This is a genomic window from Ideonella sp. (genome assembly GCF_041287625.1).
Lineage (GTDB): Bacteria > Pseudomonadota > Gammaproteobacteria > Burkholderiales > Burkholderiaceae_C > Ideonella.
The window spans coordinates 54024-108860 of record NZ_JBGGNH010000031.1; the positions used below are offsets into that span (position 1 = coordinate 54024).

Genomic DNA, 54837 nt, shown 5'->3' on the forward strand with positions numbered 1-54837 from the left:
GGCTGCTCGTCGTAGCCCAGGCGCGCTTCTTCTTCCTGGCGCCGCTCCAGCCAGCTCTTGCGGCCCGCGTGCACGCCGTGCTCCGCGCCCTTGATGCGGCGCGTGCCCTTCTTCTCCTCGAAGCCCTTCAGCTCCACCATGGTGGTCAGCAGCGTCCAGGCCTTGCCTTCCTTCAGCCGCAGGTGGCCGCGGCCGCGGGCCACCTTAGTTTCGAAGGTGAACCACGCTTCTGTCACGCCGCCGGCCTCGGTGGCTTCGCCGTCGATGGCGAAGTGGGAAGGTGCCGTGTCGGCCAGCCGCGCCTGCAGCATCTCGCGGATCGCGGCCGGGCCTTCCTGCGTGCGGATGTTCCAGGTGAAGGCCACCAGGTCGCGCCAGTAGCCCTCAGGCTGGAACAGCGCCACGGCGGCCTCGATGTTGCCTGCCCCCAGCGCAGCCTCGAAGTCGGCAAGCCAACGCTGCGCGGCAGCCGTCGGATGGATCTCTGTCATCAGTTGTCTCCTGTGTCATCGGCCTCGGGATGGGCCGATCAACCAGGACGTACTCAAGAGCCGTGCCGAGGCGCCGGCACGCGCAAGTCCTTGTCATGCAAGGAAATGGGTGACCCAACCGGGTGTCACAGCGCGGCAGCTGTCACACCCGGGTGCTGTGACACCTGTCACGCTGAGCCTTGGTGATTCGGCGCGACGATGCCGGCGCGTTTCATGCGGCGGTACAGCGTCATGCGGGCCACGCCGAGCCGGCGCGCAGCCAGGCTGACGTTCCACTGTGCGGCGCGCAACTCCTGCAGCAGCGCGTCGTCGCTGCGGTTCGGCAGCTCGGCTTCGACAGCACGCAGCGGCGCGTGCGCAACGCTGGCCAACTCCGGCAGGTCGTGCAGCGAAATCGGTCCGTCGCCGGCCACGCTGGCGGCGCAGTCCAGCACATTCTTCAGCTCGCGCAGGTTGCCCGGCCAGGCGTAGGTGAGCAGCCGCGCCCGCACCTCGGGCAGCAGCGTGCGACCCTGCAGGAAGCGCGTGAGCAGGGACTGCAGGTCGCTGCGCTGGCGCAGCGGCGGCAACGCGATGTGGGCGCCGTTGAGGCGGTAGTAAAGGTCGTCGCGGAAGCGGCCGGCGCGCACCAGCGTTTCCAGCGGCGCATGCGTCGCGGCGATCACGCGGATGTTCACCGGCACCGGCCGCGTGGCACCCACCGGCAGCACCTCGCGCTCGGACAGCACGCGCAGCAGCCGCGCCTGCAAGGGCAGCGGCATGTCGCCAATTTCATCGAGGAACAGCGTGCCGCCGTCGGCCTCGGGAATGAGGCCGCGCTTGCCCCTGGGCGCCGCGCCACTGAAGCTGCCCGGCAGGTGGCCGAACAGCTCGCTCTCGATCAGGCTTTCGGGAATGGCCGCGCAATTCACCGCAACGAAAGGCCGCGCCCGACGCTCGCCGCTGGCGTGCATGGCCTTGGCGAAATACTCCTTGCCAGAGCCGGTCTCGCCGGTGATCAGCAGGTTCACCGGCGAGTTGACCAGCCGCGCGGCGCGCTCGATCTGCCGGTCCAGCGCCGCGTCCCCGGCGGAGAGTGCGGCCAGCGGCGCCGGCACCGGCCGCTCGGGCTGGCCGCGCGGTGCCACAGGCCTGGGTGGTGGTGGCGTGGCCGACAGGAACAGCAGTTCGCGGCCACCGCTGCGCATCACCGCACGCTGGTCCGAAGGCTGGGCCATCACGAAGCGGCCGATCTGCTCGAAGCGCGCCTCGAACAGCGCATCGAAGGCCTGGCCGACCAAGGGCCGCGTGCCCTGCAGCGCCAGCTGCCCGCGCCGGTTGTGGCCCACCACGCGGCCCGCGCTGTCCAGCGCCAGCAGGTACTCGGGGTTCACGTCCACGAAATGCGGCGCGGCCGAGAGGCGCAGCACCCAGTCGTGCCGGTGCCGCTGCAGGAAAGCCGCGCTCTCGATCTGCTGTGCATAGAGCTTCACCAACTGCAGCGCCAGGCCCTGACTGCCCTTGGGGCCGGCGGCGCTGAGCGCGCTGATGTCCAGCACCGCGGCCAGCTCGCCCCGCGCGTCATAGACCGGACTGGTGGTGCAGGTCAGCGGAATGTGGGTCGCGTCGAAGTGGTCGTCCAGGTGCACCGTCAGCGCCTCGCCGGTGCTGATGCAGGTGCCCACGCCGCAGGTGCCGGCATGCTGCTCGCTCCAGTCGGCGCCCAGGAACAGCCCTGCCTTGCGCAGGCCGGGTTCGATCTGCAGGTCGCCGATGAAGTCCACCGTCACGCCACGCGCGTCCGTCAGCAGCACCACATAGCCCAGACCCGCCACCTGCTGGTACAGCGTCTCCAGCCCGCGGCGTGCAATGTGGATGAACGCCTCCATCTGGTCCTGGTGCTCGCGCAGCTGGCCCTGCGGCAGGATCACCGCCTCCTGCATGCGCGTCGGGTCCAGTTGGTGCTCGTGCACGCAGCGGTGCCAGGAATCGCGGATGACCTGTTCGTGGCGCAGCGCAGCCTGCGCCTGCACCCCCAGGTCGGCCACCTGCATCACAGTGGCAATGTGCTCGCGTTGGGCTGGGTACATCGTGGCACCATCGCCCCGACCCGCGACGCTGTCAACGCGGGGTTTCCGCCTTCCGGACCCGCACCGCTCAAACAGCGCTCGCGGAGCGACGGATACTGTATTTATAATCAGTGTCCATGCCGGACCCGACCTCTGCCGCCTTGGCCATGCCGCCGCCGCCCCAGCTGATCCTGCCCGCTCCACCGAGCCCGCACACCTCGCTGACCCGTGTTCACCGCACGCGGCTGATGCAGGTCTGGCGCTCGGCCGGCTGGCCCTGCAAAGACGGCATCGAGATCGACCTGCTGGCCGCCGGTCTGCTGGCGCTGCAGGTGAATGCCGATGGCCGCGAGGCGCTGCGGCTGACCGAAGCCGGCATTCAGCTGCTGGCCGAGTCGCGCCAGCAGAACACCCGCGCGCTCAGTGGCCATGACCGGCTGGCCCAGAAGTTCGCCGAGCACCTGTTGGGCAGCGGCCGCATCGTCTGGCGCGAGCTGTCGCTGCGGGCCCAGATCGAAACCCCGGCTCCTGCCGCAGCCCTGAACACCGGGGACTCACCCGCCCCGCTGTTGGCCGCCGAGCCGCTGCCGCTGTGGGCCGACGAAGAAGCGCTGCAGAAGGCCGCGAAAAACACCTGGCGCATGGCCAGGCCGGACCTGTTCTCAGTGCGCAACACCTCGGTCGAGGCCTACCTGCAGCCGATGGTGCACGAGATCAAGTTCAGCCGCGCGGACCTGCTGTCCGACCTGCGCCACGAGGCCAAGCGCCAGGCCTACCAGTGGCTGTGCTGCGAGTGCTACTACGTCTTCCCGGCAGGGGTGGCCAAGCCCAACGAGATCCCCAGCGAATTTGGCGTGTGGGTGCTGCACGGCAGCCTGAAGGAAGGCCGCTTCGAGCTGCTGCGCCCGGCCCGCCACATGGGCTGCACGCTGCCCTTCCCGGTCTGGCTGGCCCTGGCCAAGGCCACGCCGCTGCGGGCCGACGAACTCGAAGCGCCACAGGCCACGCTGGGCGAAGCCGGCGACCAAGCCGCTGCAGGCTCATCGCCATGATCTACACCGTCGCCGTGCGCGAGCTGTGTGAATTCACGGCCAAGCAAGGCGACCTGGACCTGCGCTTCACGCCCGCGCCCACCGCGGCAGAAGGCATTGCCGGCCACGCGCTGGTGGCCGGCCGGCGCGGCGAAGGCTACGAAGCCGAAGTCAGCCTGAGCGGCCAGTTCGAGCAGGCCGGCGTGACGCTGCAGGTGCGCGGCCGGGCCGATGGCTTCGACGCCCGCCGCCAGCGCCTCGAAGAGATCAAGACCCACAAGACCCGGCTCGAACTGCAGCCCGATTCGCACCGCCAGCTGCACTGGGCGCAGCTCAAGTTCTACGGCTGGCTGCTGTGCGCGCAGCAAGGCCTGGCCGAGCTGGAGCTGGCCCTCGTCTACCTGCACATTGGCAGCCAGCAGGAAACCGTGCTGCTGCAGCGCTGCAGCGCCGCCGAGCTGCGCCAGCACTTCGAGCTGCACTGCCAGCGCTTCCTGCTGTGGGCCCAGGCCCAGCTGGCCCACCGCGCCGCGCGGGACGCTGCGCTGCAAAGCCTCAGCTTCCCGTTCAGCGACTTCCGGCGCGGCCAGCGCCCCCTCGCCAAGGCCGTCTACCAGACGGCTGCCGCCAGCGGCTGCCTGCTGGCGCAGGCGCCCACCGGCATTGGCAAGACGCTGGCCACGCTGTTCCCGCTGCTGAAGGCCGCGCCCACGCAGCAGCTGGACAAGGTGTTTTTTCTGGCCGCCAAGACCTCCGGCCGCGCGCTCGCGCTGCAGGCGCTTCGCGCACTGTCGCCAACAAAGGAGGCGCCGGAATCACCCCCTCTGCGCGTGCTGGAACTGGTCGCCCGCGACAAGGTCTGCGAGCACCCCGGCCAGGCCTGCCACGGCGAAGCCTGCCCGTTGGCCAAGGGCTTCTACGACCGGCTGCCCGCGGCTCGCACAGCAGCCGTCGCCGAGGCTGGCCTGCTGGACCAGGCCCGCGTGCGCAGCGTCGCGCAGCAGCACGCCGTCTGCCCCTACTACCTGAGCCAGGAGCTGGCGCGCTGGGCGGACGTGGTGGTGGGTGACTACAACTACTACTTCGACAGCAGCGCGCTGCTGCACCACCTCACCCAGGCCAACCAGTGGCGCGTGGCGCTGCTGGTGGACGAAGCGCACAACCTGGTCGAGCGCGGCCGCAAGATGTACACCGCCGAGCTGCAGCCGCTCACGCTGGCCCAGGCCCGCCGCGCGCCCGCCGCCAAGGCCCGCCCGCCACTGAAGCGCGCACTGGACAAACTGCGCCGCTGCTGGGCCGCGCTGGACACACCCGAGGCCGAGGACTACCGCTGCCTGGCCACACCACCCCATCCGCTGCTGGACGCGCTGCAGCAGGCCACCAGCGTGCTGAACGACCACTTCGCCGAACACGCCGCCGAGTCCGACGCCGCGCTGCAAGCCTTCTACTTCGAAGCCCTGCACTTCACCCGCCTGGCCGAAAGCATGGACAGCCATTCGCTGTTCGATCTGACCCGGCAGCAAGGAGCACCGCGCGGCGGCCCGGCCAGCCTGCTGTGCCTGCGCAACCTGCTGCCCGCCCCCTTCCTGGCCCCGCGCTTCGCCGCGGCCCACTGCAGCACCCTCTTCTCCGCCACGCTGCAACCCGCCCGCTACTACGGCGACCTGCTGGGCCTGCCGGAAGACCACCGCTTCATCGACGTCGAAGCCCCGTTCGAAGCCTCGCAGCTGCAGGTCCAGGTCGCCCGCCACATCTCCACCCGCTACCCGCACCGCCAGTCCTCGCTGCAGCCCATCGCCTCGCTCATCGCCAAGCAATGCGCCGAGCGCCCCGGCAACTACCTGGCCTTCTTCAGCAGCTACGACTACCTGCAGCAGGTGGCCGAACTTCTGGCCGAACAGCAGCCCGCATTGCCGCTGTGGCGGCAGACCCGCCAGATGAGCGAAGCCGCGCAACACGACTTCCTCGCCCGCTTCACCGAAGCCGGCCAAGGCATCGGCTTCGCCGTGCTGGGTGGTTCATTCTCGGAAGGCATCGACCTCCCCGGCCGCCGCCTCATCGGCGCCTTCGTCGCCACCCTCGGCCTGCCCCAGGTCAACCCGGTGAACGAACAACTCCGCCACCGCCTGCAAACCCTCTTCGGCGCCGGCTACGACTACGCCTACCTCTACCCCGGCCTGCAGAAGGTGGTGCAAGCAGCAGGCCGCGTGATCCGCACGCCGGAAGACCAAGGCGTGGTGCATTTGATTGATGACCGGTTCGCGCGGCGGGAGGTGCAGGCGTTGTTGCCGGGGTGGTGGTCGGAGCGTTGTTAAGTGAAGATCCAGGCAAGATCGATACTCACGCCCCAGAGGCTGTGACGAGGATCAGGGCTGCCATGCCGAACCGCGGGGAAGTACCGAATAGCAGCGGGTGCTGGCCTCGAGCGCGCGGCAAATAATTGCTATCGCAACACACCCCCATCTGCTGTTCGTTGCTCGGCTTCCGTCTCGTCGACCTGGGATTATGGCTTCATAGCGAGCGCAGTATAGGTCTCGCGCTTTCCTAGCTTCTGAAAGCTGCCATCTTTACCCAAGCGGCGCATCGGCTGGCCTTACCGTATTCGAAAGACGGCTAGTGAGCCAAGCGAGGGTTGGGGGCTCAAGGAGCCCACGAACGAACACCGAGTTCCAATTGTTTTTCCCTCCGTGCGAGTCGTCCAGCTTGGCCAATTCAGCCGAGAGCGCCCGTTGTACATCAGCCTCCGTGACAAAGTTTTTCTCGAATGCTCGTACCGCTAGGCTAGGCTTCCGAAACAGGTTACTCCAGCGATCCGCAAGGTATCCTTTGATGGCTGATTTCTGAATGATCTCGCGCACGTGAAATGAGATTGCAGCGTATTGGACGTGCGTCCGAGGAATGGTGAGTTCTAGCGACACTCTCGGAACTGCACCAAGATCATCAAACTGAGCGCGAACAATTCGCTCGTTCATACATTCGTCGTAGTACGGATGAAGGATTCGTTCGCCCGGTTGATCTCCATGGAGCTTCTCCCCGCGTTTGCTGTTGCACTTGCAAGCAGGGACGAGGTTTTTTGAAAACACCGCAAACTGGGGAAATGTATTCTTGGAAAGATAATGGTCAAGGGTCCCGCTATGCAAAGAGCCACACATCGAACATTCGCGCGAGTCCGAGACTTTGCGCATTGCCTTAATAAAGCCAATGTCCTTCGGGGGCGAATTGAAATGTCCAAGCAGATATGCCGCCTGATCATTCGTCGGTGGCCGAAATACAAAAATCGGGGAGTCAAATGAATCTTTGTACGCTTTGTATGCCGCTCTCACTGGTACTACGAGGTCTTTCAGATGAGGAAAGCTTTTCAGTCGCGTATTGTTGACGAGGCCAATGAATGCAGACTCATCATCGGTAGTCGGAACGTCAAGCTTTTTCAATCGGACGCTCCGTCTTCCACCTCTGCCCGTAACGAGTTGAGCATCTCCAGCGACAGTTCGTCCTTGTATCGCTCATATAGCTGATGCCAAGTCCAGTCCTTAGCGATCAGTTTAGCCCTCAAAAGCTTCGCCATACGGGACGGCTGATCCTCCCCGAAAACAAAGTATGAGATCGCCCCAACGTCTGCACCGAATGTTTTAAGCCTCGGATGCAAGGCCTGCACGACCTGGTCTTCATCAACTGTCAAGACCGTGACTTGCTCTTGGAAAACTTCGCGGACGAAGTAAGCGGAGTGCGTCGCGATGATGGCGATCGAGCCGGTCAACTCAAGAAGATGGTCCAGCAACGATGCAAACCGCGCGATGAAATTGGGGTGTAGATGCGTCTCAGGTTCGTCGAGGAGTAGCAATGAACCGTTTTCAATGTGTAGGCTGGCTTGAGCTGCAAACTTGAGGAAAGAGATCTCTCCACTACTGAGTGGATAGCCCTTGCCGGCCACGACACGGGCAGGTTCCTTCTTGGTATCAATGGCCGCAAACCTCTCTAGCAGTTCCTGCTCGCCACCGGCGGCAAGGCTTCGCACCGGGACGAAGGGCTCATCAGCCCGTGTGCCGACCAAATGTATCTGCTCATATTCATATATTGCACGAACTGCTTGACTGAATATTCTCCAGCGGCTCTCGTTGGCGACGCTTTCACTCGATCTTGCAAGCTGTGAAATCAGATCCGACACGTGATCATTGCGCCCTGCCCGACTCGTACGGTTCAGCGAATAGCGGCGATACCAAATCTTCGGTCTCTGCCTTTTCTCGGTGGGAAAGACCGACTCCGACTCGTTAGTTGGCGCAAAGGCGAGTATGCGATTGATCTCGGGCCTTCCACCGTCAGCACCATTGGTCAGCGCGGCTGACCCGTCGAGAGCGGCCCGCGCGATGCGCCCCAAGGTCTGGCTCTTGCCAACCCCGTTCTTGCCGATGATGACCGCAATACGTTTCGGAATGTCGTCATCAAGATCGAAGTCAAATAAAAGGTCGTGCTCGGAAGCCCGCCCGGGCAGTTGGAAGCTAATGGCAAGTGAGTTGGATACGATTCCGACTTGTTCACTTGCAAGCCCCCGAAGAATCGGACCCGCGTTCTTGAACGCGAAATAGGTGTCTGCATTTCTCATGAAGGAAAGCGAGAACACCTTGGTTTTTGTTGCCAGCCCAAAGATCTCGGCAGACGGCTGAAATTGATTGATCGCAACCAAGTCATTTATGGCAAGCAGTGCGCGCTTCGCGCTATCAGGTCCGACCAACTGAACGAGGCGCCGATAGTGCGCCAAGTCTGGCAGCATCGTGAAGAACTGGAGCTCGCTTGCATTTGCTTGGATCGTGGCCCGCTCTCCCGCCACAAGCTCTTGTAGTAGATCGCGCCCGCTGCGTTTCTTGTCAGATCCAACGAAACCGATAAAGCCACCAATCTCAATCGGTGTCATTGCAGGCACAAGATTGAAGATCAGGTCTACCCGGGTTTGATGTCCAAAGTCGTTCCAGTTGTCGCTCGATGGGACGACCAACACCACGTCAAGCGGCAATTCGGACATTGGCGCGCCGCGCTGTCCAAAAAAAACATTGATGCTTGGGGCACCTTCTTTGCCGGGGGTCTGTTCCGCCATCGAAATATGTTAGCCGACCTCAGGTCGCCCGCGCTGTGCATTCGCAATGGCAGGGGTCAGCTCTTGCATTGCGACATTCAGGGTGCTGTGCTGGACGCGGCAGCCAGCGATGTCGCAACACCTGACCTGACTCTGCCGCTCACGGCGCAAGCCGCCAGCCGCGTGATCAGTACGGCCGGAGGACCAGGGCGAGGTGCAGTTGATCGATGACCGGTTTGCGCGGTACCACGTGCAGGCGTTTTCTTCCTGCCTGATGGGCAAATGGCGCTCAATCCCGCATGGCCCTCGCGACCAGCAAGGTGTCGGTGAACTGCTCGAAGCCGACGATCTTGCCGCCGGCCATGCGCCACACGTGGGTGGCGCGGGCCTGCATCGGCTTGCCGGTCTTGCGGTAGGTGCCCGAATAGGTGCCAACGCCCACCACCTGCTCGCCGCCATCGATGAGTTTCTCCAGCTCGAAGCGGTAGCCCTCCCATGCGCTGCCGAGCACGGCGAACACCTGGGCGACGACCTGGTCGGGGCCGATCCAGGTGCCGGCGCAGGGGAAGCCAGCCATCTCGGTCCAGGCGACATCGGGCGACACGTCGGCCATCATGCCGGCGATGTCCTGGCGGGCCGAAGCAGCATAGTGGTCGGCAACGATTTGCAGGTTCGCTTTCATGGACGCTCCGGGGTCAGAGGGCGCAGCCGTCGGCGTCGCAGCCGAAGCGATGGCCGGCGGAAATGGCGGTCGGCGGCGTTTGCTCGCGCAGCCAGTCATGGAACGCTTGCGGGCGCCCCAGATGACGCGAGGCGTCTACGCTGGTCATCACACCGCCGATGTCCAGCACGAAGCTGGGGAAGCCCTGTGCGCCGACCTTGGCCATCAGGCTGCGGGTCTCTTCAAAATGGGCTTGCACCGCGGCGCCGGTTTGCAGGTCCAGCGCGTCGGCGAACGCAGCGGGCGGCAGGCCGATGGCAGCGGCCACCTCGATCAGCACTGCGCGGTCCGCAATGCGGCGACCTTCGACATAGTGCGCGACCTGCAGCGCGGCGAGCAGGTCCAGCCCGCGGCCGGCCAGGGTCTCGGCGGCTCGTTTTCAGAAGGCATAGACCTCCCCAGCCGCCCGCCTCATCGGCGCCTTATTGGGGTAGAACCAACCCTTGAACTGAATCGAGTAGCGTCCGCGACCACACGTTGTCTCGACTGCCATTGGTCAGATAGACAATCACATAACTGTCACTGAGATTTTCTTTGAACAAGATACGTGCGCGCACCTTGGCGCCGCCGTCGTGTCCAACCTCATTCCACACACCGCTTTTACCGTACTCCCAACCGGATGCAAAGTATCCAACTGCACCATTGGGGAATGAATAAGGCTTCCAGCGCCGAACCAAAGTGTCACGCGAGACAAATCTACCTTCGGTCACGGCGGCAAGAAACGTCGCCATGTCGCTGGCCGTGCTGTAAATATTGCCGTGCGCCACACTGTAGGCAGGCCAGGCAATCGGGATGTCGGGCACAACCCTGTCGTTCTCACCGTGATAGTCGGCTACGAGCCGATCGCGCGGCACACCATCCAGACCGAGCCATGTGTTCTTCAAACCGAGCGGGACAATGATGCGGTCATTTACCAGGTCGCGATAGCCTCTTCCAGTAACAGACTCAAGGATTGCCTCAATGACCAAGAAATTAGTACTCGTGTAGCGCGTTTTTGTACCGGGACGGTCAACGAATGGCTCATCGGACAGACGTTCAAATACGGCATGCAAGGAAGATGGAAATGGCTTTTCTAGATTTCCAGCATCGAAGTATTCGGGGATGCCGGAAACATGGTCGAGGAACTGCTCTACCGTGATCGCACGCCAAGAGGGTGGCAAGTCAGCCACGTAGCGCGATGCGGGCGCATCAAGAAGCACCCGCCCATCATCTACCAGTTGCAACAGCAATGTCGCAGCGAAGAGCTTGGCCGCTGAAAACACAGGGAAGACAGTTTCCTCATTGACAGGAAACCCATCATTGATGGCCGTTGTTCCCAAGTATTGGCGGTAGACAGTTTCACCGTCTTGCAAAACGACCACAGCTTGCGCGGGAATGCCATGCGCTGCCGCATCGTTCTTCACGATGTTGTCAATAGGCGCGCTTGCTGGGCGGTTGGGCGGAACGGCGCAGGAAACGAGTGCCATGGCAGCACACAACGCCATCGCGCATCTAAGTTGGAGCATGCGGAGTCCTTATTCTGTGGCCTACATCCACGCAGGCAAAATTCGGCTCTGAAGGGGCGGTGATTATGGTCACAGAGCCGAGTAAAGCCCTCGCGCAAGTGCCTGGCGTCGGTGTCGACAAGGCAAGCCGGGCTGATGGGGCGGTAGACCAGCGTTGCCAGGGCGTGCCAAGCGCAGCGGGCGCGGGGCTCAGCATGGCGGTGCACGGGCTTGGCTGGCGCGTGGCAGGCGAGGAACGGCGCCTAGTTTGGCCGGGCGCAGGCAGGTCCCTGACGCCAGCCCAAAAAGCACGGGCGCTGGCTCACATGGAGGCAGCGCCCGCGGGTCGGTTGAGGACCTGGCTACATCACGTAGGCAGGTCCCTCTCGGACCAAGAGAATGAGGTCCAGGCGCTTGTTTCCTGCTGATGGCAAAAGGCGCTCAGTCCTGCATGGCCTGCGCGACCAGCAAGGTGTCGGTGAACTGCTCGAAGCCGACGATCTTGCCGCTGGCCAGGCGCCACACATGGGTGGCGCGGGCCTGCATCGGCTTGCCGGTCTTGCGGTAGGTGCCTGAATAGGTGCCAACGCCCACCACCTGCTCGCCGCCATCGATGAGCTTCTCCAGCTCGAAGCGGTAGCCCTCCCACGCGCTGCCGAGCACGGTGAACACCTGGGCGACGACCTGGTCGGGGCCGATCCAGGTGCCGGCGCAGGGGAAGCCGGCCATCTCGGTCCAGGCGACATCGGGCGACACGTCGGCCATCATGCCGGCGATGTCCTGGCGGGCCGAAGCAGCATAGTGGTCGGCCACGATTTGCAGGTTCGTTTTCATGGACGCTCCGGGGTCAGAGGGCGCAGCCGTCGGCGTCGCAGGCGAAGCGGCGGTCTGCGGAGATGTCGGTCTGCGGCGTCTGCTCGCGCAGCCAGTCCTGGAACTCCTGCGGCCGGCCCATATGGCGCGAGGCATCCACGCGGGTCATCACACCGCCGATCTCCAGCACGAAGCTGGGAAAGCCTTGCGCGCCGACCTGGGCCATCAGGCTGCGGGTCTCTTCGAAATGGGCTTGCACCGCGGCGCCGGTTTGCCGGTCCAGCGCGTCGGCGAACGGTGCGGGCGGCAGGCCGATGGCACCGGCCAGCTCGATCAGCACCGCGCGGTCCGCAATGCGGCGCCCGTCCACATAGTGCGCAACCTGCAGCGCGGCGAGCAGGTCCAGACCGCGGCCGGCCAGGGCCTCGGCGGCGAGGATGGCGGCGGTGGGTGGCTCGGAATCGAACACCGCCGTGGTGTCGCGCAGCAGGCCGTTGGCATAGGCGTCGCCGAAGGGCTGCCGGCTCAACTGCGCAATCCTGGCGTCATGCGGCATCACGAAGCCGCGCAGCTGCGGGGTCACAGGCTGGCGGCGCGCGCCGGTCATCATGCCGCCACCGTGCGCCTTCACATCGATGACGTCGCGGGCCGCTTTCACCAGCGGCGCGGCGCCGTAGCACCAGCCGCACAGCGGGTCGTAGAAGTAATGCAGGGTGGCGGTCATGGGGCTCACCACTGCATCTCGCCCTTGTTGACCTTGGCGCCGATGTCCAGCGCCAAGCCCATACCGGCCTGTGGGTAGGCCTTCTTCATGGCGTCGATCAGTTCGGCCGCGGTCTTGGCCTTGGCGGCTTCCGCGTCGAAGCGCTGCAGGTAGTCGCGGGTGTAGCGGATCGCGCTGGCGTCCAGGGCGGTGCCGGCGGCCATGTGGCCGGGCACGACGGTGGTGGGCTTCAGTGCCTCGATTTCGTCCAACTGGGCGAACCAGGCTTTGCGCTCGCTGGCCTTTTGCGTGTCGGCCGTCCACACATGGAGGTTGCCGAAGATGGCGATGTTGCCGGCAATGGTCTTGATCGACGGAATCCACACGTAGGGCCGATGCGCCAGCTCGCCGGTGGTGCCGCGCACTTCGACGGTCTCGCCGTCAACGCTCAAGGTGGTGCCCTGCAGCAGCTCGGGCACGATGGGCTTCTGCGGCGCGTTGGCACCCATCTTGGGCGACCAGAAGGCCAGCTTGCCGGCCAGCTTGGCCTGGATCTTGTCGCGCACAGCCGGGGTGGTCAGCACCTGGGCCTGCGGGAAATAGGCCTTCAGCACTTCGGCGCCGAAGTAGAAATCCGGGTCGGCATTGCTGATGAAGATGGTCTTGAGCGTCTTGCCGCTGTCCAGCACATTGGCGGCCACGCGCAGCGCATCGGCGCGGGTGAAGCCGCTGTCGATCACCAGCGCCTCCGTCTTGCCGCTGACCACCACGGCGTTCACGTTGAAGCTGTTGCCGTCGGCGTTGTAGACCTTCACGGCCAGCGGCGCGGCAGTTTCAGCAGCGGCACCTGTGGCAGCGGCGGCAACAACGCCCAGCGTCAGCGCGGGCAGGAAAAAACGGCTGAGTCCGTGGGAAAAGCGGGGCAGGAACATGGTGCGATCTCCGTGGGGGAAGCGAGGAATGGAACGAACTTTAGTTTTTGCGATATGGTTGATAAAGCCCATATCAATTGATAGTTTGTTGCCTGGATCGACGCAATGGATCGTTTGACCGCCGCGCGCGTGTTCGTCGAAGTGGCCGACCGCGGCAGCCTGACCCAGACGGCAGAGCATCTGGAGATGTCGGCGGCCATGGTCAGCCGCTACCTCTCGGCCGCCGAGGACTGGCTGGGCGCCCGCCTGCTGCACAGGACCACGCGCAAGGTCAGCCTGACCGATGCCGGGGCCGCCGCCCTGCCCTCGTGCCGGCAATTGCTGGAGTTGGCGGACGAGGCCACGCACATCGCCGCCGAGCGCGGCCGCGAACCGGCGGGGGTGCTGCGCGTCACCAGTTCCAGCTCCTTTGCCGAGGCCGAGCTCACCGCCGCGCTGGTCGACTTTCAGCGCCAGTACGCGCAGGTGGAGATCGTGCTGTCGGTCAGCGACAAGGCCAGCGACCTGGTGGGGGAGCGGGTCGACCTGGCGGTGCGCATCACCAACACGCTGGACCCGGCGATGATCACGCGGCCGCTGGCGCAGTGCCGCTCGATGCTGTGCGCCTCGCCGGCCTATCTGGCGCTGCACGGCGAGCCGCACAGCGCAGAAGACCTGCGCCAGCATCGCTGCATCGCGCATGCCTTCGGCATTGGCAAACAGTACCGCTTCACCCGGGGCGATGAGACGATCACGGTGCCGGTCAGCTGGAGTTTTCATACCAACGAGACGGCGGTGCTGCGGCGGGCCGTGCTCAGCGGTGCCGGCATCGGCATGCTGCCGACCTACTACCTGGGCGATGACCTGCGCACCGGCCGCCTGGTGCGCCTGCTGCGTGGCCACGAGCCCGGCCTGCTCGGCATCCATGCCATCTATCTGTCGCGCCAGCACCAGCCGCTGGCGCTGCGCCTGCTGGTGGACTTCCTGGCAGCCCGCTTTGCCGGCGAACAAGCGCCCTGGGATCTCGCGATTGAGGCACAGCAATTCTGAAAAAAGCACGGGCGCTGGCTCACTTGGAGGCAGCGCCCGCGGGTCGGTTGGGACCTGGCTACATCACGTAGGGAGATCCCTCTCGGACCAAGAGAATGAAGACATATCACCTCCTTTCGCAGCTTGCTGAAGCCCACAGGGTACTCCAACGCGGCGTTGCAGGCATGGCCGAATGCAATGCTTCCTGTGAGGTTTGCCGCACGCGCTGGCGGAGCGGAGCCGGGCCCTGGCTTCGGATACAGGGCCTCGCGACGGGTTGCGCACAATGCGCGGCCAACCGTACATTCGGCACGGTGTTTCACTCCAAAACGGGCAGATCAGGCCCGGCCTTCTGCCCATGGATGACACCGACCGCCAACTGATCGCGTTGCTGCGCGACAACGCGCGCCTGCCGGTGGTGGCCCTGGCCAAGAAGCTGCGCGTGGCGCGCGCCACGGTGCAGAACCGCATCGCCCGGCTGGAGGCCGACGGCACCATCGTCGGCTACACCGTCCGGCTGCGGCCCGAAGCCGAGGCGCACCGCATCCGCGCCATCATGAGCATCGCCATCGAAGGCCACCATGCCGAAGCCGTGCGGCGCCAGCTGCGCGGCCACCCCAACGTGGTGGCGCTGCATACCACCAACGGCCGCTGGGACCTGATGGCCGAACTGCGCACCGACACGCTGGAGATGTTCGACAGCGTGCTGACCGAAATCCGATCGATCGAAGGCATTGCCAGCACCGAGACCAGCATCCTGCTGTCGACGTACAAGCTTTGAGGCCCTTCAGCTCGCGGGCGTCGGCCAGCGGTCGCCATTCCGCCAAGTCTCGTCCGCATCGCGGTGGCGGCAGCAAGACCCTCCGAGCATGCGGTGTCGCGCGGCCGTCAAATGTGTCGCGACGTAAGTAGGACTGCGCCTACACAGATAAGAGGCCTCGGCTTTGGGCAACGAGAGGCGCCGGCGGCAAACTTGCGCAGGCAAATTCGGTCTTCCGTCTCCGCTGTCCCAACCCCGATGTCTCCGCGCGATCTTCCCACCGTGTCCGAACGAGGTTACAAGTTTCGCTGCCCGAGCTGCCTCACGGAGGAAGACGAGCCGATGGATGGCGCTCACGGCGCCGGTTCGGACAGGCCCACGCCGAGCCGATTTGTCGTGTCCTGGGATGCGGTGGAGCGCGAAACCCCCCAGATGATGTCGGCGTATTGCGTGACCTGCAGCCGCCCGGCATCGGTGACCGAGCTTGCCGGCTGAGCGCCAGTCCCTGGTGAGGCCGCCGGTTCAAGCAACGGCGAGGAGGCCCGGCCGCGAAGTCGACGTGCCTGCCTCAGCCCGCCAGCCCCGGAACGCGCGCTGCCGCACGACCGCAAGGCTGCGGCAACCGTGTCAGCGCGCCGACACCGCAGCCACCACCACCAGCACGCCCAACGTGAGGTTCAACGCCACCAGCTGGCGGATGCGGTTCAGCACCTGCGCCGCCGCCGGCCAGGCCGAGGCATCACAGAACGCACGCAGCCTGGGGAACAGCAGCAGGTACAGGTAGGCAAACACCGCCGCCATCACCAGGCCCAGCGTGAACATGGCGTGCCAGCCCGGTGGCGCCGCATGAAAACCCACCGGCAGCAGCATGGCCAGCCCGGAGCCGAGCAGCAGCAGCACGGCCACCGCCATGAATGGCAGGAAGCGCGAGAAGGTCGCCACCCACAGCGGCAGCCGCCGCGGCGGCTCCAGCACCTCGGCCGCCGCCGGACGCAGGCAGAAGTAGGCGAAGAACATGCCGCCCATCCAGGCCATGGCCGCCAGCAGGTGCAGCAGGAGCAGTGATTGGTGAAGCATGTCGACGGTCTCTTCGCAGGCGTTGGCAGAAGCCGCATTGTTGCCGCCCCGCCGCTGGCAAGATGACCCCATGTTTTCACACCACTTCACCGGCGTGCAGGACTTCGACCGCGCCCTCGCCTTCTACCAGCCGCTGCTGGCCTCGCTCGGGCTGCAGCAACGCTTCGTCGATACCTCACGCCCCTGGGCCGGCTGGCAGGTGCCCGGCCAACCCCGTCCACTGTTCGTGATCGCCACGCCACACGAAGGCACTCACGCCCCCGGCAACGGTCAGATGGTGGCTTTCCTCGCGCCCAGCCGCGAAGTGGTGCGCCAAGTGCATGCCATCGGCCTGGCGAGCGGCGGCACCTGTGAAGGCGAACCTGCCCTTCGGCCGCACTACCACCCGGATTACTACGGCGCCTATTTGCGCGATCCGGAGGGGAACAAGATCGGGCTGGCTTGTCATGAGCCGGAGGCTTCTTGAGCGTCAAATTGCCAGCGGCGCCTTGGTGATCCAAAATGCAACCGTTTTGGTTGCAAAGCAGGCTTCACCATGCCCACTTCCTTGACTCTAAAAAACATCCCGTATGCCGTGTACCAGCGGCTGAAGGCTGCCGCCGAACTGCACCGCCGAAGCCTGAACAGCGAGGCCATCGTGTGCCTAGAGTCGGTGCTGATGGCTGGCCGTGTGGCGCCGAGTGATCGCCTGGCACGCGCTCGCGAACTCAGAGCCGGCCTGCCACCGGTGCAGTTCTCCGCGAAGGACATTGATGCAGCCAAGCAGGCGGGTCGCAAGTGATCGTGGTCGACAGCAATGTACTGGCCTACCTGTACCTGCCGGGGGAGTTCACCGCTGCGGCCGAAGCCTTGCTGGAGCGTGAGCCCGAATGGGCTGCACCGCCCCTGTGGCGCAGCGAGTTCCGGAACATCCTGGCCGGCTACATGCGCCGCAAGATGCTGAGTTTCGAACAAGCCTGCAGCCTTCAGGTCGAGGCTGAATCCCTGATGCAGGGATTCGAATTCGACGTGCATTCGCGGGAAGTCATGGCACTGGTGCGGAACAGCGAATGCTCTGCCTACGACTGCGAATTCGTTGCGCTGGCTGAACGCCTGGATGCCAAGTTGGTGACGATGGACAAAAAGGTGCTGAAAGCCTTTCCGGCACGCGCCGTCTCTCTTGCGGTCTGAGAGCCGCATAGGCTACTGGGCGATGACCGCCGCATGCCTAGCATTTCCATGGCCGAACGTTTTGAAGAGCGCCACCCAGTTCCTCTTGCCCGATTGATCCGGCCTGATCGTCAAACGCCTCGGAGAGGATGCGCCTTGCCCTTGCACATTTCCTAAACACATCGTGCTCATCGAGGAAGCGGAAAGTCTCCGCATTCAGCTGCTCGCTCGTCAGCTCATTGGTAGCGCTGCCAAGCCGGTCTAGCGACACGACCAATTCTTCGAGCGTGCAGAGCACATCAATGATTTGCTGACGGGAATAGGTGATGGACATGGTCTGGACGGCAAGTCGGTCTTTCATCGGACGGCCGGGTACGCCAAAACTTCGCAGCAATTCCCGTGAACCACTGGAGCAGACAACGCCATCCCGTCAACAAGCTCTTTCGGGTGGACGGGGCCACCTACAACGCCGGCAACTGCCGCTGCAAGTGCTCCGCAAACTCCACCGCCAGCGACGGTGGTCTTCGCAAATCGAAAGCGACGGCCAGGCCGACGTCGGGCAGGCGGGGCAGGAGTTTGCCGATGGGCAGGACCTGCAGGTCCGGTGGGACCGCGGCCTGCGTGAGCACCGCGATCGCCTGGCCTGAGCGGACCACGGCCAGCAGGCCGGAGATGCTGCCGCTGGCGTAGGCGACGCGGTAGGTGCGGCCGGTGGCGTCCAGGCCTTCGCAGGCGGCGCGGTGGTCCAGTGTGTCGGGGTCGGACAGTGCGAGTTGCAGCGGTTCGCGCAGCACGGCGTCGTCGTCATGCTTGCCCACCCACACCAGCGGCTCGCGGCGCACCACGGGCGTGGGGTCGTCCGGTGCGGTGGAGACCAGCGCCAAGTCCAGTTCGTGGCGCTTGAGCCGTTCGCGCAGCCGCGGCGTGGGCGCGCACAGCACTTCCACGAAGACCTGCGGATGGCGGCCGGCGAAGCTGCGCAGGATGTGCGGCAGGAAGGCGGTGGCGTAGTCGTCCGGGCAGCCGAAGCGCAGCGTGCCGGAGAGGCCGGCGCCGGAGATGTCGGCCACCGCGGCGTCGTGGTGGCGCAGGATGGTGCGGGCATGGGCCAGCAGGCGTTCGCCGTGCAGCGTGAGTTGCACGCCGCGACCGGTGCGGTTGAGCAGCGGCTGGTTCAGCATGGCTTCCAGCTTCTTGACCTGCATGCTGACGGCGGCCTGCGTGCGGCCGACGCGCCCTCCCGCACGGCCCAGCGTATGGGTCTCGGCAATGGCGACAAAGGTGCGCAGCAGGTCGATGTCAAGGTGGCGGGTCATGCATCGGGTCTCCGGCCGGCCATCTTGCCATCAAGCGACCTGATAGCTGGTTTCAGAAATATCAGCTTTCCTTGACCCCTTGCGGTTCGTAAGCTGGCGGCGAATCCACCCACAGGAGCGCCCATGTCCCGCAATGACGACCTCGCCTTCTGGCAGCACGCCCGCCAGCACCTGATCCGCTACGGCGGCAGCTTCGAGCCGATGATCATCGAACGGGCGCAGGGCAGCTTTGTCTATGACGCGGACGGCCGCGCCATCCTGGACTTCACCTCCGGCCAGATGAGCGCGCTGCTGGGCCACGGCCACCCGGAAGTGGCCGCGGTGGTGGCCGAACATGCGCGCAACCTGGACCACCTGTTCAGCGGCATGCTGAGCCGCCCGGTGGTGGACCTGGCCACGCGGCTGGCCGAGATCGCCCCCGCTGGCCTCACCCGTTCGATGCTGCTGAGCACCGGCGCCGAGGCCAACGAGGCGGCCCTCAAGCTGGCCAAGCTCTACACCGGCAAGTTCGAGGTCGTGAGCTTCGCCCAATCCTGGCACGGCATGACCGGCGGCGCCGCGTCGGCCACCTACAGTGCCGGCCGCAAGGGCTACGGCCCGGCAGCGGTGGGCTCGTTCGCCATTCCCGCGCCCTACCCCTACCGGCCGCGCTTCGAGCGCCACGGCCAGTTCGACTGGCAGGCCGAGCTGGACTACGCCTTCGATCTGATCGACCGCCAGTCCAGCGGCAACCTGGCCGCCTTCATCGCCGAGCCTATCCTCAGCTCCGGCGGCATCATCGACCTGCCGCTGGGCTACCTGGCCGCGCTGAAGCAGAAATGCAGCGAGCGCGGCATGCTGCTGATCCTGGACGAGGCGCAGACCGGCGTGGGCCGCACCGGCCTGATGTTCGCCTGCAACCGCGACGGCGTGTCGCCGGACATCCTCACGCTGTCCAAGACCCTGGGCGCGGGCTTGCCGCTGGCCGCCGTGCTCACCTCCGCAGAGATCGAAGAGACCTGCCATGCGCGCGGCTTCCTGTTCTACACCACGCACGTCTCCGACCCGCTGCCTGCCGCGGTCGGCCTGAAGGTGCTGGAGGTCGTCGAGCGCGATGGCCTGGTGGAACGCGCCAAAACCGCCGGCCAGCGGCTGGAGCGTGGCCTGCGCGCGCTCCAGGAAGAGTTCACCTGCATTGGCGAGGTGCGCGGCCGCGGCCTGCTGCTGGGCCTGGAGGTGGTGAAGGACCGTGCCGGCAAGGAGGCCGCGCCGGAGCTGGGCTCGGCCATCACGCGCGAGTGCATGCGGCTGGGCCTGAGCATGAACATCGTGCAGCTGCCGGGCATGGGTGGCGTGTTCCGCATCGCCCCGCCGCTGACCGTCAGCGACGAGGAACTGGACCTGGGCCTGTCGCTGCTGCGGCAGGCGATGCAGAAGGTGGTCTGAGCGGCCGGCCATGGCCTGGAGGGCCCGTGTGGGCGCGAGCCGGGGTCGTGGCCACTGTGGGCTTGCCGTCAATTCAATTAACGCGAATCATTATCATTGATATGTAGAATTGCGAACCAAGGAGGGGCCGCCTCCCGCCGCAACAAGTGCAGGACGGGGCGCTCGCAGCACGCGGCCCGAGGAGCACCATGATTCACACGCGCACGTTCGCAGCCGCTTGTCTGCTGGGTGCCACGGCCGCTGCCGTGGCCCAACAGGCCCCGGCGCCCGCAACCCCGCCTGACACGCCAGCAGCGGTTGCGGAAAGCCCCGCCGCCCCGGCCGAAACCGTCGTCATCACGGCCGACAAGCTGCGCCGCGGCGAAGCGGCCACGACCCAGAGCGTGGCGCTGCGGAGTGCGCGGCAGATCCAGGAGCAGGCGGCCAGCACGGTAGACGAGGTCATCAGCGGCATGGCCAACATCGGCACCGCGCAGGGGCTGACGATCCGCGGCATCAGCCTCTACGGCCCGACCGGCGGCGACGGCAAGATGGCCACCGTCACGGTGGACGGCGTGACCCAGGACGGCTACGGCCAGGACATCACCGGCCTGTCAGTGTGGGACGCCGCCGGCGTCGAGGTGCTGCGCGGCCCGCAGTCCACCAACCAGGGCCGCAACGCGCTGGCCGGCGCCGTCGTGCTGAAGACCCGCAACCCGACTGACAGCTGGGACCTGCGCGGCCGTGCCACGGTGACCGACCAGCACAGCCACAGCCTGGCGCTGGCCGGCGGCGGCCCGTTGGCAGGCGACGTGCTGGCCTTCCGCCTCAGCGGCGAAGTGCGGCGCGACGGCGGCGAGATCACCAACATCACGCTGAACGACCCGCGCTGGAACCGCGACGACGGCAGCACGCTGCGCGGCAAGCTGCGCCTGACGCCCGCCGGCACCGACTACCAGGCCCTGCTGACGCTGGTGGACCAGCACCGGACCACCGGCAACGGCTACATCGAGGCCAGCCTTTTCCCGGTCGAGGACCACAAGGCCACCTCGAACGAACCCTGGTTCGCCAGGAACCACGACCGCAGCCTGGCGCTGGAGCAGACGCTCAACTTCGCCGGCGCCGACTGGACCTGGCTCAGCACCCTGGCCCGCCACGACTGGAACCGCGTGGGCGACTACGACGGCACCGAGCAGAACCAGGGCGCCAGCAGCGGCAATGCGCAGGACAGGCAGTGGAGCCAGGAACTGCGCGCCAACTTCGAGCGCAAGCTGGGCGGCCACACGCTGCGCGGCGTGGCGGGGGTCTACCTCGCGAACCAGAAGCGCGAGCAGCTCGACGACTTCACGGTGCCGGTCTCCTACGTGCTGACCATCTTCGGCATGTGCCCGGACCAGACCACCTGCGACGCGCTCTACCCGACCGACTTCGTGCTGCGCCAGAACGGCGTGAAGCAGAACGTGCGCAACCGCGCGCTGTTCGCCGAGGCCGACTATGAGGTGGGCGACCTGACCTTCACCGCCGGCCTGCGCCACGACCAGGAGACCCAGGACCGCACCGTCATCGCCGCCACCAGCGGCAACACCGACGTGGCGCAGCAGATCGTGCAACTGCTGCTGGCCAACGGCGTGGCTGCACCGGACGGCCAGCAGCAGCTGCACACCCGCTACACCGCCTGGCTGCCCAAGGCTGCCTTGAGCTGGCGCTTCGACCCGGCCTGGCGCGCCGGCCTGACGGTTCAGCGCGGCTACCGCACCGGCGGCATCAACTACAGCTACCAGCGCGGCGCCAATGCGTTCGACCCGGAGTACACGACCAACTACGAGCTTTCGCTGAAGGGCAAGCCCACGGCCGACAGCTTCGTCGCGCTGAACGCCTACCGCGTCGACTGGCGCGACCAGCAGGTCAACGTGGGTGCGAACTCGCTGGACATCTTCATCGTCAACGCTGGCCGCTCGCGCCTGCAAGGCCTGGAGCTGGAAGCCCGCAGCCAGCTCACGCACACGCTGGAAGCCTTTGGCGCGCTGGGCATCTCGCGCACCCGCTACATCGAATTCACCGACGCCGCGGCCAGCTACGAAGGCAGGCAGTTCCCCTCGTCGCCACGCCAGACCGCCTCGGCCGGCCTGACCTGGAAGCCCGGCCCCTGGACCGTCTACGGCGAAGCCCGCTACGAAGGCGGCACCTTCTCCGACGCCGCCAACAGCGCCGACCAGCGCAACGACGCGCACACCGTGCTGAACACCCGCGTCGCCTGGGCCCTGAACCCGAAGCTGCGTGTCTTCGCCTACGGCAGCAACCTGCTGGACGAGGTCTACACCACCTACCGCTGGCAGAACGCGCCCGGCCGCGAGGCCGATTACCTCGGCCGTGGCCGCACGCTGGGCCTGGGGCTGGAGGCCGAGCTGTGATGGCGGGCGCGGTCGACTGGCTCTGGTTGCCGCTGGGTGCGCTCAGCGGCACGGCCTTCTACCTCGGCACCACGCACCAGCGGCTGCGCCCGGCGTGGCGGCCCAGCGCTGCGGCCGGGCACGCCTGGCGGCTGGCCGGGCTGCTGCTGTTCGCGCTGAGCGCCGCCCTGGCCATCCCGTCGCTGGGCCGCTGGCCGGGCGTGTTCTGCGCGCTCAGCATGCTGATGCTGGCCTGCGTGGCACTGCCCTGGCTGGACCAGGGCCTGCGCGACTCACCTGCCAAACGGCTTGCCGCCGCCAAGGCAACAACGGAGCTTCCTCATGTGGGCTAAATCCATGGCCGCCGTGTTGCTGGGCATGCCGCTGGCGGTCGCGGTGGTCGGGCTGATCGCACTGCTGGGCCCAGGCCCGCTGGCATTGCGCACGCTGCCCTCGCTGCTGCTGTTCTTCCCGGTCTGGGTGGTCAGCATCAGCCTGCCGTTCTGGTTCCGCAGCGGCAAGGCCGCCTGGGCCTGGCTGGGCGGTGCCACGTTGCTGGGCTTTGCGCTGCTGTGGTGGGTCAAGCAGCAAGGCGCGCTGGCGTCGCTCGGCGCGCTGGTCCCGCCCAGCACCGGAGGCTGAGATGAAGACCAGCACCTTGCGCGGCTTCCTGGCCCTGCACACCTGGGTCGGCCTGGCCAGCGGCCTGCTGTTGTTCATCGCCTTCTACGCTGGCGCGTTCACGCTGTTCCACCACCAGCTGGAAGACTGGGAACGCCAGCCCGCGGCCACGGCCCACGCGCTGGCGGCGACACCGGACACCACGCCGGCCGACGCGCTGGCGACTGCCCAGCGCCTGCTGGACAGCACGCTGGCCGCGCATCCCGCTGCCGCCGAAGACCTGCGCCTGTGGCTGCCCGGCGAACATGCCGAAACGCCCACGCTCTACTGGTACGAGAACGGCACTGCCAGCGGCCGCCAGACCCACATCCTGACGCTGGACGCCCATGGCGCGCTGGCCGAGCAGCCCGAGCTGCCCGACTTCGCCGGCCTGGTCTACCGCCTGCACTACACCGCCGGCCTGCCGGCGCAGATCGGCATCTACCTGTTCGGCTTCGTCTGCGTGCTGTACGGCGTGGCGCTGGTCAGTGGCGTGGTGATCTACATGCCGACGTTCCTGCGCGACCTGTTTGCGCTGCGCGCCGGCCGCAACATCAAGCGCTACTGGCAGGACGCGCACAACGTGGTGGGCCTGCTGTCCCTGCCCTTCCATGTCATCTTCGCGTGGAGCGGCGCGGTGCTGTGCATCGGCCTGGTGATGCTGGCGCCGTTCCAGTTCCTGGTCTTCGACGGCAAGCTGCTGCAGGTCGTGCAGCCGGAGATCGACCCGACGCCGGTCGTCGAGCCTGCCAAGACTGCTGCGCCGCTGCAGCCGGTGACCGCGCTGGTCGCCAGCGCTCGGCAGCAAATCCCCGGCCTGGTGGTCGAGCGGCTCTACATCCAGCACGCCGGCGATGCCAAAGCCCAGGTCACGGTCGAAGGCGACACGCCGCAAGGGGCGCTGAATGCCCGCTCGGCGGTGGTGCTGGACGGCGTCACCGCCGCGCCGCGGCGCGTCTTCGACCCGAACCGCCAGAGCCCCGGCCAGGCCTTCATGTACGGCCTGTTCGCGCTGCACTTCGGCGACTTTGGCGGCGCCGCGCTGCGCTGGCTCTACTCCGCGCTCGGCCTGGCCGGCGCCTTCCTGTTCTACAGCGGCAACCTGCTGTGGGTCGAGGCCCGCAGGCGCCACCATGCGCCCGTGCAACGCAGCGCCTGCATCCGCATGGCGCAGCTCACGCTGGGCGTCAGCCTGGGTTGCTGCGCCGGCATTGCCGCGATGGCCTGGGCCGCGCGCCTGGTGCCGCTGCTCACCGGCCAGCCCGCTGGCGAAGCGTTGATGCCGAGCTACCTCGCCGTCTTCGGCCTGATGGTGCTGTGGGCACTGCTGCGCGCACCCAGCCACGGCGCACGGGAGCTGCTGTGGCTCACCGCCGGCCTGCACGCCGCGGTGCCACTGCTCGAACTGCTGGACCTGCAGCGCGCCACACCGGCCGCAGCGGACGGCGCCACCCGCCTGGCGGTCAGCGGCATCGCGCTGCTGCTGGCCACCGGCTTTGCACTGGCGGCCCGCCAGGTGCAGCAACGCGCGCAGACCGGCGACCGGCACAGCGTGTGGGCAGCACCGCAGCGTGTGGCTGAAACCGCGAGCGCACACCGTCCTCTCCCTTGAGGATGGTGGTGCCGCGGTACCCGGTGCTAGCGTGGACATTCCACACCCACCGAGCGAATTCCAGATGACGAAGTACCTTTTTGCAGCGCCGTTGCGCAAGACCTTGGCCCTGCTGGCACTGGCCGCCGTGGCCAGCCCGGGCTGGAGCCAGGACGTGGGCCTGTCCACCCGCACCCATGCCATTGCCTGGACGCTGGACTTCGACAACCAGCCCGCCGAGGCCTTCGACTACAGCGACAGCGCCACCACTTCCGGCCTCGGCAACGACTATTCCACCTCCATCGGCGACGCCATCAACGGCACGCATGCCAACTGCCAGGCCGGCGGCAGCCTCGGCTGGATCACGGCCAGCAGCAGCACCAGCTACCCGGCCCATGGCAGCTACGACTTCTCGCTGTACGCCAAGTGCATCGCCGAGGTTCATTCGCGCGACCGCATCCTGGCCAGCGCACCGGGCGTGCCTGCCGGCACCATGATGAAGTACACCGTCACGGTGGACACGAACGCCTACTCGAACGTCATCGACCCCTCGCTGACACCCGACGCGGTGGTGGCCCGCCTGCTGGTCACCGTGGCCGACGACAAGCACAAGGCAGACGCCAGCATCAACAACACCGACACCTCGGTCGAACCGCTGCGGCTCAAGCGCACGTTCCAGGTGCCGGCCGGCAGCTACTTCGACATCGATGCGATGCTCAAGACCAAGGCCAAGTCCTTCGCCGGCGAAGGTGCCAGCAGCGCCTCCGCCACCGCCGACTACGCCCGCGTGCGCGTGCGCTCCGAAACGCCCAACGCGAACCTCACCGGCGTCTCCGGACACTCCTACCGCTGACGCAGCGAGCAGGAAGAAGGGCGCTGGGCTTCAGCGCCCGTCCGGCCGCCGCGTGCCGGCGCGGGCAGCCTTCTTCTGCGCCTTCTCGGCTTGTACCGCCTCGGCGTCGGCGCGCCAGGCGGCAAAGCCTTCCGGCGTCTCCAGCGTCACCCGGCCCAGCGCGGCCGAGCGGTAGTCGTTCAGCAGGGCTTCGGAAGCCTTCTGCATGCTGACCTTGCCGCCGCTCTGCACCGCGCCGCGGGCGCGGCCAATGCCGGCCAGCACGTCTTCGGACAGCATGCTCGCCACGTCCTGCAGCCGGTAGCGCGCTTCGAGCAGCGGCGCATAGTCCGGCTGCAGCGTCTCGATCAGCTCCAGCGCCACCTCTTCTTCGTCGTAGGCATTGCGGCCGACCGAGCCGGCTGCCGCCAGGTGGTAGCCGCTCTTGGGCACCAGGATCTTGGGCCACAGCATGCCGGGCGTGTCGTAGAGGTAGGCGTCGCTGGCCAGCGAGATGCGCTGCTCGTTTTTCGTGATGCCGGCCTCGTCGCCGGTCTTGGTGGCTTTCTTGCCGACCAGCGTGTTGATCAGCGTGCTCTTGCCCACGTTGGGCACGCCGCAGATCAGCACCCGAAGCGGCTTGGCCATGCCGCCGCGGTTGGGTGCCAGCTCGCGGCAGGCGGCGGCCAGGCGGGCGGCCGGCGCTGCTTCGCTGGCGTCCAGGCCGATGGCGCGGGTCTCGGGCCGGGCGTTGAAGTGGTCCAACCAGGCCGCCGTGCGCGCCGGGTCGGCCATGTCCTGCTTGTTCAGCACCTTCAGCGCCGGTTTGCCGGCAGTCAGCTCGGCCAGCAGCGGGTTTTCGCTGGAGCCCGGCAGCCGCGCATCCAGCAACTCGATCACCACGTCCACCCCCAGCTTCATGCGCTCGATGATGGCCTTGCGCGTGGCATGCATGTGGCCGGGGAACCAGTTGACGGACATGGGAGAACCTTGGAACAGAAACGGGACCGGCCCGCTCTCACAGCGGGCCGTCGCCATTGTCCCAGTTGTCAGCAATCAGCCCGCCAGCGCCCGCATCTCCGCGTACAGATCGGCCTTGCCCTCAAACCCGATGCCGGGCAGCTCGGGCAGCGTGACGTAGCCGTTGTCCACCTTCACGCCATCGGGGAAGCCGCCGTAGGGCTGGAACAGGTCGGGGTAGCTTTCGTTGCCGCCCAGGCCCAGGCCGGCGGCAATCGCCAGCGACATCTGGTGCCCGCCGTGCGGCACGCAACGCGAGGGCGACCAGCCGTTGTCCTTGAGCATGTCCAGCGTGCGCAGGTATTCCACGCAGCCGTAGCTCAAGGCGCAGTCGAACTGCAGCCAGTCGCGGTCGGGCCGCATGCCGCCGTAGCGGATCAGGTTGCGCGCGTCCTGCATCGAAAACAGGTTCTCGCCGGTGGCCATGGGCTTGGCATAGTGGTTCGCCAGTTCCGCCTGCAGCGCGTAGTCCAGCGGGTCACCGGCTTCCTCGTACCAGAACAGGTCGTACTGCGACAGCGCCTTGGCGTACTCGACAGCGGTCTTGATGTCGAAGCGGCCGTTGGCATCCACCGCCAGTTGCTGGCCCGGTCCCAGCAGCTTGAGCACGGTTTCGATGCGCAGCATGTCCTCCTTCAGCGAGGCGCCGCCGATCTTCTTCTTGACCACCGAATAGCCTCGGTCCAGGTAGCTCTGCATCTCGCGTTTCAGGCCCTCCAGGCCCTGGCCGGGCCAGTAGTAGCCGCCGGCAGCGTAGACAAACACCTTGCGGTTGGCCTGGCCGTTGCCATGGCGCTCGGCCAGCAGTTGGTAGAGCGGCTTGCCTTCGATCTTGGCCACCGCGTCCCACACGGCCATGTCGATGGTGCCCACGGCCACCGAGCGCTCGCCATGACCGCCGGGTTTTTCGTTGTTCATCATCGTGGCCCACACCTTGTGCGGACTCAGGTTGTCGCCGCTCTCGTCCAGCAGGCTCGCAGGCTCGGCCTCCAGCAGGCGCGGGCGGAAGCGCTCGCGGATCAGCGCGCCCTGGCCGTAGCGGCCGTTGCTGTTGAAGCCGTAGCCGATGACCGGCTTGCCATCGCGGATGACATCGGTGACCACGGCCACCAGGCTCAGCGTCATCTTGGAGAAGTCGATGTAGGCATTGCGGATGTTCGACTTGATGGGCTTGGTTTCTTCGCGGATGTCGATGATCTTCATGGCGGTGTCGTTCCTGGTTTCAAAAATTCAGCGGGGCAGCGAGGCGCCGCCGCAGATGGCAATGTCCTGGCCGGTGATGGCGGCCGCGGCGGGCGACAGCAGGAACAGCACCAGCGCGGCAATCTCGTCGGGCCGGATCAGCCGGCCGATGGGCGGCAGCACCGGCGGCGCGGCTTGGCGGGCCGGGTCGTCGGTCATCGCGGTCTGGGTGGCGGCAGGCGAGACCACATTGACGGTGACGCCGCGGGCCACCACCTCGGCGGCCCAGCTGCGCGCCAGCCCGTTGAGCGCCGCCTTGGTCGCCGCGTACTGGCTGCGCCCGGCCTTGCCCTGGGCCACGCGACTGCCCACCAGCACCACGCGGCCACTGCCGGCCTCGGCCATGGCCGGCAGCAAGGCATTGGCCAGCCGCTCGGCGGCCGCCACATGCAGCCGCCACATCAGCGTGGCGTCGTCTGCCTGCAGCGCGCCCAGCGGCGCCACGCGCAGCACGCCGGCCGCGTGCACCAGCGCGGCAGCGCCGGTCAGGCCTGCCGCAGCGGCGTCGGTGGCCGCGGCGTCGCCCAGGTCCACGCTCACGGACCGGAAGCGCGGGTGCGCGAGAACCGGCGGTGCGAGGTCCAGCCCGGCCACCGCCCAGCCCGCTTCGAGCAGCGCTTTCCCGATCGCCAGGCCGATGCCCGAACTGCTGCCGGTGAGCACCGCGAGCGGCGTGTCATTCGGCACGGATCTTCCCCTCGGTGATGATGCGCTGGGACAGCACCATGTCCTCGTGCTGGAAGCGCGTGAAGTCTTCGATGGAGCCTGGCGTCAGCAGCAGGCCCTGTGCCGGCAGGCGCTCGGGCATCTCGCCGGCAGTCAAGGCCTTGTTGACCTCGGCATTGAGCCGCGCGGCGACGTCCTTGGGCAGCCCCGCCGGGCCCCACAGCCCGTACCAGCTGTAGAACTCGTAGCCCGGCACCGTCTCGCCCACGGTGGGCAGCTCGGGCTGGCTGGCCAGCCGGTTCTTGGAGGTCACCGCCAGCACCTTCAGCTGGCCCGCCTTGGCGAACGGCACCGAGCCCAGGATGGGGTCGATGAAGGCGTCGATCTGGCCGCCAATCAGGTCCTGGTAGGCCGGCGCCGAGCCCTTGTACGGCACGATCAGGTAGTCCATCTGGCCCGCACGTCGCAGCAACTCGGAGCTGAGGTGGCCAGCCGAACCGGTGGAGCCAATGGCAAAGGTCAGCTTGCCGGGATTCTGCTTGCCGTAGGCCAGCAGGCCCTTGATGTCGTTGAAGGGCAAGTGCTTGTTGACCGACACGGCCAGCGGCGCCTTGGCCACCAGCGCCAGCGGCGTGAAGTCCTTCACCACGTCGTAGACGGGGGTCTTCTGCGTCATCGGGGTGGTGGTGAAGGTGGACGCGGTGAACAGCAGCGTGTAGCCGTCCGCTGGCGCGCGCGCCACCATGCCCGCGCCCAGCGTGCCGGCACCGCCAGGACGGTTGTCGACGATCACCGTCTGGCCCAGCTGCTGCCCGAGCTTCTGGGCCAGCATGCGGCCCACCACGTCCAGCGTGCCGCCGGGCGGAAAGGGAATGATCATCGTGATCGGCTTAGCCGGCCAGGCCTGCGCTGCGGCCGTGCCGGCCACGCAGGCCAGCGCTGCCGCGGCCATGCCACGGATGAATTGTTGGCGTTGCATCTTGGTGTCTCCTGTTCTTGTCTTGCTTGCCGTCGCTGCGGCACGGTTCAGCGCTGCAGCAGCCCGGCGTTGTCGAGCGCCGCACGCAGGGCCGCCACTTCGGCTTCGGTCGGCATCTCGGTGGGTGGGCGCACGGTGGGTGCGTCCAGCACGCCCGCCAGGTACATGCCCATCTTCATGCGGGCATGGGCCTCGCCGGTGGGCTCGCCGCCGCCATAGACGGCATCCTTCAGTGGCGTGATCAAGGCCTGCACCGCCTGGGCCTTCTTCAGGTCGCCGGCCTTCACGGCTTCCCACAGCTCGTGGATGAGGCCGGGAATGAAGGTGGCAAAGCCCACCAGCGCACCGTCCACGCCCTGCACCATGGAGGCCAGCAGGTACTCGTCGTGGCAGGTCAGGATGACCTTGCTCGGGTCTGCCTTGCGGATCGCGGCAATGTCGGCGGCGTACTTGTTCATGTCGCGCTGGCCCACCTTGAAGGCGGCCACGCTGGGCAGCTTCGCCAGCTCGGCCATGGTGGCGGTGCTGTACGAGGCGCGGGTCCATGCCGGGTAGACATGGGCCACCAGGTCCAGGCCCACCGAAGCGATGGCCTCGAAGTACTGCATCACATGGTCGGGCCGGAAGCCGAAGCGCAGCCAGTGGTGCGGCGGCATCACGTCCAGCGCCTTGGCGCCGGCCTCGCGGGCCATGGCGGCCTGCTCGGTCGCATCGCGCATGCCTTCGCAGACGATGGACGAGATCACCGGCAAGCGCCCCTGCAGTTCGCTGGCGACAATGCGCGTGACCTCGGCACGCTCGCGCGGCAGCAGGGAGAACACTTCGCCGGTGTGGCCATTCGTCATGACCGCCACCACGCCTGGCTGGCCGGCCAGCCAGGACGCGTGCTTGCGCAGCGCCGGCTCGTCGATGCGGTGATCGCTGGTGAACGGGCAGGCGATCGCGGGGATGATGCCGCGGTAGTTTGCAATGGTGGCCATGGGGGGAGTCTCCTGTTGAATAATCGCTGCCCATCTTGCGTGAGCCCGCCGCCGCCTGCCAATGCTGCTTCAGCCTTCTTCGATGCCCTCAAAGCACTGCCCATGACGCCCGCCCGCCCGAGACCGGCATGAATTTCCTCTGGCTGGAAGACTTCCTGGCGCTGGCCGCCAGCGGCAATTTCTCGCGCGCTGCCGAAGAGCGCCACATGACCCAGCCGGCCTTCAGCCGCCGGGTGCGGGCGCTGGAGGAATGGCTGGGCGTGGTGCTGTTCGACCGCAGCACCCAGCCCGCGACGCTGACCGAAGCCGGCGAGTGGTTCCGCAGCGTCGCGCAGGACCTGATGACGCGGGTGCAGGGCCTGCCCGACCAGGCCCGCAGCGTGGCCGACGCGAGTGCCGCCACGCTGCGCATCGCGGCCACTCACGCGCTGTCGTTCAGTTTCCTGCCGGGCTGGCTGCGCGCGCTGGAGGCCCGCATTGAGGGCGGTCCACGTCCGGTGCAACTGATCAGCGACGTGATGCAGCAATGCGAGGCGCAGATGCAGCAGGGCCGCGTGCAATTCCTGCTGTGCCACGCCCACGCACAGGTGCCGAGTCGGCTGGAGCCATCCCAGCATCTGCATGCGGTGGTGGGCCGCGACACGCTGCTGCCTGTCTCGGCACCGGCCTCGGGCGGCCGACCTCAGCACATGCTCGATGGCGCCGACAGCCCTGCCGTGCCGCTGCTGGACTACAGCGCCGAATCCGGCATTGGCCGGCTGGTGCACACGCTGCGCGCGACCGACCTGGCCGCCGCCCACGCCCAGCCGGCGATGACGGCCCACCTCGCCACGGTGCTCAAGACCATGGCGCTGGACGGCCGCGGCGTGGCCTTCCTGCCGCACAGCCTGATTGCCGACGAGCTGGCTGCAGGCAGCCTGGTGCAGGCCGGCAGCGCGCGTTGGCGCATCGAGGTGGAGATCCGCCTGTACCGCCGCGCACAGCCGCTGCCACGCGCCGGCGAAGCCTTCTGGCGCGCAGTGGCGGCCAGCGCCAACTGAGGACCGCGATGCGTGCCGAAGACGCCCACACCGTCCTGCTGGTCAAGGCCATCGAGGAGACCGACAGCGCCGGTGCGCTGCTCAGCGAGGACCAGCGCCGCGACGCCAGCCGCCATGCCCGAGAGCGGGCCGACTGGGCGCACGACGCGGTGAAGGCCCGCCAGCCGGCCCGTGGCAGCGCGCGCGAGGCGGCGTTTGTGCTGGCCCGCGCACAGCGCCTGCTCGGCGACCTGCTGGTGCGCCAGCCACGGCTCGCGTTGCTGCTGCAGCCGCCCGGCCTGGGCCTGCTGTTGGGCGGTGGCCTGCCCTTGGCTGCACTGGCGCTGGGCCTGTTGGCGCAGCACGTGGCCGACCCGCACCATGTCAATTTGGTCTTCGCCCCGGCCTTGCTGGTGCTGGCGATCAACCTGTTCGTCTACCTGCTGGTGGCCGGCCGTGCGGTACTGGCCATCGCGCGCACCGGCAAGCCGAAGCCACCCACCTCGCCACGGCTGCAGCGCCTGGGCCGCTGGCTCGCGCCGCAGCCCATGCGAGGTTCTCGTGGCCTGCCGCCGCTGCTGCTGAACGCCTGGCTGCGCCATCAAGCCGAATGGCTGCAGCTCAGCGGGCCGGCGCTGGCCGCACGCATGGCAGCGCTGCTGCACACCTGCGCGGCGATGCTGGCGCTGGGCCTAATCGCCTCGCTGTACGTGGGCGGGCTGTTCCTCGAATACCGTGTGGGCTGGGAATCGACCTTCCTCGGGGCCGACGAGGTGCGCGCACTGCTGGCCGCGCTGCAGTGGCCTTTCGGCTGGCTCACCGGCTGGGCCGCGCCCACGGTCGAGCAGGTCGCCGCGCTGCGCTTCGACGCGGCCACGCCGCCTTCGGTGGCGCAGGGCGCCCACTGGGTGCACCTGTACGCCGCGCTGCTGCTGGTGTTCGTGGTGCTGCCTCGGCTGCTGCTGGCGGCGCTGGCCCATGCGCAGCGCCGCCACCGCGAGCGCCGCATGAAGCTGGACCTGCACGCACCGTATTTCACCCAGCTGCTGACGGCCGAAGGCCTGGGCCTGAGCGGCGGCCGTGCGGTGCAGGTCGCCTGCCTGCCCTGCAGCCTCAGCCCGTCGCCCGCACTCGCCACCGCGCTGCCCGCTTGGGCCGAGGCCCGCTTCGGCCAGGGCAGCACGCTGAGCCTGTTGCCCGGGGCCGACCTGGCACTGGCGCCGCGCCAGGCGCTTGCGCCGCTCGCTGCTGTCGCCAGCCAACCCGGCCAGGCCAACGTGCTGCTGTGCAGCCTGGCCACCACGCCCGAGCCCACGCCGCACGGGGCGCTGCTGGCCGCGCTGCAGCGGCTGGACCCGCAGGCCCGCGTGCTGCTGGACGCCAGCGCCTACGTCGAGCGCCTGGGCGCGCAGGCCGGCGGCGCACAGCGGCTGCGCGAACGCGAGCACCTGTGGCGCGAGTTCTGTCAGCGCCACGAACTGCGCTGCGAAATCATCTGCCTGCAGCCCGTTCCCGCCGGTGTGTTCGACAGCCCGCTGTGGCCCTCGGCCGCTGCCTGACGCCATGCCCATGACTGTCACGCTGGCCCTGGTTGGCCACACCAACGTCGGCAAGACCACGCTGGCGCGCACGCTGCTGCAACGCGACGTGGGCGAGGTGCTGGACCGCGGCCACGTGACGACGGCCATCGAGCGCCATGAATGGCTTCGCAGCGACGCGGGCGACACGCTGGCGTTGCTGGACACGCCCGGCCTGGCGGACGCCGCCGCGCTGCTGCAGCGCCTGTCGCAAAGCGGCTGGCGCCGCTGGCTGCAGCGCGAGCTCAAGGACCGCCTGCAAGCCCCGCCCACCGGCCCGGCCGAGCAGGCACTGCAAGCCCTGGCCAGCCAGGCCGATGCGCTGCTCTACATCGTCAACGCCGCAGAGCTGCCGCAGGACAGCGCGCACCTGCAAGCCGAACTCGCGCTGCTGCAATGGCTGGACAAGCCCACGCTGGTGCTGCTGAACCAGCTCGGCCCGGCGGGACCGCAAGGCCATCACGAAGCCGAGCTGCAGCGCTGGCAAACCGCACTGGCCGACTGTCGGGCCGTGCGCGCCGTGCTGCCGCTGGACGCCTTCTGCCGCAGCCCGGCCGACGAAGCCGCACTGCTGCAAACCTTGCCCGCCGCGCTGCCCGCCCAGGCGCCTGCGCTGCAGCGCCTAGCCGCAGCCCGGCAGTCCCGCGACGACCAGCGCCGAGACGCCAGCCAGCACAAGCTCAGCACACTGCTGGCCGATCTCGCCCAGCTCGCCGAGCCGCTGGCCGCGGCGCCGTCAAGCAGCTGGCGCGACGGCCTGGCCCGCGCCGTCGGCAGAGGCGCAAACCGCCACAACGATGCCAGCGAAGAAGCCCTGCAACGCCTGCTGCTGAAGGTCGAGGCGCTGGTCCAGACCAACACCAGCGAACTGCTTGCGCTGCACAGCCTCGCCGGTCTGCCCACCCGCAAAGGCGAGACCAGCGCCGCGTCCGTCGCTGCGGCACTCGTCGCCCAGGTGCGCGAGCGCCTGATGCGGCAGGAGCGGCCCGTCGACGGAAAAAAGCTGGGCCTGTGGGGCGGCGTGCTCAGCGGCGCCGCCACCGGCCTGGGCGCCGACCTGGCCGCAGGCGGGTTGACGCTGGGCGCGGGCGCACTGATCGGCGCCGTGGCCGGCGCGCTCGGCGGCGCCGGTCTGGCCCATGGCTTCAACCTCTACACCGGCCAGAACGGCCAGCCGACCCGCGTTCGCCTGTCGGACGACGCGCTGCAGGAGCTCTTCGTCGCCGGCCTGCTGCGGCACCGCGCGGTGACCCACTTCGGCCGTGGCCGCGGGCCGTACGCGGAAGGTGCGATGCCGGCCCACTGGCTGCCCGCTGCGCAGGCCGCGGCAGCGCCACAGGCCGAAGCGCTGAGAGCCCTCTGGCCCACGCTGCGCGGCGAGTCCGCAGCGAAAGAACTGCCGGTGGCGCTGAAGCAGTTGCAGCAGCTGCATCACGCCGCGGAGGACAGCTTTGACGCCGCAAGGCCGACGTGACACCCTCTGGCGCAACGCGGCCAGCTCCAGGCCGTCCATTCAGCCCGGTGCCTGATCCCCGAGCACCCGGTTCCACGGCGCTGGATCGCCTGCAAAAAGCGCTTCGACGCGGAAGCCGCCAAGGTCAACAAGGGCGAGATGCAGTGGTGAGCGACTCACCGTCTGTCGCGCCGGGCCCGGCGCATGCCGATGCCACCAGCGCATCATCCCGGCAGTGTCCCGTCAGCCCGCGCCACGCCCTCGATGCGCCGCAGCGTCACGTTCAAGCGCCCGCCTTCGGCCAGCAGTGCCGAGCTGCCGAAGCGGATGCGGTCCACGCCGTGGAACAGCAGCCGGCCGGGGCCGCCGAACCAGAGCACATCGCCGCTGTGCAGGTCCAGGCGCTGCAGCGGCGCGCTGCGCGTCAAGCCGCCAACGGCAAACCGCGCATCGTCGCCCAGCGAAACCGACACCACTGGCCCGCCCAGGCTCACCGCGTCCTTGTCCTGGTGCAAGCCCAGCCTGGCCTTGGCGTCGTAGCAGTTGACCAGGCACTGGTTTGGCGGCTGCGCCTCGCCAGTCGCCTCGGCCCACAACCGCAGCAGACGCTCGGGAATCGCCGGCCACGGGCGGCCCGTCACCGGGTGCGTGCGCTGGTAGCGGTAGCCGCCCAGCTTGTCCGTCACCCAGCCCCAGGTGCCGGCGCCGCTCATGCGCACGCTGAGCGGCGCGCCGCTGCGTGGCATGGCCGGCTGGAACAGCGGTGCCTCGGCAAGCAGCTGGCGCAGCTCGGCCAGCAAAGCGGCCTGCTCGGCAGCATCGAAATGGCCCGGCAGGAAGTGGAAGCCGGCCGGCAGCGGCGCGGGCTCGAAACCGGGCAGCAAAGGCGCGTCGTCAAGGTGCTGTGGCATGGACCTGCCAGTGTGGCACCAGCCGCGCGCACCGATTCGCCCTCTTCGGCGACACCCGCTTCATCCAGGGCGCAGGCGACGTGAACGTCCGGGGGATGATGGCGAGTTGACTCTCCGCAACTTTAGGGATCATGGGTCTCCTCTTTGGTGGCACAGTCGCTGCGTCATCGCTCAAGCCGACCGGCGCCCCGTGCCATGCAGACGCCCGACCGACAACGACATCGACATTCCATCCTTGTGTCTCGCCAAAAGCATCGCTTGAGCGTGTGGCACTCCATCCCGTGATGGATCCACTCTGCCAAGGGCTGACGCTTTCGCACGCGGGGCATGCGGGCGCGATGGCGCTGTTGCGTGAGGCGCATGCGCGATCGCTCGAGCTGCACGACGAGCGCGGCGTGCTGATGAGCGCCGCGGCGTTGGTGCTGACCAGCCACACGGTGGGCAATTTCAGGGACATGGCGGAGATGCTGAAGCACGTTGCGGCGCTCAAGCAGCCCGCGCCGGCGCTGCGGGCACCCGACGATGAACTGCTTGGCCGCACGGCGCTGCTGATCGGCCAGCTGTATGTCGATCTCGACGACCCGGATACCGACGCCAACGTGGCACGGTTGCTGGCGCTGCTGGAGCAACCGGGCGGCCTGGACGTGAACCTGCGGCTGGCGGCGGCCCGCATCCTGCTGTACTTCGTCGAGCCGCGCGAACTGCGCGAACTGGGCCTGCGTGTCAATGCGCTCGTATTGCCCCACCTGACGGACAACGCACTCCAGCCGCACCGGCACGGCCAGTGGCTGCTGCGCTGGCGGAGCTGCGCTGGCTATGCAAAGGACCCGTTGCAGGAGGCCGCCGCCACCGAGTCGGCACGCGCGCTGGCCGAACGCCATGGGCTTCGCGACGTGCGCTTCACGCTGGCCTTCGACGAGGTCGGCCACAGCCTGAACGGCGGTGACCTGCGGCGCGCGGAAGCTGCGCTGGCCGACGCCGAGGCGCTGGTCGATCCAGGCAGCCTGCGTGAACTGATGCTGCTCGATGTCACGCGGATGCGCGTCGCGCTCATCAAGGGCCAGGTCGACGACGCGCTGTTCCGCGCCGTCCGCGCCCGCAAGCTCGCGGTCGAGCTGCAATGCCCAGGGCCGATGCTGGGCGCCTACATCGTCAACGAGGCCAGCGTGCGACTGCTGCTGAACGACGGCGTCGGCGCCCGGCGCCAGATGGAAGAGGCGATCCCGCTGCTGCCCCCTGGCTTCGCCCAGGAAGTTCGCGAAATGATCGCGGCGATGCTGGCATCCGAGGCGCTGGACCGCGAGGATCCGCGGGGGCGCGAGATGATGGCGTTGGTCTGGGCCGGCCTGCGCGAACGCCAGTTCTACGACAGTTTCGACGGCCACCCGGCGTTCAAGGCCCGCATCTGCATGCAGGCGCTGGCGCAGCGGATCGAGGTCGAGTTCGTCACCAGCGTGATCCGGAAATGCGGGTTGGCGCCGCCGGCGAACGCACCCGAAACCTGGCCGTGGCGGCTGCGCGTGTACGCCCTCGGACGTTTTGAGGTCCAACGCGACGGCGTGCCGCTCACCGCGGAAGGCAAAGGTCAGCGCAAACCGATGGAATTGCTTCGAGCGCTGATCGCCCACGGCGCCACCAGCCGCGAGCGGGGCCTGCCCACCGGCGAGCTGATCGACCTGCTGTGGCCCGACCTGGAAGCGGATGCGCCGAAGGCATCGTTCGACATGACGCTGATGCGCCTGCGCAAGCTGCTGCAGGTCGACGGGGCGTTGACGCTTGCCGAAGGACGGCTGTGGCTCGACCCGGCCCTGGTCTGGTGCGACGTCACGGCATTCGAACGCGACTGCCATGCGTTGACCGCACTGCCCGAGGCGCCCGGCAAGGAGGCCGAGCTGAGCGCGGCAGCGCGGCGACTCAGACTGCGTCGGGACCTGCGTCTGTTCGGCAGCACCAGCGTGGAAGGGTGGGCCACCCTCGCGAGAGAACGCCTGGCGACGCGCTTCGCGAACGCGATCACGGCGTATGGCTGCCACCTGGAGGAGCAGGCGGCCTGGATCGCCGCGATCGCACTCTACGGACACGGTGCCACCGAAGATCCACTGGCGGAACCCTTCTATCGCGGCCTGATGCGCAGCCACCTCGCACTCGACCAACCGGCAGCGGCGATGCGCAGCTTCCAGCGCTGCCGCGAGTTGCTTGCCAACGTGCTCGGGGTGCCGCCTTCCCGCGAAACGCTGGCGCTGCTCGCCAGAATCCCGCAAGCCTGACACCGGAACCACGATGAGCCCGCAACAGATCGAACTGGTCCGCCTCAGCTGGCAGCAGGTCTTCCCGCTGCGCGAAACCGCCGCACAGATGTTCTATGAACGGCTTTTCGAGCTGGATCCGTCGCTGCGACCGCTGTTCAAGGCCGATCTGTCGCAGCAAGCCGCAAAGTTGTTTGACACCTTGAACGCCTTGGTGGCGTCGCTCGGAGAGAACGGCGCCCTCGAAACGGTGGCGGGCCCGCTGCGGCGCAGCCATGCCGGCTTCGCGGCGACGCCGGCGCAATACGAAGCGGTCGGCGAGGCCCTGATGTGGACGCTGCAGGCGAGCGTCGGCAAGGCTTTCACGACGTCGACGCGGGTCGCCTGGCGCGAGGCGTACGCGCAGCTGTCTGCAGCGATGCAAGTGGATCGCGGCGCTGCCGCTGCCCCTGCCCCTGCCCGCTGAACGCCGGAAGCGCCCCCCTAGAAAGAAGGGCGGGCTTGTTAGTCATCGGTTAGCGGCGGTCCAGACCGGTCGCCGGATCATTCGTGCACTGCGCAAAGCAGCCACTGAACCGATCCGACGCCCCTTCTGAAAGACCCCCGACCATGACCTCCTTCCGCACCCCCATCGCTGCCTTGTTTGTCGCAGCCGCAGCGCTCTCGACCTTTGTCGCGCCGGCCCGCGCCACCGATTTCGGCCATCACCCGGCGGCCACGAAGGCGCGCGCCGCCGATGCCGAGTTCGACCCGTCGACCTTCATGCCCGGGCACCCCGCCCGTGGCGCGGCTGGGCAGGCGGCGCATGCCAATTTCGAGCATCCGGCGCTGGCGACGTATCGCGCAGGTCAACTGCCGCACACCGATCCGAACACGTTCATCGTGCAGCCTCCGGCCACCACCGCGTGGATCGTCGTCGACTCTCCGACCGTCCTCGCCATGCAGGCGCGTTGAAGCGATCCTCGCCCAACACCCGCACCGACACCACCCGGAATCGATCCATGACCACTCTCCACCCCTCCACCATCGAGCTCGTCCGCTCCAGCTGGGCGCTCGTCGCGCCGAGCCAGCCCGAGGTCGCTGCGCAGTTCTACGGCCATCTCCTGCGGCTCGACCCATCGCTCAAGCCGATGTTCGGCGGTGACATGACGGTGCAGGGCCAGCGGCTGATGAGCATGATCGGCGCCGCCCTGACCCTTCTGGACCAACCCGAGCAGCTGATGCCGGTGCTGCGCAACCTCGGCGCTCGCCATCTCGGCTACGGGGTGCAAGACACGCACTACCCGGTGGTGGCCGAAGCGCTGCTTCAAACGCTGCATGGCGGACTGGGCTGCGCCTTCACCGAGGACGTGCGCGCGGCGTGGACCTCGGTCTACAGCATGCTCGCCAACGAAATGATGCGCGGCGCGGCAGCTGAACGCCTGGGCGATCGCTCCCGGCTGCAGGTGGAGGCATCATGAAGGCCTCGTCGATCGTTGCGACGCGTCGTCCTGTGTCTCGTCTCGTCTTCGGCCGCGTTGCCGTGCCGGCCCTGCTGATCGCGCTCGCCGTCATGGCGTGGCACCGGACACCCGCCGTTGCGCAGACCGTCTCGGTGCCGCCAGCCTCGCAGGACGCCTCCTCCCGCGGCGATTCAAAAAATCTGCCCCTCGAATTCTGGATGTTGTGATCGGCCGTCCATCGACATGTCGAGCTCAGCCCGGGGCCTGCTACTCAAAGGAGGGACATCCCTGCCTGAGCACCCATCACCCGTCGGCACAATGGGTCACCGAGGGGACAGCCAAGGAGCCTGAGCATGAGCCTGTTGCCGGACTCGATGGCGCGCTTGAAGATGGCGCGTTATGGCGCTGCTTTGATCATCTGTGGCTCGGCGTTGGGCTTGCGGGCTGCGCTGTTCCCAGAGGAGCCCCGCATGGCCTACGCGATGTTGTACCCGGCCATGGTCTTGGCGTTGTACTTCTGCGGCACGGCCCCTGGCCTGTTGTTGATGGTAGTCAGCTGCCTTGTGACGGTCTACTACTTCACGCCTCCGTATCGTGCATGGGCAGTCGATGCCATTGATGCGGTCAAGCTGAGTTGCTTCGTATTGACCACGCTGGCATTTGCCTGGGCCATGCGACGCCTCAGGACGCTCTCCGCAGGCCTGAGCCTCGCCACGCAGAGGGCCATGGAGAGCCAGCGGCAACTGCAGGCCGTCATCGACGAGCAGACCGAGATGTTGCTTCGCTTCGATGCCAACGGGCACCTGATCCTCGCCAATCCTGCGGCCCGGAGCGCATTCGGGCTGCCCGAAGGTGCAGTTCACGCGACCTGGCACAGCCTGGTCGGCACGGCAGACCATGAGGCAGCCGAGACCAAGCCTGGCATGCTTTCGCAGCAACGCCCTCTGGTGACGACGGAAAATCGCTTTCATGACCGCAAGGGCGAGCCGCGCTGGGGTGAGTTCGTCCACCGTGCCCTGTTCGACAGTGAAGGTCGCTTGCAGGGGGTTCAGACCGTGGGCCGCGATGTGACCGAACGTCGTGCACTCCAGGCCGCCGTGCAGGATCTGGCGGTGCGCCTGCAGGACCTCTATGACAACGCCCCTTGCGGCTACTACTCGCTTGATCCCCAGGGCCGGCTGTGCCAGGCCAACGCGGCAACGCTGGACTGGCTGGGCTGCAGCGCTGACGAAGTCATGGGCAGGCTTGGCCCTCGCGACTTTTTCACCCCGGACAGCGCAGAACGGGCTTCCCAGACTTTTGCGACGCTGCAGACTGCCGGCACGGTAGGCCCGGTGGAGTTCGATCTGGTTGGCAGGCACGGCAGGCACCGCCGCGTGAGCATCACCGCCACGGCGGTGCTTGACAGCGAGAACCGTTTCATCCGCAGCCGCTCGGTGATGTATGACGTGACCGAACTCGACCAGGCCCGCAGGGCACTGCAGTCATTGAACAAGCAACAGGCCGTGATGCTGGACAACGAGCTGGTCGGCATCCTCAAGCTGCGGGATCGGCAGATCATCTGGAGCAATCGCGCCAGCGAGCACATCTTCGGCTACGGTTCTGGCGAACTGGTGGGCTTGTGTGCCAGCGAGCTCTACGCGAATGAAGCTGCCTACGAGGCCTTCGGTGATGCCGCCTATGGGCTGCTGGCTTCCGGTCAGACCTATCGGGCCCAGCTTGAACTGCTGCGGCGCGACGGCAGAAAGGTGTGGGTGGATGTCAGCGGGGTGATGCTGTCACAGGAGCCCCGGGAAACAATGTGGATGTCGCTGGACATCACTGCGATGAAGGCCCAGCAGGCCAGGATTGAACATGTGGCCTTCCACGATGGCCTGACGGGTTTGCCCAACCGTCTGCTGCTGATGGATCGCCTGAGCCTGGCGGTCCAGCTGAGCCGCAGGACACGGGAGATGCTGGCCGTGTGCTTCCTGGACATGGACGGCTTCAAGGCCGTCAACGACTCACTGGGCCATGCCGCTGGCGACGAGTTGTTGCGGATCATGGCCCGGCGCTTGCTGGAGGGTGTGCGGGCCCACGACACGGTGTCCCGCTTTGGCGGTGACGAGTTCGTGCTGATGCTGCCCAATCTGAGGGACAGGCTGGAATGCAATCAGGTCATCGCCCGCATCCAGCGGGCGGTCGCCGCGCCGGTGCCCCTGGGCGATGGCGCCACCGTGACGCTGGCGGCCAGCGTCGGCATCGCCTGCTTCCCCGACGACGGCCCGACCGAAGACAGCCTGTTGAAAGCCGCAGACAAGGCCATGTATGCAGCGAAAGCCGACCGCCGAACGCCCGGGCCGTAGAGCCGCATCGAACAACTGACCGGGACTGAAATCGCCGACCATGCACGAGGCTCGCGAACTGGCCGATGCGATGGCAAGTCACGCGCCAACTGGTGGTGGCACCGTCATTCGACAGCCGCAGGCTCGTTCTCGGTGTGCCGGTCGGGCTCCGTGGTGAGGAGGATTTCGTTCAGAACGGACGTGGCGTAATTCCCGGCGGGCAATGAGAACGTGAGCAGCAGTTGATCGGCTTGCGGCCATTCCCATGACATGTCCACCGGCATGGCCACCAGGGCGCGGCGATCCTGGTCCAGACCGGCGTGTTCCATGCCGTCGCACAAGCTGGCGTGACGTTCTGCCACGCCGTTCTCCAGGGCCTGCGCCTGATCGGTGGTGCTCACGCGGCCACGTCCCCAGAGCGGTCCGGTAGGCCCGCCCGCCGGGTCCATCACGTCACCGGGCAGGGTCTGGCCCCAAAGCCCCTGCTGAATGCGCAGCGCCAGCACTTCATTGAAAACGAACGAGCGCACCGCCGACAGGTAGATGCCCTTTTTCTTCGGGTTGCGCACGCGGATTTCGCGCGCCAGCATGGCCCGTCCCTGTTCAACGTTGCCGCCGTCAAAGCCGAAACGCTGCGCGCCGAAGTAGTTGGGCACGCCCTGTGACTCAACAGCCTTCAGACTGGTCTCCAAGGCGTCGCGGTCGCCGGTCACGTCACGCAGCACGATGCGGAACCGGTTGCCCTGCAGGTCACCAGGGCGCAGCTTCTTCACGTGGCGGCTCTGGCTCAGCACCTTGAATTCCGGGTGCTGAAGCTGGGTCAGATCGGGCGTCTCGCCCTTGGGGAAATAGATGCTGAACCACTGGCGGGTGATGGCGTAGCGGTCCTTGAGGCCGGCATAGCCCACGTCCCGTTCCTGCACACCCGCGGCGTCGGCCAGCTGCTGGGCGACAAAGGCGGTGTTGGCACCGTTTTTTTCGATGTCCAGCCAGATGTGTTCGCCCTCACCGGAGGGCAGCTGCAGCGGCAGTTCCGTCACGACGAAATCCTCGTTGAGGCGTTTCAGCGTGGCGCTGGCGCCGCTCGCCGGATAAGCGTTGGGCCACTGCGGCAAGGTCGTGTATTGAGCGTCGGTCATGAGCGGGTTGGCGGCACAGTGCAAACCGCGATTCTGACCTTGCCCGCATGCCTGACGAGCGTCGGCGGCGACGCGCCAGGCCACTTTGCGCTCGGGCCCTTCGAGGAGATCAAGTCCTGGAACAAGGACGATGAAGCCCGAGCGTGCGCACCGCGCTGTCCTGGCTTCGGTCTTGATCGCTTCCGTTTCGACCCGCGTGATTTCGACGACTCAGCAATGGCCCTGGTCTTCCGGGGCCAGGCCCTTGAACTGCTTCATCAACGCGGATTCAACCTTGGAGAAGGCCGGCTTCAACTCGTCCCATGTCTGCTGATCGAATTGCACGCGTTTGCGCAGAGCCGATGGGTTGAAGCGGGGCAAGAGCGCCCCCTTGCATGCGAACACGATGCCGTTGCTGCAATTGCGCGCGTCGACGACCAGCACTTCGTTCCGGAAGCTGCGATTGATCCTGTCGATGCAGACCTCATAGCCTTCGTTCCATGCGTGAAGGTTGACCACCAGGATGCCGTCCGGCTGCAATGCATCGTGGCAATCGTCGTAGAAGCGTTGCGAGCACAAGTCGGGTGGCTGGCCTTCGTTGTCGAAGCCGTCCACCATCAGCACGTCAACCCGATACGGTGCCGCTCGCACGTAGGCGGCGCCATCGCCACGGCGAACCTTGAATCGGTCGTCGTCGGGCGGTATGCCGAACTCGTCCCGCAGCGCGATCACGTGCGGGTTGATCTCCACGACCTTGATCCGCGTGTTGGGCAGGTGGCGATGGCAGAACTTGGCCAGCGAACCGCCGCCCAGGCCAATCATGGCCAGGTTCTCCGGCGCGCTGTTGAACAGCAGCACCGCCATCATCGTGCGCGTGTAGTCGAGATCGAGTGCATCGGGCCGCTGCGTCTGCATGCGGCTCTGGATCTCCGAGATCGTGAAATGAAGCGCCTTGCCTTCCGGCGTCTCGTAGACAAAGGGTTTGACGTGCTCGTGGCTGTCGGTGCTGTCGGGCATGGCGATCAAGGGCGGGCGACGGGGGTTTCCCAAAGGTGCCGATGCAGGCATCTGATGGGCATGAAACGAGAACCGATGCATCGACGGTCGCGGCATCCGGATCGGACAGGACCGCTCGCGATCAAGCGGCTCCTGGCTGCATGGCTCGCGCCGCACCGGCCCAAGCCTTCCAGCCAAGCAGCATTGAATTCGCTTTTGATTATCATACGATGCACATGTTTACCGCGGCAACGACGAGCACCATGGAACAGAAGACGGCGCGACTGACGGTCTTGATCGACCCAGCCAAGAAGAAGGCTTTCGAGGCGCTCTGTGCCCAGCAGGACGTCACGCCGTCGCAGGTGGTTCGCCGGCTGATCCGCGAGTACCTCGCCGCGCATGGCCTCAGCGTCATTCCTGGCGGCACTGAAGAGACCCCATCCTGAAAGTCCGCACCCGCGTGCGGTGCCTGCATTTCCCGACTGCGATACCCCTGTGAGCACTCTGCCCGCCTGCCCCAAGTGCGAATCCACCTACACCTATGAGGACGGCGCCCTGCTGATCTGCCCGGAGTGCGGTCACGAATGGTCGCCCCGGGATTCGGAAGCTCCCGTTGCCGAGGCTCGCGTCATTCGCGACGCGGTGGGAAATGTGCTGCTGGACGGGGACACGGTGACCGTCGTCAAGGATTTGAAGATCAAAGGCTCGTCCCTGGTCGTCAAGGTCGGCACCAAGGTGAAAAACATCCGCCTGACCGACGGCGATCACGACATCGACTGCAAGATCGACGGGATCGGGGCCATGGGGTTGAAGTCGGAGTTCGTCAAGAAGGTGTGATCGGCAACGATGGCGGACCTGACGGAACTGGCGTGAGGCTCTTCGAGTTGCAGTGGGCAAGCCCCGTTGGCCCTTCCTACGCCGTGAAGTAGTCCGGATGCGCCAGCCGGATCGCATCGATCTGGCCCAGTGTGCCAGAGAGGTGGTCGCGCAAGCTCGTCTGCGCCGCCGCAGCGTCGCCGCTCGCGATGGCATCCACAATTCGGCGGTGGTCGCGCACGATGGCCCGCTGCTTGCCCACCGAGGGCAGGCTCAGCATGCGCAAGCGGTCGACATGCCCACTGCGTTGCCGCACCAGGTCGAACAGGTCCGGCACGCCCGCGGCAACGTACATCAACCGGTGAAAGGCCCGATCGGCAGCGATGAACTCGAGGTACGCCGCGCTGCCCATCAGCGCGGCCTGTACGTCGATCTGTGCACGCAGCTGGTCGACAAGGGCCGCGTCGGCGTGACCGACAAGGGTGCGCACCACCTCGGCTTCGATTGCCCGGCGCAGGAACTGCGCTTGCACGGCCGCAGCTGCGTCGATGCGGCTCACGACCGTGGCGTGCTGCGGACGGATGTCGATCAAGCCCTCTTCGCCGAGCTTGTTCAGCGCATCGCGGACGGGCGTTTGGCTGAGACCGAAATGCGCCGCCAGATCGGCACGCGAGAGCAGTGTGCCCGGGGCCAGTTCGAGAGACAAGATCATGTCGCGCAGCCGCTCGAATACCTGTGGCGCGGCGTGGCGCGAGCGGTCGAACGGCGCGAAGCGGCTGGCGGACGGGGCGGGCATGACGCGAAGTTTAGCAAGGCCGCCTCATTGACATACTAATATATTAGTGCTTTACTCCGCTCAAAGAGCCCGCGCCGCCCTTGAGGCACGGAACCCAGGCCAAACTGCGGAGACATCCCCTTGAACCGTCGAAACCTCTTCTCGTGCCTCGCCCTGTCAGCTGCTCTCGCCGCTGCCGGCTCAGTTGCAGCACAGACGCCGGACTGGCCCCAGGCCAAGCCCATCACCTACATCGTTCCGTTCACGGCGGGCGGCTCGACCGACGTGGTCGGGCGCGTGATCGCCGAGAAGCTGCAGGCCGCGCTGAAGCAAACGGTCGTCGTGGACAACAAACCCGGACAGGGCGGCAGCATCGGTGCTTCATTTGTGGCCAAGGCCGCGCCCGACGGGTACACGCTCTTCGGCGGCACGATCAGCACCCACGCGATCAATGCCAGCCTGTATAAGCATCTGAACTACGACCCGGTGAAGGATTTCGAGCCGGTGGCCCTGGTGGCCACGCTGCCCAACGTGCTGCTGGTGGACCCGAATCTCGGCGTGAACTCGGTGGCCGAGCTGGTCGCGTTGCTGAAGAAGGACGAGAAGCGGCGCACCTTCGCGTCGTCCGGCGCAGGCACGTCCACTCATCTGGCAGGCGAGCTGTTCGCCGACCTGATCGGCGTGCCACTGACGCACATCCCGTACAAGGGCACGCCGCCGGCCATGGTCGACGTGTCCGCGGGCCAGGTCACCTTCATGTTCGACCAGATGACGGCGGCGCTGCCACTGCTGCAATCGGGCAAGCTGAAGCTGCTGGCGGTGACGACGGGCAAGCGCATCGCGCTGTCGCCGAACACGCCCACGATGATCGAGTCCGGCGTGCCCGGTTTCGAGATGTCGTCGTGGCAGGCGATCTACGCGCCCAAGGGAACGCCGAAGGCCATCGTGCAAAGGCTGCACGCCGAGATCGCCAAGGCGCTGAAGATGCCCGATGTGCAGTCCAAGCTCGGCGGCCTCGGAATGGACCTGGTTGGCGGCACGCCCGAAGAGCTGGCCGCGCTGATGGCCAAGGAGATCCCGCGCTGGGGCGCGCTGGTGAAGAAGTCCGGCGCCACGGTCAATTGAGGAACCAGCCCATGAGCCGAGACATCCGCATCACCGACGTCCGCATCACCCCGATCGCGTTTCGCGACGGCCCGCTGCTGAATGCGGCCGGCATCCACGAGCCCTGGGCGCTGCGCGCGATTGTCGAATTCGAAACCAGCGACGGCCGCACCGGCATCTCGGAGACCTACGGCGACGAGCCGATGCTGCGGGTGCTGGCGCAGGCGAAGCCGCTCGTCCTCGGGTTGTCGCCATTCGACCTCAACCGCATGGAAGAGCGGGTGCGCGCGGCCATCCGCCCGAGCGCCGGTGCCGTCGAATTCGAACTCGCGCCGGGTTCGCACACGGCGAAGAACGCCGCCAAGGTGACCAGCACCTTCGAGGTGGCGATGCTTGATCTGCAGGGGCAGATCGTCGGTGCACCGGTGGTCGATCTGCTGGGCGGCGCAGTGCGCGACGCGGTGCCGTACAGCGCCTACCTGTTCTTCAAGTACGCCGAGCACATCGACAAGCCGTACGCCGCGGACGCCTGGGGCGAGGGCATCAGCCCGGCACAGATCGTCGCGCAGGCGCGGCGCATGATCGGCCTGTATGGGTTCCAGAGCATCAAACTGAAGGGCGGAGTGTTCGAACCTGCGCACGAGATCGCCTGCATGCGCGCGTTGCACGAGGCCTTTCCAGGCTTGCCTTTGCGGCTGGACCCGAACGCGAACTGGTCGCTCGAGACCAGCATCAAAGCCGCGCCTGAACTCGATGAACTGCTCGAATACTACGAAGACCCCACGCCGGGACTGGAGGGCATGGCCAAGCTCGCCGGGCATACACGGCTGCCGCTGGCTACGAACATGGTCATCACGACCCTAGACGATTTCCGCAAGGGCGCGGAAATGGGGTCGGTCAAGGTCCTGTTGTCAGACCACCATTACTGGGGCGGACTGCGCGTCACCCAAACACTGGCACGCATGTGTTCGCTTTGGGACCTCGGCATGTCGATGCATTCGAACTCGCACTTGGGCATCAGCCTGATGGCGATGACGCACGTGGCGGCCGCCATTCCGAACCTCACCTATGCCTGCGACACGCACTACCCATGGCAAGAAGAGGAAGTGGTCAAAGGCGGACGCATCGCCTTCGATCACGGTGCGGTGCCGGTGCCGAAAAGTCCGGGTCTGGGCGTGGAGATCGATCCCGACAAGCTCGCAGAACTGCACGAGCAGTACCTGACCTGTGGCGTGCGCAACCGCGACGACCTGACGCAGATGCGCAAGTACGACGCGGGCTTCACCGGCAAGAGCCCGAGGTTCTGAATTCGCGCATGGAACGGTCTGGCGGTTCCGCGACCCACAGATGCCGTTCGAACAGGTTGGGCGAGTGACTGTGACCTGCCACCACGCCCCCTGCTCATGCATTGACCTCGATGAGGCAGTTCATGGCTCGCCAGCGCCACCGCCGCGCCATGGCGTCCAGACGAACGCCACCAGCGCCTGCACGTCGCGTTCACGCTGGAACAGCGGGCTGTCGCGGTTGGCGGCGCCGTGGTGGTCGTTGAGGGTGAGGCCGAAGCTCACGGCCATGCTGGGGGACAGGCGCTGGGACCAGCTGGCGCGCAGGGCGGCGCCGAAGTAGCCGGCGCGGGCGTCGTACGCGGCGCGGGTGGCGGTCGCGTAGGCAGGGTTGACCTGGTAGAAGTAGTCTTGCAGCTCTTCGCTGGCCCAGGTGGCCTGGACGCCAAGTTGTACCTGGCTGCCGGCCATTGGCCAGCCGCGCTGGCGCCAGCGCAGCTCGGGCTGCACGACGTAGCCGCGGCCTTCGATGCTGCCCCAGTCGGTGGAGAACACGCCGCGCAGCTGCAGGTGAGCGCTGAACTGCTGGCCACCGCCGAGGTTTCGGCGGTAGATGGCTTGCGGGCCCAGCTCGAAGGTGTAGTCCAGGCCCGGCATGCCCGCGCGGGCGGGGCTGTCGCGGGCGTTGAAGGCGGCGGCGCCGGAGAGGTCCAGCTCGAACGCGCCGGTGTTGAGCAGCCGCCCGCGCACGCCTTCGTCGTCCACGCGCAGGCGCTCGCCGCGGTAGATCACGATGGGCACGACTGCAGCGCGGTTGTGGGTGCTGCCGGCCGCCGGGTAGTCCGGCCCGCGCACGCCCACGACGGCGAGGCCGGCTTCCCACAGCGGGCGGGCTGCAGGGTTGGGAGACTCAGGCACGGCGGGCGCTGCGTCGGCCACCTGGGACCAGGCGGAGTTGGTGGCGAACAGGGCGGCGGCAAGAAGAGGCAGGACTCGGGTCACGGTGGTGGGTCGTGGCACCCCACATCAGGGTGCCACGACGATACCCGAGCCCATCACCTCAACCCCGCTTCACCCCCGCTTCAGCTTGGCCATCTCCTCGCCCACCAGCCGCACCACCAGCCGGTCCAGCGTCTGCACCGAGTACTGCTGCACATCGTGCACGGTCTGCGTGCCGGGGCCGCTGCCGGGGTCGCTGGCGTCGCGATAGGTCAGGAAGACGAAGCGGCCGGCGGTGTACTGGGCCATCTGGCGGAAGATGTACTCGCCGACCGGGTCCAGGCCGCTGGCGCCGACGGCGAACAGCTTGATGCCCTTGGCGAGCGCGGCCTGCATGTCGCGGTCGTACTGAGGTCCCTGGTAGTCCAGGTGCGGTGGCGCGTCGGCCACCAGCACGACCATGCGGGCGGCTTCGCGACGCCAGCTCAGGCCATGCACAACTTCGTGCAGCGCCTCGTTCAGCGCTTCGGGCGTGTCGCCGCCGCCGCCGGCCTGCAGCCGCGCCAGGCCTTGCTGGAACGCCCCCAGGTCGTTGGTGAAGTCCTGCGTGCGGGTCAGGAAAGCGTCGCCGCGGTCTCGGTAGGCCACCAGGCCGTAACAGACGTCGGGCTGCCCCGGCAGGCGGGCGATCTGCTCGGCCATCGCGCGCATCGAGGCCTTGAGCTTGGCGATCTCGTCGTCCATTGAGCCGGTGGCATCGATCAGGAACACCAGGTCCAGCCGGGCTTGCGCCGCGGGCGGCGCGCCCAGGCGCAACTGCAGCGCCTGCGGCTGGCCGCGCCTGAGCACGGCGAGCGCTTGCTGGCCGTTCTTGCGCACGGCCACCCCCAGCGTGCGCTCGTCCGCCACCCCCGGCGCCAGGAAGGCGCGCGGGTGCAGCCAGACGTGGCCGGCCGTGTCGGTGCGGGCCCACATGACCGGCTGCGCGATGCCGGCGCGCTGCACGGCGACCTCGGCGTCGTGCACCGGGAAGCCTTGCGCGTCGGTCACCTCCAGCAGGTAGCGCTCGCGGATGTCTCGCTCGCGCACCGGCAGGCCGGCGTGGCGCTGCCGGTAGGCCAGGTACTCGCCGAAGTCGGCGTTGTCGTTGACCACGCCGGCCGTGACCACAGGCTCGGCCGGGCGATGGCGAGACGGCGCCGCGGTGGTCTGGGCGAGCATGTCGGCAACCTTGCCAAGCGCTTCAGGCGTGGCAGCGTCGCGCACCGTGGCTTCGGCCAGCGGCTGAGCGGCGGGTGCCATTGCCGCCATTGGCCGGGAAGGCGGTGCGACGGGTGCTTTTTCCACCGCGCCTGTGGCCACCTCTCTACGCGCGTCGGTCCGCGCGTACTCGAGTGGCAGCATCGGCTTGCCGGCCTGCCCCACGGGCTCGCCACCTTGCTCCCGCACCACCGGCAGGCGCCGGCAGTCAGTGGCCGAGGGTGCGTCGAAGGCTGGCGGCGTGAAGTCCGCGGCATCGGCCTGCTCGCCTTGCTGCCAGGCCGGCGGCCACGGTGCCGCGGCGTCAGGCACGGGCTCCCGGGCATCGGCGCAGGCGGTGGCCAGCGCCAAGCCCAGCAGGGCGGCGGCCAGCGTGGCCAGCAGCGCCGGGTTCAGGGACTTGATCTTGATGTTCATCGCGGTCTCCTCATCGACAGGGATGAGGGCTGATACGTGGCAGCCGCGCGAACGGGGTCAAAAAATCCGGCCCCAACCCGCCTCGGGTTCAAGCCGGCGCACCACCGCGGCCAGCCGCTTCACGCCTTCCTCGATTTGCGCCAGCGTCAGCAGCGCGTAACCCATCACCAGCCCGGCCGGCCGCCGCTGCCTGGCGGCGGCGGGACCGGCCGGATGGAACAGCGGGCTGACCGGATGCACGCGAACCTTCTGCCGCAAAGCCAGCGCCACCAGCGCCGGCTCCTGCGCTGGCGCCAGGCCCGGCAGCCAGGCCACCACATGCAGCCCGCTGGCCGCCCCTTCCACCACCACGCGCGGGCCCAGCTGCGCGGCCAGGGTGTCGAGCAGCACGCGTTGGCGGGCTTGCTGCAGGCGGCGGATGCGGCGCACGTGGCGGTCATGGCTGCCGTCTTCCAGCAGCAGCGCCAGCGCGCGCTGCAGGCCGGTGTTGGCATGGCGGTCGGCCAGGCGCTTGGCGGTGGCGAAAGCGGGCACCAGCTGCGGCGGCAGCACCATGTAGCCCAGGCGCAGCTGGGGCGACAGGGTCTTCGAGAAGGTGCCGACATGGATCACCCGGCCGTGCAGGTCCAGCGACTGCAAGGGCGCCTCAGGCCGCACGGCGTAGCGGTATTCGCTGTCGTAGTCGTCCTCAATGACCCAGGCGCCCCGCTCGGCGGCCCAGTCCAGCAGGCTGCGGCGGCGACCGATGGGCAGGAAGCCGCCGAGCGGGAACTGGTGGGTGGGCGTGACGTAGATCAGCCGGGCCTGTGCAATGCCGGCCAGCTGATCGGTGCACAGGCCCTGGGCGTCCACGTCCACACACTGCAGACGTGCGCCACAGCCTTCGAACACGTGGTGCGCCATGCGGTAGCCGGGGTTCTCGACCACGACCGGGTCGCCGGGGTCCAGCAGCAGCCGCGCGCACAGGTCCAGCGCCTGCTGCGAGCCGCTGACGATCATCAACTGGTCCACGCTGCAGGACAGGCCCCGCGTCTGGCTGAGGTGCTTCTGCAGCGCCTTGCGCAGCGCGAGGTTGCCGCGCGGGTCTTCATAGTCCAGCCGCGCGCCGTGCTGGCGCTCCACGCTGCGCAGCGCCTTCAGCCAGGCGCCGGTCGGGAAGTCGCGGCCAGCCAGCGGGCCGTAGAGAAAGTCGATTTCGTCCGGCACCTCGGACGCCAGGTGGTGCAGGTCCAGCGCGGCCATGCGGGTGCCGATGGCCGAGAGCCGGTCCACCGGCCGCGGGCCGGCCTGCAACGGGCCGCCATGGCCGGCCTTTGCCGGCGGCAGCGCGCTGGCAGCGACGCGGCTCGCGGCGCCCGGGCGCGTGTCCAGGAAGCCGTCCGCCGCCAGCTGCTCGTAGACCAGCGACACGGTGGTGCGCGAGAGCCCGCGCTCGCCCGCCAGCGCGCGGGTGGACGGCAGCGCCGCGCCCGGCCCGTAGGTGCCGTCGGCCATGCGGGCGCGCAGTTCGTCGTACAGCGCGCGGCCCTGGCCGCGGCGGGCGGAGTCTTGCATGGTCTGCGGCGCAACTGGCCCAGTGAAATGTGGCAGAACTGGCTATTTTCCATGAGCCAGAAAGGCGGCACATTGGCGACCATGCCTTCCCTGGACGGCTCACCCAACCCCGCTCACTGCACCGCCATGTACCTCCCGCCGCACTTCGCCGAGCCGCAGCTCGACACCCTGCACCGCATCGTCCGCGACAACGCGCTGGGCATGCTGGTCACGCACACTGGCGCCGGGCTGGACGCGAACCACCTGCCCTTCCTGCTGGACGCCGACGAAGGCCCGGCCGGGGTGCTGCGCGCGCACGTGGCGCGGGCCAACCCGGTCTGGCGCGAGGTCGCCGAGGGCGCGCCGGTGATGGTGGTCTTCCGCGGCGTGCAGGGCTACATCTCGCCGAGCTGGTACCCCAGCAAGCACCAGACGCACCGCCACGTGCCGACCTGGAACTACGAGGCCGTGCATGCCCACGGCACGCTGCATGTGCGTGACGACGAGAAGTTCGTGCGCGGCCTGCTGGCACGGCTCACCCGCCAGCACGAGGCCGCCGAGGCGCAGCCCTGGAAGATGAGCGATGCACCGCCGGACTTCTTGGCCGAGATGCTGGGCCACATCGTGGGCATCGAAGTGCGGCTCACCCGGCTGGAAGGCAAGCGCAAGCTGAGCCAGAACCGCGAGCGGGCGGACCGGGACGGCGCGATCAACACGCTGCAGTCGCGCGGGCAGGACGAGCTGGCGCAAGCCATGCGGCAGGCCTCGCCGTAAGCAAAAGCGAAAGCCGAAGTTTTTCCGGGCAGGGTTCACCCCGTTCGCCGCCGCCGGCCGTATCACCTCGGGTGTGAGGCAGACTGCAAGACCGATGACACCCCCGCCCAGCGCCCCCGAACCGGACAGCGACGACGCCCTGATGCGCGCCTATGCGCTGGGCGACGCGCGCGCCTTCGAGCAGCTCTACGGCCGCCACCAGGCGGGGCTGTACCGCTTCGTGCGGCGACTGCTGGGCACGGCCCTGGCCGCGCAGACCGACGAGGTGTTCCAGGACACCTGGCTGCGCGTGGTGAACGCCCGCGCGCAGTGGCAACCACAGGGCGCGAGCTTTCGCACCTGGCTCTACACGCTGGCGCAGAACCGGGTGATCGACATCTGGCGGCGCAGCGGGCGCGAGGTCTCGATGGGCGACAGCGAGGACGGCTCGCCGTGGGAACCGGCCGGTGGCGACGCCGCGTGGCAGCAGTGGCCCGCGCCGCCCAGCCCCGCCCCGCACGGTGACGAGCTGGCCTTCTGGCGCCGCGCTGGCGAGCGCCTGCTGGCCTGCCTGGACGAGTTGCCGCTGCCGCAGCGCAGCGCCTTCCTGCTGCACCACGACGACGAGCTGCCGCTGGCCGAGGTGGCGCGCACGCTGGAGGTGGGTTTCGAGACCGCCAAGACGCGGCTGCGCTACGCGATGAGCAAGCTGCGCACCTGCATGGGCGCCTACCTGGCGCCGCTGCAGAAGGAGGTCTCATGAACGACGACGAGACTCGCGACGCGTATCTGCAAAGCGCGCTGAAGCATGCGCCGGACGCCCTCAACGGTCCGCCGCCAGCGCTCAGCGAAGCCATCCTGCGCGAGGCCCAGGCCAAGGCGCGCGACCCGCGGCCGGCGCCGCCCACACCCGCTCGCGTTGGGTGGTGGGACTGGCTGCGCCGCCCGTCGGCCGCCAGCGGTTTTGCCGGCCTGATGCTGGCCGTGCTGGTCGGCCTGATGTGGCGCGACCATGCCGGCGACCTGGGGCCGCTGCAGGAGCCGGCGCCGCGGACCGCACCGCTTTCCACCGCGCCGCAGGCCGACCGCATGGCCGAGGCTGCGGCGCCGCCCGCGGTGGTCATGCCAGCCGCACCGGAGGCCCGCCGGCAGCCGGAGGACAAGCTGAAGCGGCAAAACACCGAAGCAGCACCCAAGGCTGCGAAGCTCGCACCGCCAGCGCCACTGCCGGCAACACGAGAGGCGGCACCACCGCAGGTCCTTGCCGAGGCCCGACCGGCACCTGCGATGCCCGCACCCACCGCAACCGCCGCGCCTGCTGCGCCACCGGCCCCGCCCGCGGCCTTGGCCAAGACCAGCCCCATGGCCGACGCCGCTGCACCAGCGCCATCACGGGTGACCGAAGCCGCCAAGCCGGCCGCCATCGCGCCAGACCTGCTGGCGCAGGCAGACGACAGGCAAAGCTACGGCGCCAGGATGGAGCTCCGGCCGGAAGCGCAGGTCCAGAACGAGGTGGGCACCATGGCCGGCACCGCGACCGGCAAGCTCGCAGCCATGCCGCCGGCCGCCGCCATGGCCAGGTCGGGCATCGCGTCTGCACCCGCGGCCACGCCGCTGATGGCGCTGCGCCAGGCCGTGGCCATGGAGACGGCCCGCTGGACCTGGCAACGAGGCAGCGAAGCCGCGCCGCGCGCGATGAACCGCGCGCTGCTGCAATGGCTGGACTCGCTGGACAGCGCCTCGGCTGACGCAGCCTGGCAACCGGTGCTGCCGGCAGGCGGTGCGCCGCTCACGGCGCTGCGGCTGCTGCGCGACGGCCAGGTCTCGGACCTGCTGTGGCTGGACGGCGAGACCCTGAACTGGCAACACGGCACGCAGGCGCCACGGCAATTCGGCATGCGTGCCTCGCCCGGCCTGCCGCTCCAGCCCACGCTGCAGCAGGCGCTGGACGAAGCCACGCGCTGAGCGGGGAGTGGCCGTTTCAGGCTCGCCGATGACCGCGTTCGCGGAAAGGTTCGGTTACCAGGACAGGCCTGGCGTGTCGCAACATCACGGCATGACACCAGACAAGCTTGAAGCCATCGGACAACGCGGGGAGGCCTGCATCATCTTGCGCGAAAAAATCGCCCACCCGAATGGCAACATTGAACTGCACTACCGACTCGCCACCGGGGAACGCCTCAGAACCACAGATTCGCCCGGCGAATTTGAAACACCGGATGGCAAGCGGCGGTTTCGGCTGCGCGACCCGAGGTGAAGCGCGGCACCGCGATCGCGGACCGCCAGGACGGCGCAGCCCAATCTGACAGAAATGTCATCCGCCGGTCGGCGCGCGGCACGGCACGGGTCGCTAGACTCGCCGCATGCGCGTCCTGATCGTGGAAGACGAGGCCAAGACGGCCGATTACCTGCTGCGTGGCCTGACCGAGCAAGGCCATGTGGTGGACGTCGCCCGCAACGGGATCGACGGCCGCCACGCCGCGCTCGAGCATGCGTACGACGTGGT

57 protein-coding genes (2 of these 57 running past the window's edge) are annotated in these 54837 nt (G+C 67.6%); 32 read left to right on the forward strand and 25 right to left on the reverse strand.

Going from position 1 to position 54837, the window contains the following annotated elements:
• Both ACAH41_RS12270 and ACAH41_RS12275 read right to left on the reverse strand, forming a co-directional pair.
• Positions 1 to 491, reverse strand: partial view of an NAD(P)/FAD-dependent oxidoreductase gene (locus tag ACAH41_RS12270; RefSeq protein ID WP_325651090.1) — the beginning only. The gene continues 1306 nt to the left of window position 1, outside the view; 491 of the gene's 1797 nt are visible here — the first part of the coding sequence; the start codon lies at positions 489 to 491; the stop codon falls past the left edge of the window.
• A gap of 167 nt (positions 492 to 658) precedes the next feature.
• A complete protein-coding gene (locus ACAH41_RS12275; RefSeq protein ID WP_325651091.1) occupies positions 659 to 2560 on the reverse strand; it encodes a sigma-54-dependent Fis family transcriptional regulator in 1902 nt (633 codons plus the stop codon).
• A gap of 227 nt (positions 2561 to 2787) precedes the next feature.
• On the opposite strand from ACAH41_RS12275, the gene ACAH41_RS12280 reads away from it, so the two are divergent.
• The gene (locus ACAH41_RS12280) at positions 2788 to 3591 is read left to right on the forward strand and encodes a hypothetical protein (RefSeq protein WP_325651396.1); all 804 of its coding nucleotides are present in this window, start codon (positions 2788 to 2790) and stop codon (positions 3589 to 3591) included.
• Positions 3588 to 5885, forward strand: a complete 2298-nt coding sequence (locus ACAH41_RS12285) for an ATP-dependent DNA helicase (RefSeq protein ID WP_325651093.1) — start codon at positions 3588 to 3590, stop codon at positions 5883 to 5885. Before ACAH41_RS12280 ends, ACAH41_RS12285 begins: the two co-directional genes overlap by 4 nt.
• Before the next feature lie 252 nt (positions 5886 to 6137).
• Here ACAH41_RS12285 and ACAH41_RS12290 read toward each other — a convergent pair whose 3' ends face one another.
• The 8 genes from ACAH41_RS12290 to ACAH41_RS12325 form a co-directional block, all read right to left on the reverse strand.
• Positions 6138 to 7001 carry a hypothetical protein gene (locus tag ACAH41_RS12290; protein ID WP_325651095.1) on the reverse strand — a complete coding sequence of 288 codons (864 nt, stop codon included), beginning with the start codon at positions 6999 to 7001 and terminating at the stop codon, positions 6138 to 6140.
• Positions 6998 to 8659, reverse strand: coding sequence for an AAA family ATPase (locus ACAH41_RS12295; protein WP_325651097.1), 1662 nt, complete (start codon positions 8657 to 8659; stop codon positions 6998 to 7000). The genes ACAH41_RS12290 and ACAH41_RS12295 overlap by 4 nt, the downstream gene beginning before the upstream one ends.
• Before the next feature lie 268 nt (positions 8660 to 8927).
• Positions 8928 to 9320, reverse strand: coding sequence for a nuclear transport factor 2 family protein (locus tag ACAH41_RS12300; RefSeq protein WP_325651099.1), 393 nt, complete (start codon positions 9318 to 9320; stop codon positions 8928 to 8930).
• Positions 9321 to 9333: 13 nt separating this feature from the next.
• A complete protein-coding gene (locus ACAH41_RS12305) occupies positions 9334 to 9639 on the reverse strand; it encodes a hypothetical protein (RefSeq protein ID WP_325651101.1) in 306 nt (101 codons plus the stop codon).
• A 142-nt stretch (positions 9640 to 9781) separates the two neighbouring features.
• Positions 9782 to 10825 carry a serine hydrolase domain-containing protein gene (locus tag ACAH41_RS12310; protein WP_325651103.1) on the reverse strand — a complete coding sequence of 348 codons (1044 nt, stop codon included), beginning with the start codon at positions 10823 to 10825 and terminating at the stop codon, positions 9782 to 9784.
• Between the two features lie 459 nt (positions 10826 to 11284).
• Positions 11285 to 11677 (reverse strand): nuclear transport factor 2 family protein, encoded by a 393-nt coding sequence (locus ACAH41_RS12315; protein ID WP_325651105.1) that lies wholly within the window; start codon positions 11675 to 11677, stop codon positions 11285 to 11287.
• Positions 11678 to 11690: 13 nt separating this feature from the next.
• Positions 11691 to 12380, reverse strand: coding sequence for a DsbA family protein (locus ACAH41_RS12320; protein ID WP_325651106.1), 690 nt, complete (start codon positions 12378 to 12380; stop codon positions 11691 to 11693).
• 5 nt (positions 12381 to 12385) lie between these two features.
• Complete coding sequence (locus ACAH41_RS12325; protein WP_325651108.1) at positions 12386 to 13291, reverse strand: MBL fold metallo-hydrolase; 906 nt, start codon at positions 13289 to 13291, stop codon at positions 12386 to 12388.
• Positions 13292 to 13396: 105 nt separating this feature from the next.
• On the opposite strand from ACAH41_RS12325, the gene ACAH41_RS12330 reads away from it, so the two are divergent.
• The 3 genes from ACAH41_RS12330 (at position 13397) to ACAH41_RS12340 (ending at position 15554) form a co-directional block, all read left to right on the forward strand.
• Positions 13397 to 14320 carry a LysR family transcriptional regulator gene (locus ACAH41_RS12330; RefSeq protein WP_325651110.1) on the forward strand — a complete coding sequence of 308 codons (924 nt, stop codon included), beginning with the start codon at positions 13397 to 13399 and terminating at the stop codon, positions 14318 to 14320.
• Positions 14321 to 14657: 337 nt separating this feature from the next.
• Positions 14658 to 15080, forward strand: a complete 423-nt coding sequence (locus ACAH41_RS12335; RefSeq protein ID WP_325651112.1) for an Lrp/AsnC family transcriptional regulator — start codon at positions 14658 to 14660, stop codon at positions 15078 to 15080.
• 237 nt (positions 15081 to 15317) lie between these two features.
• Positions 15318 to 15554: a hypothetical protein gene (locus ACAH41_RS12340; protein WP_370538311.1), complete on the forward strand. Its 237-nt coding sequence runs from the start codon at positions 15318 to 15320 to the stop codon at positions 15552 to 15554.
• A gap of 132 nt (positions 15555 to 15686) precedes the next feature.
• On the opposite strand, the gene ACAH41_RS12345 is transcribed toward ACAH41_RS12340, so the two are convergent.
• On the reverse strand, positions 15687 to 16136 hold the full coding sequence (locus ACAH41_RS12345; RefSeq protein WP_325651114.1) for a CopD family protein: 450 nt from the start codon (positions 16134 to 16136) through the stop codon (positions 15687 to 15689).
• A 70-nt stretch (positions 16137 to 16206) separates the two neighbouring features.
• Here ACAH41_RS12345 and ACAH41_RS12350 point away from each other — a divergent pair, with 70 nt between their 5' ends.
• The 3 genes from ACAH41_RS12350 to ACAH41_RS12360 all read left to right on the forward strand — a co-directional run bounded on the left by ACAH41_RS12350 (position 16207) and on the right by ACAH41_RS12360 (position 17306).
• On the forward strand, positions 16207 to 16602 hold the full coding sequence (locus ACAH41_RS12350; protein ID WP_325651116.1) for a VOC family protein: 396 nt from the start codon (positions 16207 to 16209) through the stop codon (positions 16600 to 16602).
• A gap of 69 nt (positions 16603 to 16671) precedes the next feature.
• Complete coding sequence (locus ACAH41_RS12355) at positions 16672 to 16917, forward strand: hypothetical protein (RefSeq protein WP_325651118.1); 246 nt, start codon at positions 16672 to 16674, stop codon at positions 16915 to 16917.
• Positions 16914 to 17306, forward strand: a complete 393-nt coding sequence (locus tag ACAH41_RS12360) for a type II toxin-antitoxin system VapC family toxin (protein ID WP_325651119.1) — start codon at positions 16914 to 16916, stop codon at positions 17304 to 17306. The genes ACAH41_RS12355 and ACAH41_RS12360 overlap by 4 nt, the downstream gene beginning before the upstream one ends.
• 37 nt (positions 17307 to 17343) lie before the next feature.
• On the opposite strand, the gene ACAH41_RS12365 is transcribed toward ACAH41_RS12360, so the two are convergent.
• A complete protein-coding gene (locus tag ACAH41_RS12365) occupies positions 17344 to 17646 on the reverse strand; it encodes a hypothetical protein (RefSeq protein ID WP_370538312.1) in 303 nt (100 codons plus the stop codon).
• Between the two features lie 100 nt (positions 17647 to 17746).
• Positions 17747 to 18601 (reverse strand): LysR substrate-binding domain-containing protein, encoded by an 855-nt coding sequence (locus tag ACAH41_RS12370; RefSeq protein ID WP_325651121.1) that lies wholly within the window; start codon positions 18599 to 18601, stop codon positions 17747 to 17749.
• A gap of 123 nt (positions 18602 to 18724) precedes the next feature.
• On the opposite strand from ACAH41_RS12370, the gene ACAH41_RS12375 reads away from it, so the two are divergent.
• The 6 genes from ACAH41_RS12375 (at position 18725) to ACAH41_RS12400 (ending at position 25499) form a co-directional block, all read left to right on the forward strand.
• Complete coding sequence (locus ACAH41_RS12375) at positions 18725 to 20026, forward strand: aspartate aminotransferase family protein (protein WP_325651122.1); 1302 nt, start codon at positions 18725 to 18727, stop codon at positions 20024 to 20026.
• A 188-nt stretch (positions 20027 to 20214) separates the two neighbouring features.
• Positions 20215 to 22416 (forward strand): TonB-dependent receptor, encoded by a 2202-nt coding sequence (locus ACAH41_RS12380; protein ID WP_325651123.1) that lies wholly within the window; start codon positions 20215 to 20217, stop codon positions 22414 to 22416.
• Positions 22416 to 22748 carry a hypothetical protein gene (locus ACAH41_RS12385; protein WP_325651124.1) on the forward strand — a complete coding sequence of 111 codons (333 nt, stop codon included), beginning with the start codon at positions 22416 to 22418 and terminating at the stop codon, positions 22746 to 22748. The genes ACAH41_RS12380 and ACAH41_RS12385 overlap by 1 nt, the downstream gene beginning before the upstream one ends.
• Complete coding sequence (locus tag ACAH41_RS12390; RefSeq protein WP_325651125.1) at positions 22738 to 23037, forward strand: hypothetical protein; 300 nt, start codon at positions 22738 to 22740, stop codon at positions 23035 to 23037. The genes ACAH41_RS12385 and ACAH41_RS12390 overlap by 11 nt, the downstream gene beginning before the upstream one ends.
• Position 23038: 1 nt before the next feature.
• Positions 23039 to 24667 (forward strand): PepSY-associated TM helix domain-containing protein, encoded by a 1629-nt coding sequence (locus tag ACAH41_RS12395; protein WP_325651126.1) that lies wholly within the window; start codon positions 23039 to 23041, stop codon positions 24665 to 24667.
• Positions 24668 to 24731: 64 nt separating this feature from the next.
• Entirely contained in the window at positions 24732 to 25499 is a 768-nt protein-coding gene (locus ACAH41_RS12400; protein WP_325651128.1) for a hypothetical protein, read from the forward strand.
• Positions 25500 to 25529: 30 nt separating this feature from the next.
• On the opposite strand, the gene ylqF is transcribed toward ACAH41_RS12400, so the two are convergent.
• From ylqF to ACAH41_RS12425, 5 genes are all read right to left on the reverse strand, one after another.
• On the reverse strand, positions 25530 to 26459 hold the full coding sequence (ylqF, locus tag ACAH41_RS12405; protein ID WP_325651130.1) for a ribosome biogenesis GTPase YlqF: 930 nt from the start codon (positions 26457 to 26459) through the stop codon (positions 25530 to 25532).
• Between the two features lie 75 nt (positions 26460 to 26534).
• A complete protein-coding gene (locus ACAH41_RS12410; protein WP_325651132.1) occupies positions 26535 to 27701 on the reverse strand; it encodes a mandelate racemase/muconate lactonizing enzyme family protein in 1167 nt (388 codons plus the stop codon).
• Between the two features lie 27 nt (positions 27702 to 27728).
• Complete coding sequence (locus tag ACAH41_RS12415) at positions 27729 to 28427, reverse strand: SDR family oxidoreductase (RefSeq protein WP_325651133.1); 699 nt, start codon at positions 28425 to 28427, stop codon at positions 27729 to 27731.
• Positions 28417 to 29385 (reverse strand): tripartite tricarboxylate transporter substrate binding protein, encoded by a 969-nt coding sequence (locus ACAH41_RS12420; RefSeq protein WP_325651134.1) that lies wholly within the window; start codon positions 29383 to 29385, stop codon positions 28417 to 28419. Before ACAH41_RS12420 ends, ACAH41_RS12415 begins: the two co-directional genes overlap by 11 nt.
• Positions 29386 to 29432: 47 nt before the next feature.
• Positions 29433 to 30365, reverse strand: coding sequence for a dihydrodipicolinate synthase family protein (locus ACAH41_RS12425; RefSeq protein ID WP_325651135.1), 933 nt, complete (start codon positions 30363 to 30365; stop codon positions 29433 to 29435).
• 128 nt (positions 30366 to 30493) lie between these two features.
• Between ACAH41_RS12425 and ACAH41_RS12430 the strand changes: the two genes are divergently transcribed.
• Genes ACAH41_RS12430 through ACAH41_RS12440 form a run of 3 tightly spaced genes read left to right on the forward strand, consistent with a single transcriptional unit; the run spans position 30494 to position 34435 of the window.
• Positions 30494 to 31405, forward strand: a complete 912-nt coding sequence (locus tag ACAH41_RS12430) for a LysR family transcriptional regulator (RefSeq protein WP_325651137.1) — start codon at positions 30494 to 30496, stop codon at positions 31403 to 31405.
• Positions 31406 to 31413: 8 nt separating this feature from the next.
• A complete protein-coding gene (locus ACAH41_RS12435; protein WP_325651138.1) occupies positions 31414 to 32943 on the forward strand; it encodes a DUF2868 domain-containing protein in 1530 nt (509 codons plus the stop codon).
• Between the two features lie 4 nt (positions 32944 to 32947).
• Complete coding sequence (locus ACAH41_RS12440) at positions 32948 to 34435, forward strand: DUF3482 domain-containing protein (protein WP_325651140.1); 1488 nt, start codon at positions 32948 to 32950, stop codon at positions 34433 to 34435.
• 203 nt (positions 34436 to 34638) lie between these two features.
• Here the strand turns inward: ACAH41_RS12440 and ACAH41_RS12445 are convergent, their stop codons facing one another.
• Complete coding sequence (locus tag ACAH41_RS12445) at positions 34639 to 35325, reverse strand: alpha-ketoglutarate-dependent dioxygenase AlkB (protein WP_325651142.1); 687 nt, start codon at positions 35323 to 35325, stop codon at positions 34639 to 34641.
• 338 nt (positions 35326 to 35663) lie between these two features.
• Between ACAH41_RS12445 and ACAH41_RS12450 the strand changes: the two genes are divergently transcribed.
• The 6 genes from ACAH41_RS12450 to ACAH41_RS12475 all read left to right on the forward strand — a co-directional run bounded on the left by ACAH41_RS12450 (position 35664) and on the right by ACAH41_RS12475 (position 41358).
• Positions 35664 to 37592 (forward strand): BTAD domain-containing putative transcriptional regulator, encoded by a 1929-nt coding sequence (locus ACAH41_RS12450; protein ID WP_370538313.1) that lies wholly within the window; start codon positions 35664 to 35666, stop codon positions 37590 to 37592.
• A gap of 13 nt (positions 37593 to 37605) precedes the next feature.
• Positions 37606 to 38037 (forward strand): globin domain-containing protein, encoded by a 432-nt coding sequence (locus tag ACAH41_RS12455; protein WP_325651145.1) that lies wholly within the window; start codon positions 37606 to 37608, stop codon positions 38035 to 38037.
• Positions 38038 to 38180: 143 nt separating this feature from the next.
• Positions 38181 to 38525, forward strand: coding sequence for a hypothetical protein (locus ACAH41_RS12460; RefSeq protein ID WP_325651147.1), 345 nt, complete (start codon positions 38181 to 38183; stop codon positions 38523 to 38525).
• Between the two features lie 47 nt (positions 38526 to 38572).
• Positions 38573 to 39031: a globin family protein gene (locus ACAH41_RS12465; RefSeq protein ID WP_325651149.1), complete on the forward strand. Its 459-nt coding sequence runs from the start codon at positions 38573 to 38575 to the stop codon at positions 39029 to 39031.
• Positions 39028 to 39240: a hypothetical protein gene (locus tag ACAH41_RS12470; protein WP_325651151.1), complete on the forward strand. Its 213-nt coding sequence runs from the start codon at positions 39028 to 39030 to the stop codon at positions 39238 to 39240. The genes ACAH41_RS12465 and ACAH41_RS12470 overlap by 4 nt, the downstream gene beginning before the upstream one ends.
• Before the next feature lie 126 nt (positions 39241 to 39366).
• Complete coding sequence (locus tag ACAH41_RS12475) at positions 39367 to 41358, forward strand: diguanylate cyclase (RefSeq protein WP_325651152.1); 1992 nt, start codon at positions 39367 to 39369, stop codon at positions 41356 to 41358.
• A gap of 104 nt (positions 41359 to 41462) precedes the next feature.
• Here the strand turns inward: ACAH41_RS12475 and truD are convergent, their stop codons facing one another.
• Both truD and ACAH41_RS12485 read right to left on the reverse strand, forming a co-directional pair.
• A complete protein-coding gene (gene truD, locus ACAH41_RS12480; protein ID WP_325651154.1) occupies positions 41463 to 42476 on the reverse strand; it encodes a tRNA pseudouridine(13) synthase TruD in 1014 nt (337 codons plus the stop codon).
• Between the two features lie 210 nt (positions 42477 to 42686).
• Positions 42687 to 43553 (reverse strand): fused MFS/spermidine synthase, encoded by an 867-nt coding sequence (locus ACAH41_RS12485; protein WP_370538314.1) that lies wholly within the window; start codon positions 43551 to 43553, stop codon positions 42687 to 42689.
• 161 nt (positions 43554 to 43714) lie between these two features.
• On the opposite strand from ACAH41_RS12485, the gene ACAH41_RS12490 reads away from it, so the two are divergent.
• Positions 43715 to 43897, forward strand: coding sequence for a ribbon-helix-helix protein, CopG family (locus ACAH41_RS12490; RefSeq protein ID WP_325651398.1), 183 nt, complete (start codon positions 43715 to 43717; stop codon positions 43895 to 43897).
• Between the two features lie 49 nt (positions 43898 to 43946).
• The gene (locus ACAH41_RS12495) at positions 43947 to 44288 is read left to right on the forward strand and encodes a zinc ribbon domain-containing protein YjdM (RefSeq protein WP_325651158.1); all 342 of its coding nucleotides are present in this window, start codon (positions 43947 to 43949) and stop codon (positions 44286 to 44288) included.
• Between the two features lie 76 nt (positions 44289 to 44364).
• Here the strand turns inward: ACAH41_RS12495 and ACAH41_RS12500 are convergent, their stop codons facing one another.
• Positions 44365 to 45063 (reverse strand): GntR family transcriptional regulator, encoded by a 699-nt coding sequence (locus ACAH41_RS12500; RefSeq protein WP_325651160.1) that lies wholly within the window; start codon positions 45061 to 45063, stop codon positions 44365 to 44367.
• Between the two features lie 153 nt (positions 45064 to 45216).
• On the opposite strand from ACAH41_RS12500, the gene ACAH41_RS12505 reads away from it, so the two are divergent.
• On the forward strand, positions 45217 to 46167 hold the full coding sequence (locus ACAH41_RS12505) for a tripartite tricarboxylate transporter substrate binding protein (RefSeq protein ID WP_325651400.1): 951 nt from the start codon (positions 45217 to 45219) through the stop codon (positions 46165 to 46167).
• An 11-nt stretch (positions 46168 to 46178) separates the two neighbouring features.
• On the forward strand, positions 46179 to 47453 hold the full coding sequence (locus ACAH41_RS12510) for a glucarate dehydratase family protein (protein ID WP_325651162.1): 1275 nt from the start codon (positions 46179 to 46181) through the stop codon (positions 47451 to 47453).
• Between the two features lie 120 nt (positions 47454 to 47573).
• Here ACAH41_RS12510 and ACAH41_RS12515 read toward each other — a convergent pair whose 3' ends face one another.
• From ACAH41_RS12515 to ACAH41_RS12525, 3 genes are all read right to left on the reverse strand, one after another.
• Positions 47574 to 48431 (reverse strand): MipA/OmpV family protein, encoded by an 858-nt coding sequence (locus ACAH41_RS12515; RefSeq protein WP_325651164.1) that lies wholly within the window; start codon positions 48429 to 48431, stop codon positions 47574 to 47576.
• Positions 48432 to 48500: 69 nt separating this feature from the next.
• Positions 48501 to 50045 carry a vWA domain-containing protein gene (locus ACAH41_RS12520; RefSeq protein ID WP_325651166.1) on the reverse strand — a complete coding sequence of 515 codons (1545 nt, stop codon included), beginning with the start codon at positions 50043 to 50045 and terminating at the stop codon, positions 48501 to 48503.
• 57 nt (positions 50046 to 50102) lie between these two features.
• A complete protein-coding gene (locus tag ACAH41_RS12525; RefSeq protein WP_325651168.1) occupies positions 50103 to 51599 on the reverse strand; it encodes a PLP-dependent aminotransferase family protein in 1497 nt (498 codons plus the stop codon).
• 126 nt (positions 51600 to 51725) lie between these two features.
• On the opposite strand from ACAH41_RS12525, the gene ACAH41_RS12530 reads away from it, so the two are divergent.
• The 5 genes from ACAH41_RS12530 to ACAH41_RS12550 form a co-directional block, all read left to right on the forward strand.
• Positions 51726 to 52352: an FMN-binding negative transcriptional regulator gene (locus ACAH41_RS12530; RefSeq protein ID WP_325651402.1), complete on the forward strand. Its 627-nt coding sequence runs from the start codon at positions 51726 to 51728 to the stop codon at positions 52350 to 52352.
• 94 nt (positions 52353 to 52446) lie between these two features.
• Complete coding sequence (locus tag ACAH41_RS12535) at positions 52447 to 53094, forward strand: sigma-70 family RNA polymerase sigma factor (RefSeq protein WP_325651170.1); 648 nt, start codon at positions 52447 to 52449, stop codon at positions 53092 to 53094.
• On the forward strand, positions 53091 to 54296 hold the full coding sequence (locus ACAH41_RS12540; RefSeq protein WP_325651172.1) for a hypothetical protein: 1206 nt from the start codon (positions 53091 to 53093) through the stop codon (positions 54294 to 54296). The genes ACAH41_RS12535 and ACAH41_RS12540 overlap by 4 nt, the downstream gene beginning before the upstream one ends.
• Before the next feature lie 28 nt (positions 54297 to 54324).
• On the forward strand, positions 54325 to 54588 hold the full coding sequence (locus ACAH41_RS12545; RefSeq protein ID WP_325651173.1) for a hypothetical protein: 264 nt from the start codon (positions 54325 to 54327) through the stop codon (positions 54586 to 54588).
• A gap of 106 nt (positions 54589 to 54694) precedes the next feature.
• Positions 54695 to 54837: the beginning of a heavy metal response regulator transcription factor gene (locus tag ACAH41_RS12550; RefSeq protein ID WP_325651175.1), read on the forward strand. 562 nt of this gene lie beyond the right edge of the window; only the first 143 of its 705 coding nucleotides appear in the window; the start codon lies at positions 54695 to 54697; its stop codon lies beyond the right edge, outside the window.

Coding starts and splice junctions, on each gene's coding strand:
- ACAH41_RS12420 (WP_325651134.1), bottom strand. CDS start 29,385: ATGCAACGCCAACAATTCATCCGTGGCATGGCCGCGGCAGCGCTGGCC.
- ACAH41_RS12470 (WP_325651151.1), top strand. CDS start 39,028: ATGAAGGCCTCGTCGATCGTTGCGACGCGTCGTCCTGTGTCTCGTCTC.
- ACAH41_RS12530 (WP_325651402.1), top strand. CDS start 51,726: ATGTACCTCCCGCCGCACTTCGCCGAGCCGCAGCTCGACACCCTGCAC.
- ACAH41_RS12275 (WP_325651091.1), bottom strand. CDS start 2,560: ATGTACCCAGCCCAACGCGAGCACATTGCCACTGTGATGCAGGTGGCC.
- ACAH41_RS12285 (WP_325651093.1), top strand. CDS start 3,588: ATGATCTACACCGTCGCCGTGCGCGAGCTGTGTGAATTCACGGCCAAG.
- ACAH41_RS12510 (WP_325651162.1), top strand. CDS start 46,179: ATGAGCCGAGACATCCGCATCACCGACGTCCGCATCACCCCGATCGCG.
- ACAH41_RS12540 (WP_325651172.1), top strand. CDS start 53,091: ATGAACGACGACGAGACTCGCGACGCGTATCTGCAAAGCGCGCTGAAG.
- ACAH41_RS12330 (WP_325651110.1), top strand. CDS start 13,397: ATGGATCGTTTGACCGCCGCGCGCGTGTTCGTCGAAGTGGCCGACCGC.
- ACAH41_RS12335 (WP_325651112.1), top strand. CDS start 14,658: ATGGATGACACCGACCGCCAACTGATCGCGTTGCTGCGCGACAACGCG.
- truD (WP_325651154.1), bottom strand. CDS start 42,476: ATGACCGACGCTCAATACACGACCTTGCCGCAGTGGCCCAACGCTTAT.
- ACAH41_RS12435 (WP_325651138.1), top strand. CDS start 31,414: ATGCGTGCCGAAGACGCCCACACCGTCCTGCTGGTCAAGGCCATCGAG.
- ACAH41_RS12300 (WP_325651099.1), bottom strand. CDS start 9,320: ATGAAAGCGAACCTGCAAATCGTTGCCGACCACTATGCTGCTTCGGCC.
- ACAH41_RS12385 (WP_325651124.1), top strand. CDS start 22,416: ATGGCGGGCGCGGTCGACTGGCTCTGGTTGCCGCTGGGTGCGCTCAGC.
- ACAH41_RS12355 (WP_325651118.1), top strand. CDS start 16,672: ATGCCCACTTCCTTGACTCTAAAAAACATCCCGTATGCCGTGTACCAG.
- ACAH41_RS12410 (WP_325651132.1), bottom strand. CDS start 27,701: ATGAAGATCATCGACATCCGCGAAGAAACCAAGCCCATCAAGTCGAAC.
- ACAH41_RS12460 (WP_325651147.1), top strand. CDS start 38,181: ATGACCTCCTTCCGCACCCCCATCGCTGCCTTGTTTGTCGCAGCCGCA.
- ACAH41_RS12475 (WP_325651152.1), top strand. CDS start 39,367: ATGAGCCTGTTGCCGGACTCGATGGCGCGCTTGAAGATGGCGCGTTAT.
- ACAH41_RS12490 (WP_325651398.1), top strand. CDS start 43,715: ATGGAACAGAAGACGGCGCGACTGACGGTCTTGATCGACCCAGCCAAG.
- ACAH41_RS12520 (WP_325651166.1), bottom strand. CDS start 50,045: ATGAACATCAAGATCAAGTCCCTGAACCCGGCGCTGCTGGCCACGCTG.
- ACAH41_RS12390 (WP_325651125.1), top strand. CDS start 22,738: ATGTGGGCTAAATCCATGGCCGCCGTGTTGCTGGGCATGCCGCTGGCG.
- ACAH41_RS12320 (WP_325651106.1), bottom strand. CDS start 12,380: ATGACCGCCACCCTGCATTACTTCTACGACCCGCTGTGCGGCTGGTGC.
- ACAH41_RS12525 (WP_325651168.1), bottom strand. CDS start 51,599: ATGCAAGACTCCGCCCGCCGCGGCCAGGGCCGCGCGCTGTACGACGAA.
- ACAH41_RS12375 (WP_325651122.1), top strand. CDS start 18,725: ATGTCCCGCAATGACGACCTCGCCTTCTGGCAGCACGCCCGCCAGCAC.
- ACAH41_RS12295 (WP_325651097.1), bottom strand. CDS start 8,659: ATGGCGGAACAGACCCCCGGCAAAGAAGGTGCCCCAAGCATCAATGTT.
- ACAH41_RS12400 (WP_325651128.1), top strand. CDS start 24,732: ATGACGAAGTACCTTTTTGCAGCGCCGTTGCGCAAGACCTTGGCCCTG.
- ACAH41_RS12440 (WP_325651140.1), top strand. CDS start 32,948: ATGCCCATGACTGTCACGCTGGCCCTGGTTGGCCACACCAACGTCGGC.
- ACAH41_RS12340 (WP_370538311.1), top strand. CDS start 15,318: ATGTCTCCGCGCGATCTTCCCACCGTGTCCGAACGAGGTTACAAGTTT.
- ACAH41_RS12315 (WP_325651105.1), bottom strand. CDS start 11,677: ATGAAAACGAACCTGCAAATCGTGGCCGACCACTATGCTGCTTCGGCC.
- ACAH41_RS12425 (WP_325651135.1), bottom strand. CDS start 30,365: ATGGCCACCATTGCAAACTACCGCGGCATCATCCCCGCGATCGCCTGC.
- ylqF (WP_325651130.1), bottom strand. CDS start 26,459: ATGTCCGTCAACTGGTTCCCCGGCCACATGCATGCCACGCGCAAGGCC.
- ACAH41_RS12325 (WP_325651108.1), bottom strand. CDS start 13,291: ATGTTCCTGCCCCGCTTTTCCCACGGACTCAGCCGTTTTTTCCTGCCC.
- ACAH41_RS12380 (WP_325651123.1), top strand. CDS start 20,215: ATGATTCACACGCGCACGTTCGCAGCCGCTTGTCTGCTGGGTGCCACG.
- ACAH41_RS12445 (WP_325651142.1), bottom strand. CDS start 35,325: ATGCCACAGCACCTTGACGACGCGCCTTTGCTGCCCGGTTTCGAGCCC.
- ACAH41_RS12370 (WP_325651121.1), bottom strand. CDS start 18,601: ATGACCCGCCACCTTGACATCGACCTGCTGCGCACCTTTGTCGCCATT.
- ACAH41_RS12395 (WP_325651126.1), top strand. CDS start 23,039: ATGAAGACCAGCACCTTGCGCGGCTTCCTGGCCCTGCACACCTGGGTC.
- ACAH41_RS12545 (WP_325651173.1), top strand. CDS start 54,325: ATGACCGCGTTCGCGGAAAGGTTCGGTTACCAGGACAGGCCTGGCGTG.
- ACAH41_RS12280 (WP_325651396.1), top strand. CDS start 2,788: ATGCAGGTCTGGCGCTCGGCCGGCTGGCCCTGCAAAGACGGCATCGAG.
- ACAH41_RS12500 (WP_325651160.1), bottom strand. CDS start 45,063: ATGCCCGCCCCGTCCGCCAGCCGCTTCGCGCCGTTCGACCGCTCGCGC.
- ACAH41_RS12455 (WP_325651145.1), top strand. CDS start 37,606: ATGAGCCCGCAACAGATCGAACTGGTCCGCCTCAGCTGGCAGCAGGTC.
- ACAH41_RS12450 (WP_370538313.1), top strand. CDS start 35,664: ATGGCGCTGTTGCGTGAGGCGCATGCGCGATCGCTCGAGCTGCACGAC.
- ACAH41_RS12310 (WP_325651103.1), bottom strand. CDS start 10,825: ATGGCACTCGTTTCCTGCGCCGTTCCGCCCAACCGCCCAGCAAGCGCG.
- ACAH41_RS12535 (WP_325651170.1), top strand. CDS start 52,447: ATGACACCCCCGCCCAGCGCCCCCGAACCGGACAGCGACGACGCCCTG.
- ACAH41_RS12430 (WP_325651137.1), top strand. CDS start 30,494: ATGAATTTCCTCTGGCTGGAAGACTTCCTGGCGCTGGCCGCCAGCGGC.
- ACAH41_RS12485 (WP_370538314.1), bottom strand. CDS start 43,553: ATGCATCGGTTCTCGTTTCATGCCCATCAGATGCCTGCATCGGCACCT.
- ACAH41_RS12465 (WP_325651149.1), top strand. CDS start 38,573: ATGACCACTCTCCACCCCTCCACCATCGAGCTCGTCCGCTCCAGCTGG.
- ACAH41_RS12350 (WP_325651116.1), top strand. CDS start 16,207: ATGTTTTCACACCACTTCACCGGCGTGCAGGACTTCGACCGCGCCCTC.
- ACAH41_RS12345 (WP_325651114.1), bottom strand. CDS start 16,136: ATGCTTCACCAATCACTGCTCCTGCTGCACCTGCTGGCGGCCATGGCC.
- ACAH41_RS12365 (WP_370538312.1), bottom strand. CDS start 17,646: ATGAAAGACCGACTTGCCGTCCAGACCATGTCCATCACCTATTCCCGT.